33 protein-coding genes and 1 tRNA gene (1 of these 34 running past the window's edge) are annotated in these 57671 nt (G+C 61.9%); 13 read left to right on the top strand and 21 right to left on the bottom strand.

Features of this window, described 5'->3' with window-relative positions; all coding sequences use genetic code 11:
• The 3 genes from CRI93_RS11610 to CRI93_RS11600 form a co-directional block, all read left to right on the top strand.
• Window positions 1-2146, top strand: the 3' portion of a protein-coding gene (locus CRI93_RS11610; protein WP_098062808.1) for a cation:proton antiporter. Its footprint begins 359 nt before the window's first position; only the last 2146 of its 2505 coding nucleotides appear in the window; its start codon lies beyond the left edge, outside the window; it ends in the stop codon at window positions 2144-2146.
• Window positions 2147-2274: 128 nt separating this feature from the next.
• The gene (locus CRI93_RS11605) at window positions 2275-3204 is read left to right on the top strand and encodes a DUF5996 family protein (RefSeq protein ID WP_098062807.1); all 930 of its coding nucleotides are present in this window, start codon (window positions 2275-2277) and stop codon (window positions 3202-3204) included.
• Between the two features lie 53 nt (window positions 3205-3257).
• The gene (locus CRI93_RS11600; RefSeq protein WP_098062880.1) at window positions 3258-3815 is read left to right on the top strand and encodes an NADPH-dependent FMN reductase; all 558 of its coding nucleotides are present in this window, start codon (window positions 3258-3260) and stop codon (window positions 3813-3815) included.
• Between the two features lie 15 nt (window positions 3816-3830).
• Here CRI93_RS11600 and CRI93_RS11595 read toward each other — a convergent pair whose 3' ends face one another.
• A complete protein-coding gene (locus tag CRI93_RS11595; RefSeq protein WP_217992535.1) occupies window positions 3831-4688 on the bottom strand; it encodes a purine-nucleoside phosphorylase in 858 nt (285 codons plus the stop codon).
• Between the two features lie 186 nt (window positions 4689-4874).
• Between CRI93_RS11595 and CRI93_RS11590 the strand changes: the two genes are divergently transcribed.
• A complete protein-coding gene (locus tag CRI93_RS11590; RefSeq protein ID WP_245850490.1) occupies window positions 4875-5663 on the top strand; it encodes a DUF547 domain-containing protein in 789 nt (262 codons plus the stop codon).
• 298 nt (window positions 5664-5961) lie between these two features.
• Here the strand turns inward: CRI93_RS11590 and CRI93_RS11585 are convergent, their stop codons facing one another.
• Window positions 5962-6741 (bottom strand): SDR family NAD(P)-dependent oxidoreductase, encoded by a 780-nt coding sequence (locus tag CRI93_RS11585; protein ID WP_098062805.1) that lies wholly within the window; start codon window positions 6739-6741, stop codon window positions 5962-5964.
• A gap of 140 nt (window positions 6742-6881) precedes the next feature.
• On the opposite strand from CRI93_RS11585, the gene xseB reads away from it, so the two are divergent.
• The gene (xseB, locus tag CRI93_RS11580) at window positions 6882-7091 is read left to right on the top strand and encodes an exodeoxyribonuclease VII small subunit (protein WP_098062804.1); all 210 of its coding nucleotides are present in this window, start codon (window positions 6882-6884) and stop codon (window positions 7089-7091) included.
• Window positions 7092-7178: 87 nt separating this feature from the next.
• Here the strand turns inward: xseB and CRI93_RS11575 are convergent, their stop codons facing one another.
• The gene (locus CRI93_RS11575; RefSeq protein WP_098062803.1) at window positions 7179-7958 is read right to left on the bottom strand and encodes a DoxX family protein; all 780 of its coding nucleotides are present in this window, start codon (window positions 7956-7958) and stop codon (window positions 7179-7181) included.
• A 278-nt stretch (window positions 7959-8236) separates the two neighbouring features.
• On the opposite strand from CRI93_RS11575, the gene CRI93_RS11570 reads away from it, so the two are divergent.
• Both CRI93_RS11570 and CRI93_RS11565 read left to right on the top strand, forming a co-directional pair.
• Window positions 8237-8755 (top strand): hypothetical protein, encoded by a 519-nt coding sequence (locus CRI93_RS11570; RefSeq protein WP_098062802.1) that lies wholly within the window; start codon window positions 8237-8239, stop codon window positions 8753-8755.
• Between the two features lie 21 nt (window positions 8756-8776).
• Window positions 8777-9730: a L,D-transpeptidase gene (locus CRI93_RS11565; RefSeq protein ID WP_098062801.1), complete on the top strand. Its 954-nt coding sequence runs from the start codon at window positions 8777-8779 to the stop codon at window positions 9728-9730.
• A 119-nt stretch (window positions 9731-9849) separates the two neighbouring features.
• Here CRI93_RS11565 and glgP read toward each other — a convergent pair whose 3' ends face one another.
• From glgP to CRI93_RS11535, 6 genes are all read right to left on the bottom strand, one after another.
• On the bottom strand, window positions 9850-11916 hold the full coding sequence (gene glgP, locus CRI93_RS11560) for an alpha-glucan family phosphorylase (protein ID WP_098062800.1): 2067 nt from the start codon (window positions 11914-11916) through the stop codon (window positions 9850-9852).
• A gap of 42 nt (window positions 11917-11958) precedes the next feature.
• Window positions 11959-12645, bottom strand: coding sequence for an SDR family oxidoreductase (locus CRI93_RS11555; protein WP_098062799.1), 687 nt, complete (start codon window positions 12643-12645; stop codon window positions 11959-11961).
• A 41-nt stretch (window positions 12646-12686) separates the two neighbouring features.
• The gene (locus tag CRI93_RS11550; protein WP_098062798.1) at window positions 12687-14144 is read right to left on the bottom strand and encodes a glycoside hydrolase family 13 protein; all 1458 of its coding nucleotides are present in this window, start codon (window positions 14142-14144) and stop codon (window positions 12687-12689) included.
• A gap of 60 nt (window positions 14145-14204) precedes the next feature.
• Window positions 14205-15230, bottom strand: coding sequence for a VOC family protein (locus CRI93_RS11545; RefSeq protein ID WP_098062797.1), 1026 nt, complete (start codon window positions 15228-15230; stop codon window positions 14205-14207).
• A 94-nt stretch (window positions 15231-15324) separates the two neighbouring features.
• Window positions 15325-15729 (bottom strand): hotdog fold thioesterase, encoded by a 405-nt coding sequence (locus tag CRI93_RS11540; protein WP_098062796.1) that lies wholly within the window; start codon window positions 15727-15729, stop codon window positions 15325-15327.
• Window positions 15730-16051: 322 nt separating this feature from the next.
• Window positions 16052-16579, bottom strand: a complete 528-nt coding sequence (locus CRI93_RS11535) for a hypothetical protein (RefSeq protein ID WP_141491687.1) — start codon at window positions 16577-16579, stop codon at window positions 16052-16054.
• 328 nt (window positions 16580-16907) lie between these two features.
• Between CRI93_RS11535 and CRI93_RS11530 the strand changes: the two genes are divergently transcribed.
• The 3 genes from CRI93_RS11530 (at window position 16908) to CRI93_RS11520 (ending at window position 18680) form a co-directional block, all read left to right on the top strand.
• Entirely contained in the window at window positions 16908-17225 is a 318-nt protein-coding gene (locus CRI93_RS11530) for a hypothetical protein (protein ID WP_098062794.1), read from the top strand.
• Window positions 17226-17300: 75 nt separating this feature from the next.
• Window positions 17301-18083: a lipoyl(octanoyl) transferase LipB gene (gene lipB, locus CRI93_RS11525; RefSeq protein WP_098062793.1), complete on the top strand. Its 783-nt coding sequence runs from the start codon at window positions 17301-17303 to the stop codon at window positions 18081-18083.
• Window positions 18084-18320: 237 nt separating this feature from the next.
• Complete coding sequence (locus CRI93_RS11520; protein WP_098062792.1) at window positions 18321-18680, top strand: hypothetical protein; 360 nt, start codon at window positions 18321-18323, stop codon at window positions 18678-18680.
• A 20-nt stretch (window positions 18681-18700) separates the two neighbouring features.
• Here CRI93_RS11520 and CRI93_RS11515 read toward each other — a convergent pair whose 3' ends face one another.
• The gene (locus CRI93_RS11515) at window positions 18701-19663 is read right to left on the bottom strand and encodes a hypothetical protein (protein ID WP_098062791.1); all 963 of its coding nucleotides are present in this window, start codon (window positions 19661-19663) and stop codon (window positions 18701-18703) included.
• Window positions 19664-19874: 211 nt separating this feature from the next.
• Window positions 19875-19951, bottom strand: a tRNA-Ile gene (locus tag CRI93_RS11510).
• Window positions 19952-20198: 247 nt separating this feature from the next.
• Here CRI93_RS11510 and CRI93_RS11505 point away from each other — a divergent pair.
• Window positions 20199-22802 (top strand): zinc-dependent metalloprotease, encoded by a 2604-nt coding sequence (locus CRI93_RS11505; protein WP_217992534.1) that lies wholly within the window; start codon window positions 20199-20201, stop codon window positions 22800-22802.
• 794 nt (window positions 22803-23596) lie between these two features.
• On the opposite strand, the gene CRI93_RS11500 is transcribed toward CRI93_RS11505, so the two are convergent.
• Window positions 23597-24259, bottom strand: coding sequence for an O-methyltransferase (locus CRI93_RS11500; protein WP_098062790.1), 663 nt, complete (start codon window positions 24257-24259; stop codon window positions 23597-23599).
• Window positions 24260-24415: 156 nt separating this feature from the next.
• Between CRI93_RS11500 and porX the strand changes: the two genes are divergently transcribed.
• Complete coding sequence (gene porX / locus CRI93_RS11495) at window positions 24416-25987, top strand: T9SS response regulator signal transducer PorX (RefSeq protein ID WP_098062789.1); 1572 nt, start codon at window positions 24416-24418, stop codon at window positions 25985-25987.
• A gap of 270 nt (window positions 25988-26257) precedes the next feature.
• On the opposite strand, the gene CRI93_RS11490 is transcribed toward porX, so the two are convergent.
• Together CRI93_RS11490 and CRI93_RS11485 are read right to left on the bottom strand one after the other, a co-directional pair.
• On the bottom strand, window positions 26258-27244 hold the full coding sequence (locus tag CRI93_RS11490) for a GDP-L-fucose synthase family protein (protein WP_098062788.1): 987 nt from the start codon (window positions 27242-27244) through the stop codon (window positions 26258-26260).
• A gap of 95 nt (window positions 27245-27339) precedes the next feature.
• Window positions 27340-28284: a DUF58 domain-containing protein gene (locus CRI93_RS11485; protein ID WP_098062787.1), complete on the bottom strand. Its 945-nt coding sequence runs from the start codon at window positions 28282-28284 to the stop codon at window positions 27340-27342.
• Between the two features lie 272 nt (window positions 28285-28556).
• Here CRI93_RS11485 and CRI93_RS11480 point away from each other — a divergent pair, with 272 nt between their 5' ends.
• Window positions 28557-29306, top strand: coding sequence for a TIGR01548 family HAD-type hydrolase (locus CRI93_RS11480; RefSeq protein ID WP_098062786.1), 750 nt, complete (start codon window positions 28557-28559; stop codon window positions 29304-29306).
• A 123-nt stretch (window positions 29307-29429) separates the two neighbouring features.
• Here CRI93_RS11480 and CRI93_RS11475 read toward each other — a convergent pair whose 3' ends face one another.
• The 7 genes from CRI93_RS11475 to CRI93_RS11440 all read right to left on the bottom strand — a co-directional run.
• The gene (locus tag CRI93_RS11475; RefSeq protein ID WP_141491686.1) at window positions 29430-33974 is read right to left on the bottom strand and encodes a T9SS type A sorting domain-containing protein; all 4545 of its coding nucleotides are present in this window, start codon (window positions 33972-33974) and stop codon (window positions 29430-29432) included.
• A gap of 201 nt (window positions 33975-34175) precedes the next feature.
• Window positions 34176-34973, bottom strand: a complete 798-nt coding sequence (locus CRI93_RS11465; protein WP_098062784.1) for a PID-CTERM protein-sorting domain-containing protein — start codon at window positions 34971-34973, stop codon at window positions 34176-34178.
• A 108-nt stretch (window positions 34974-35081) separates the two neighbouring features.
• A complete protein-coding gene (locus CRI93_RS11460) occupies window positions 35082-43436 on the bottom strand; it encodes a T9SS type A sorting domain-containing protein (RefSeq protein WP_098062783.1) in 8355 nt (2784 codons plus the stop codon).
• Between the two features lie 328 nt (window positions 43437-43764).
• Window positions 43765-49941 (bottom strand): T9SS type A sorting domain-containing protein, encoded by a 6177-nt coding sequence (locus CRI93_RS11455; RefSeq protein WP_098062782.1) that lies wholly within the window; start codon window positions 49939-49941, stop codon window positions 43765-43767.
• A gap of 70 nt (window positions 49942-50011) precedes the next feature.
• On the bottom strand, window positions 50012-50776 hold the full coding sequence (locus CRI93_RS15175; RefSeq protein ID WP_141491685.1) for a PID-CTERM protein-sorting domain-containing protein: 765 nt from the start codon (window positions 50774-50776) through the stop codon (window positions 50012-50014).
• A 135-nt stretch (window positions 50777-50911) separates the two neighbouring features.
• A complete protein-coding gene (locus tag CRI93_RS11445) occupies window positions 50912-56509 on the bottom strand; it encodes a LamG-like jellyroll fold domain-containing protein (protein WP_176521841.1) in 5598 nt (1865 codons plus the stop codon).
• Between the two features lie 590 nt (window positions 56510-57099).
• A partial coding sequence (locus CRI93_RS11440) for a T9SS type A sorting domain-containing protein (protein WP_141491684.1) occupies window positions 57100-57671 on the bottom strand: 572 nt, incomplete at its 5' end.

Below are 57671 nucleotides of genomic sequence, written 5' to 3'. Positions count from 1 at the left end.
GCTCCTTGTCGGCGCCGTCGTAGGCTCGCACACGCTGCTGGCATATCCGATTGCCGAGCGCCTGGGCATCACCAAAAACCCGTCCGTCACGATGACGATGGGCGGCACCATGGTGACCGACCTGGTCTCGCTGCTCATCCTGGCGATTGTGTCGGCGCTGGTCTCGGGCGAGAGCGGGCTGTTCTTCTGGATCCAGTTTGTGGTGCTTGTAAGCGGGTACGGCGTCGTCATTTTCTTTGCGCTTCCGCGCCTGGGACGCGCCTTCTTTCAGGGCTCCGACCGCCAGGCCGACATGGAGTTCGTGTTCTTGCTCGCCGTCGTGTTTGTGGCGGCCTACACCGCCGAACTGGTCTACCTGGCTCCCATCATCGGCGCATTCATGACCGGTATTGCCTTAAACCGCCTGGTGCCCGAACGCAGCGCGCTTATGCTGCGCATCAAGTTCGTGGGGGATGCGCTGTTCATCCCGTTCTTCCTCATTTCAGTGGGCATGTTGGTGGATGCCTCGGTGCTGGTGCAGGGCCTGGAGGTCTGGCTGCTGGCCGGACTGCTCACGGCCATGGTGTGGGGCGGCAAGTTCATCGCCGCACAAGCGGTGCAGTGGATCTACCGCTATTCCAGCACCGAACGCTGGGTGATCTTCGGCCTCTCTACCCCACAGGCGGCGGCCACGCTCGCTGTTACGCTTATCGGATTCGAAATGGGCCTTTTTAGTGAGGCCCTGGTCAACGCCGTCATTCTTCTGATTCTGGCCACAAGCATTCTGGGGCCGTCGCTCGTCGAAAAGTACGGGCGCGAACTGGCGCTACAGGCCGAACGCGCCGCCTACAACCCGACCGATGTGCCACAGCGCATCATGGTGCCCCTGGCCAACCCCGAATCCGCCAACGACCTGATGGATGTGGCCGTGCTGCTGCGCGCCGACGCCTCCGAAGAAGCCATCTACCCCACCACGGTCGTCCGCGACGGCCCCAACGTAGAGGGCGATGTGGCGCATGGCGAGTCGATGCTTAGCAAGGCGGTGCTGCATGCTGCAGCCTCCGAAGTGCCGGTGATGCCGAGCACGCGCATCGACTACAACGTGGTGAACGGCATGGTGCGAGCCATCAAAGAAGATCGCATCTCGACGGTGGTCATTGGATGGCATGGGCAGAGCACTGCACGTGAATACATCTTTGGCAGTGTGCTCGATCAGCTGCTGGAGCGCACCCGTCAAATGATTATCGTGAGCCGCTTTGCGCATCCCATGAACACGCACACCCGCATGGTGCTGGCGGTGCCGCCGTATGCCGATCGCGAATCGGGGTTTGCGGATGCAATGCGCGCACTCAAAGTGCTGTGCAATCAGGCAGGTCTCGACCTGATCGTGGTCGCCGCCGAGGCCTCCATAGAGCCGCTGTCCCGGCGTATCGACGCCACCAAACCCTCGGTGCCGTGGGCCACCCAGTCGATGGAGCAGTGGGGACAGCTCGTGCACACGCTCGACGATCTGGTGGAGCCCAACGACCTGCTGGTGCTCATGAACGAGCGCGAGGGGTCGATTGCCTGGCGCCCCGGCCTCGACCGGCTGCCGGGCGTCATCGCCCAGCGCTTTGCCGACCACACGTTCCTCACGGTCTACATGTCTGAAGAGCGGTTTGCCCCGGCTCCCAGCAGCCGACCCGACCGCATCGACTCTGGCGTGCTATCTGAGGCACTGCGGCCCGAGTGCGTGGTCATGGGCATGCCTGATGTCGATACCGACGACATGCTCCGCCACGTCATGCGCTGTGCCCTTGGCGACCGCCCCGATATCATCGAAGCCGTACTTCCGGGCCTGCTGGATGCTGAAGGCTACGCGCCGGAGTTACGTCCAGGCGTAGCGCTCTACGCCGCCCACACGCGGCATGCAGAGCAGTCGTCGCTCCTCGTCGGCATCAGCGCCGACGGCGTGCGCCCGAAGCACACCAGCGGCCCGGTCCATGTGGTGCTGGTGCTGCTGGTGCCGCGCACCGTACCTACCGATTGGTATCTGCAACACCTGGCGGCAGCCGCCGAACTTATTCAGACGAATGAAGCCGTCGAGTCCCTCCGCACCGCCGAAACCGCAAAAACGGCCCGCAAACGGCTGCTGGAGGAGGCCACCACGGCATCCGCTGTAGCCTAACGGGCCCCCTGTGGCTGGCCATGGGTATGCTGTTGTAAGGACGTCATGCTATACAGGCTTGCACGACAGCGGACCGTGTGTTACTCTGAGTTGTCCACTCGTTTCGGATCCCAATCGCCCAATCCCCTATGTCTGATACGTCGAAGTGGCCCGCCCTCCCTCCGCTTGCGGAGTGGGAAGCCACCTGCACGACCGTGCACATGTGGCTGCAGATCATTGGCAAGATTCGTCTTGAGCAGAGCCCGTGGATCAATCACTCGTGGGGCTCGGCGCTCTACATGACCCCACGTGGTCTCACCACCTCGTCGATTCCGCATGACAATGGTCCGTTCTCGATCGACATCGACTGGGTCGCGCATGTGCTGCGCATTAGTACCTCGCGCGGCGACGAGCGAACCCTTGCGCTGCGCCCCATGACGGTGGCAGCGTTTTACGATGCGATGATGCAGGCGCTAACAGCCTTGGACGTGCCCGTACAGATCATGGCGCGTCCGGTGGAAGTCGAGGAGGCAATTCCGTTTGCTGAGGATACCACGCACGCTGCCTACGACGCCAACGCGATGCATCGCTTCTGGCGGGCCCTGGTGCAGGCCGAACGCGTGCTCAAGGCATTCCGGGCCGATTTCCTGGGCAAAGCCAGTCCCGTGCATCTGTTCTGGGGCGCATTCGACCTCGCGGCCACACGCTTTTCCGGGCGCGAGGCGCCGGAGCATCCGGGCGGCGTGCCCAACTGTGCCGACTGGGTGATGGAAGAAGCGTACTCCCACGAACTGTCGAGCGCTGGATTCTGGCCGGGTGCAGGCGTGGGCGAGGCCGCGTTCTACACGTACATGTACCCCGAACCCGACGGCTTCCGCGACGCCGACGTAACGCCCGAGGCGGCCTACTACCACAGCGACCTGGGCGAGTTTGTGCTGCCCTACGAGGCCGTACGCACCGCCGCCAACCCCGATGCCACACTGCGCGGATTCTTGCAGAGCACGTACGAGGCCGGAGCCACCCTTGGCGACTGGAATCGCTCCCGCCTCGAACGCGACCAATCCATGCCGCCGCAGTGAGTTGTTGGCAGGGCACATCTCACCCTTTTTTGGACTACCTCAGCTTTCAACGCATGGATACCGAATCCTTCTCTGTACTTGGCATCGCAGGCAGTTTGCGCCAGGAATCGTACAACCGGGCGCTGCTTCGTGCTGCGCGCGACATAGCGCCTGATACGCTGTCAATCAGCATTTTCGATCTGGATGACGTGCCACTGTACAATGCGGATGTGGAGGCTGAGGGTCTTCCCGAGGCGGTGTCTGATCTGGGCGCCGCCTTGCGTGAATCCGACGGACTGCTCATCGCCACGCCCGAGTACAACCACGGCGTGCCGGCCGTTACTAAGAACGCCATCGACTGGCTGTCGCGTCCGCCACGCGAGGCCCCCATCGGAGCGGTGCCCACCGCCATCATGGGTGCCAGCCCCGGCTCAACCGGCACCGCCCGCGCACAGAGCCAGCTGCGCCCCTCGCTCGATGCCGTGAACGCCCTGTGCATGCCACAGCCCCAGATGCTGATGGCCCGCGCCCACGAGAAGTTCGACGACGGCGCGCTCATCGACAAGGCGACCCGCGATTACCTGACGCGCTTCCTGAACGCCTTTTCCGACTGGATTGCACGGGTGCAGTAGCACAAGCTACACGCGTCATGCCCCCACCTGCTGCACCAGCTGCCTAAAGAGCGTGCCTACCTGCGGACGCGCCTCGTCGGCGGCCTGCACAATGGCATCGAGCGTAGCAGGCTCCAGCGCGTCGGGCAGGCACATGTCAGTCACAACAGAGACCGCCAGGCAGCGCACGCCCATGTGGTGCGCTGCAATGACCTCGGGCACGGTGCTCATACCCACCAGGTCGGCCCCTGCATCGCGCATTTTGCGATACTCGGCCCGCGTCTCCAGCATTGGCCCCGGCACGGCCAGGTAGACGCCTCGGTGGAGCTCCAGCCCCTGCTCCAACGCTACGTCTCGTGCAAGCCCGCACAACTCCGGATCGTACGGCGCACTCATATCCGGAAAGCGCGGGCCCCAGGCCTCCACATTTGCCCCAATGAGCGGATTGGTACTCTGTTCGTTGATGTGATCGGTGATGAGCACCACATCGCTCGTGGCGTACTGCGGATTCAATCCACCAGCCGCGTTGGAGAGCAGCAGCATCTGCACCCCGAGCACGCCCAGCACGCGCACCGGAAAGGCCACCTCATGCGCGGTGTAGCCCTCGTACAGATGCATCCGCCCGTTCATGGCCAGCACCGGCGTTGCGCCCAGCCGCCCCATCAGCAGTTCGCCCTCATGCATTGACGTCGTGGACGTCGGGAACCCTGGGATGTCGGCATACGGAAGGCGCACCTCCACCTCAATGTCCTCGTGCAGCGCGCCCAGTCCAGTGCCCAACACCAGCGCCACCGGCGGCACCGGCGTTGTGCCCAGCGCGTTGCGCACAAACGTGGCAGCCTCATTGACGGAATCGCGATAGGCGGTCATGTCAGGAATGTGCAGATGCGGCATCGTGGTATTGGCACAGATGAGCAGACAACAAAGACGCGAAACCGTACCGCACGCTGCTGTAACAGATCCGTCGCTCATCCGTCGTAGCATACACCGCTTGCGCATCTCCTACCATGTTCTACATGTTCATTGGGGGATGCGAACTCTCCACATCGTTGACCGATGCCTTCTCATCCCCCTATGCTTATGCGCTCTGTTCAAGTCTGCTGTTGGATGCCAGTGCTCCTGCTCTGTGCGCTATGCGTGAGCATCCCCGCCACCGCACAGCCCGTTGACCACAGCGCATTCACCGATGTGCTCGGCACCTACGTAGATGCCGAGCATCGCGTCGACTACACGCAGCTTCGCACCGATCGCGCCACCACGCTCGACCCGTACCTGGAGCAGCTCGCCACCGCCAATCTGGAGACACTCTCCCGCAATGAGCGCCTCGCATTCTGGATGAACGCCTACAACGCGCTGACCATGGCGCTCATTCTGGAGCACGACACCGTCGACACCATCTGGAGCATCACGCCCGGCAATACACCTGAGACCACCACCGAGAGTCCGTTCGCACTGCCTGTAGGCACGGTGGCCGATACCATGCGCACGCTCGACGAGATTGAGCACGGCATCATCCGCGAACGCTTCGACGAGCCGCGCATCCACTTTGCGCTGGTCTGCGCCGCCGCAAGCTGTCCGCCCCTGCGCCGCGAAGCCTACACGGGCCACGCCCTCGACGCGCAGCTGGAGGACCAGACCCGCGCCTTCCTGCACAACCCGGCTCTCAACCAGATCCCGGCAACGGAAGACACCATCCGCGTATCCCGCCTGCTCGACTGGTACCAGGCCGATTTTGGGCCGGATGCCGAGGCCGTACAGCAGTACATTGCGCCGTACATAGACGACCCCGAGGTGCAAGAAGCTCTGCGCAACGGCACCTACACCGTTGCCTACCTGCCGTACGACTGGGCGCTGAACGCACAGCGGTAGACTGCAGAAGCCGCCTGTGCTCCAGGCGGCTTCCCGTGGCGCTTGATCGTCTTCTTGGGTTGTGGAGATAAGTCCTAAATAACGCGGTGTGCAAGTTTTCCCATTGTCCTTTCGGGGCGGGCATCCCCCTTTGTCGCTGCGCGACATGTACGCCGCTTCGCTTCGTCAGTCGCTGATGCTCGTGTCTCCCCTTCGCGAAGGGGGAAAGACCCGAACAGCGTAAGGGAATGGGGGATACCAGGACCGCGTATTCTGCCACAAGGCGATCAGCAAGGGGAAAGGAAACCTGCACATGCCGTTAAATCAGCGAGTGCGACTGCCCGCCATCCACGTTGATGCAGGCACCCGTGATGAGGCTCGCCCGCTCCGACACCAGAAACGCTACAGCATCGGCCACCTCCTCGGCGCGTCCGAAACGCCCAATGGGCAGATTCTCCTCAATGAATTGCTGCATCGCCTCCGGATCCTCCTTCACGCGGCGGTCCCAGCTGCCGCCCGGAAAGCGAATGGACCCCGGCGCTACCGTATTCACGCGGATGCCCTCGGGCGTTAGCTCCTGCGCCATCACCTTGCCCATGCTGATGAGCGCCGACTTGGTAGTGTTGTAGAGCGACAGCCCGGCCCCACCCAACTCGCGCCCAAAGATCGAGCTGATGTAGCAGATCGACCCGCCGCCTGCATCGCGCATGTGCGGAATGGCCGCGCGGCTGGTGCGGATGTGTGACTTCAGGTTCAGGTCAATGATGTCGTCCCAGTCCGCATCCGACACCTCCATGAACGTGCCGCGCTGGTTGCCGCCCACATTGCCCACGTAGATATCCACGCCGCCCAGCGCCTCAACAGCATGCTCCACAAACGCCCGGGGCGCCTTCGGCTCCGTCAGGTCGCACGACTCCCCATACACCGGCACGCCATGCGCCTTGCGGATGCGATCGGCCGTCTCCGTCAGGTCCTCTTCCGAGCGCGCACAGATGCCCACGGCACAGCCTTCACGCGCCAGCGCCTCGGCAATGTACGCCCCAATGCCCCGGCTGGCCCCCGTTACAAGCGCCACGCGGTCCGTCAGTCGCAAATCCATACGTGTTTTCTGTTTGTTGGGATACAAAGCGATTTGGTCCTCCCAACGAAATCGTGCGCATAGAAGATGCATCTTGCTACGGTCCGGTTCGTACAGGCGGATGCACAACGGATCCTACTCCCCACCATACATGCCCAGCTATGCCTGCCGATTCCGCCCCCGACGACCAGCCCTTCGAAGATGACCTGACTCGCCTCGAAGCTATTGTGGACCAGCTCGAAACCGACCCGCCGCCTCTCGACGATGCCCTCGACGCCTACGAGGAAGGCGTCACGCTGGCCCAGCGCTGCCTCGACCGCCTTGATGCAGCCGAACAGCGCATGCACGAACTGGATCTTGACGACAACTGACCCTTCCCACAAAAAAGCGCAGTGCAGCCGCCCTGGGCTCCTGCACTGCGCATCTCTTAAGACAACGTGTGTTGTGTTGCTGAATCCTCACCCCGTGTGCCAGCGGTAGCGGCGCAGCATAGCCGGGTCTTTGGTGCGCTTCATAATCGTGCCGCACTCCTGGCAGTAGAAGACAACCTCCTTCACCGGCGCCGATATGCCCATCATAAAGAAAAACCCAGACCACAAGCTGTAGCGCGGCTCTGCCACCACGCGTGGATGGTTCAGGTCGTGTCCGCAGGTACAGGTGTCCGCGGTCGTAGCCGTTGTCGTGTCCGCATCCGACGCCGTTATGTTGGCTGATGCAACGGGGGCACCAGACGGCTCCATATCCGCAGCGCGCTTGCGGATCTCTTCGGGCTTCATGAAGTCAGGACGAGGCACAGCATCTTCCTCATTGCTCGTCGAGAAGACATGCGCATCGGCCGACAGACGCCCGGCTCCGTACGCAAAGATGACGACCAGCAGAAACAGCACCAGCGCCGAAAACTCCAGCGACTGCCCCGCAGTCAGCAGGCCCTCTTGCACATGCACCAGAGCCACTGCGCCAATGAGCACCGGAATTTGGATGAGGGCCGCAAACCGTGTAAACAGCCCCACGGCCAGCATGGCCCCGCCCAGCAGGTGAGCAAACGTGACGTAGTGCACCAGCGCGGCAGAGGTGAGCGAGAACTCAGACAGGTCCACGAGGGCGGCTACGCCATCAGCATGAGAGATGAATAGCATTCCGCGCACAAACAGGCCGAAGCCCAGATAGACCCGAATCACGTCGATCACGACGTCAGGATTGTCGCGCAGCCAGGCAATCCACTGTTGTATCCGGTTCATGACGTCTGTGGGGGTCAAGTTAAGTAAGCGTTGAATATTGTGTGACTGTTAAAGTCGCTGCTCCTATCCTGTGTTACGTCGACTTCGGCTTTGTTACGACTATACGAACCCGAGCGAGCCACTCGTTACAAATTATGGACATACAGTGAATCTAAAATGAGATGCGGATCGGGGACGGCCTTGCTTGGGGCTACAGCACGTGCATTCTGCAACCCGCCCCCGCACTGTGCTTACAAGTATCTTGCATCCTTCCTTACCGTTACGTCTTGCTTGCTGCTATGGCATACACGTCTCTCTTTTCAGATTACCCGCGTGCTGCACGCCTCTGGATTCATGTGGCGCGCCATGACGTACCCCGTGCATCGCAAGAAGCCATGCGCACTGATCTCGCTTCGTTTTTTGCGTCGTGGGATTCGCATGGCCAGCCGGTATCCGCAGATGTGACCTGGCGCGACGACCGCTTCCTATTCGTAACGGCACACGTAGCCGCCGAGGGGGCTGCCGTCTCGGGCTGTGCCACCGACGCCCTTGTGCACACCGTGCGCGAAGCAGCCACCGCACACGAGGTTGCCTGGGCGCCTGCCCTGTCGGTGCCCTACCGCACAGCCGATGGCTCTGTGGCCGTGGCTGACCGTGCCGCGTTCGCGAAGTTGGCGCGTGCCCACACGGTAGACGTCACCACACCGGTGTTCGACCCGAGCCTGTCTACGCTCGGCCCCCTCCACGATGGTGCGTTTGAGCAGCCTGCCGGTACAAGCTGGCATGCACGCGCCTTCTCGCTCGCTCATCCTGCGTAACCTCACCGCATTTAGCTTGTTATGAGTCGCTTTATTGCCTTGCTGGCTGGCCTCCTGTTGCTTGTCCCGCTTTCTGCGGAAGCGCAGCGCTACATCGACCAGTTTGCGGTTTCGGACCTGCTGAATACCCGCACCGAAAATCTGGATGCGCTCCCTGAGGTCTACTACGAGTACTACGAGTTCGATGACCCTCGCAAAAACACCGTCATTGCCCGTGCTGCCATGTATCGCGACCTGGGCAACGGCGATATGGAGGTCGGACGCAAGCGGGCCCAACTCGTAGAGTTGATCAACCGCACCTCGCTGGGCCAACTGGCGCTTGGCGACACGGTGATCGTGCCCACCGAGTTTGGGATCGACTTTCGCGCATATTCGCCGTTTCCGCGCTACTACCCCGGCGCTCGTAACGAAGACAAGCTTTTCATTATCCACAAAGAGGTCCAGGCGTTTGCCGCCTACGAGTACGGCGTGCTGCAGCGCTGGGGCATCGTCAATACCGGCGATCCCGACGAGTATCCGACCCCGAATGGGCGATTTAACTTCAACTGGAAGGAGGAATACCGTGTCTCCAGCCTCAGTCCGCCCGACGAAGACTGGGAGATGTACTGGGTGTTTAACTTTCACAACGCGCGGGGCATCCACATCCACCAGTATCCAATGCCGACCGGCGGCCCTACCAGCCGCGGCTGCGTGCGCATGATTGACGCCGACGCGGAGTGGGTCTATCACTGGGCTGATCCGTGGGAGACCTCGACCGGACGTACCGACATTACCTCAAGCCAGGGCGTTCTCGAAGAGCCGGGCTCGATGGTGCTCGTGCTCGGCGACGACCCGGAAGGCCATCCGAATCTGTTCGATTATGGACGGCGCTATCCGGTCTTGAACCGCGTTGCGCTTCCCCAAGACCCGTATTCGGTGGAGCCGGGTACGCGGCAACAGGAAATCACGGACCGCTGGCGTAGCGCCCGGCGCTAACGACCTTCTCTGTAACGAGCTATACCGATCCCTGATAGCCACAAAAAAGAGGCGCTCCCGACACGGAGCGCCTCTTTATCGTTCACCTCAGCAGGTAGATGGTATTGAGATCTCCAATCCTACACCTGCTCTACCGGTTGGCGATACATGGTATTTACGTAGTCAATGACCATGCGCTTGGCCGAGAACGCAGGCGGAAGCTCCGTCATGGCCTCGCGCATGCGATTGACCCATGCTTTGGGGACGCCCTCGGCATTGCGCGTGTAGAACTCAGGCACAACCGACGTCTCCAGCTGCGTATACAGCGACTCCGCGTCGCGGGCATCTTCTTTCTTCTGCCCGGCAGGACCGCGTGGGGCGAACACGCCCGTGGCTTCAGGCCCAATGGCCCAGCCGTTGGTGCCGGTGTAGCCCTCAGGCCACCAGCCGTCGAGCACAGACAGGTTGAGCCCGCCATGCGCGGCTACTTTCTGCCCGCTGGTGCCACTGGCTTCCATGGGGCGGCGCGGGTTGTTGAGCCATATGTCGGAGCCCGACACGAGCATGCGGCCCACCTCCATGTTGTAGTTTTCAAGCATCAGCACGCGTCCGCGAAAGCCGTCTTGCTGGCTGATCTCGTAGATTCTGCGGATGAATGCCTGCCCTGCTTCGTCGTCGGGGTGCGCTTTGCCGGCAAACAAGATCTGGATGGGCCGCTCCGCATCAGCAAAAAGCGCACGGGCGCGATCCAGGTCCGTAAAGATGAGCGGGGCACGCTTATAGGTGGCAAAGCGACGCGCAAATCCGATCGTGAGCGCGTCGGGGTCAAGGTCGGCCTCCATATCGAGCGACTGATGCGCCACGTGGTCGGTGGCATAGTTCAGCAGCCGGGCGCGCAGCTTCGAGCGGTAGGCCCAGAGCGTAGCGTCGTCCACCTCGGCGAGGGGGGCCCAGAACTCGGGGGTGTGGCGCTCGTGTGCCCAGTCGCCATCGGTATGCACGGCCAGAAAGTCGCGTGCAGGCGCGGCCGTCCATGTGGGCAAGTGCACGCCGTTGGTGATAGACCCAATGGGCACGTCGTCGACCTCCAGGTCCGGGTACAGGTCGTCCCACTGCTGCTGCGCCACGCGTCCGTTGATCTTGGACACGCCATTCGCCGCGCGCGACAGGTTTAGGCCGAGCACCGTCATGACGAATTCTTCGGTGTCATCGTCGGGGTTGACGCGCCCGTAGGCGGCCAGGTCGTCAACGCTCAGCGGATGCTCGCTGGCGTATCCGGCCATTTCGGTATCGAACAGCTTGGGCGCAAAGCGGTCGTGCCCCGCAGGCACCGGCGTGTGCGTCGTGAAGACCGACTCCTGACGCACCGCAGCTTCGGCTTCGGCCTGTGTGTGACCGGTTTCCATGAGCTCACGCATCAGCTCAAACATGAGAAAGGCGCAGTGCCCTTCGTTGGCGTGATACACATCGGGCTGGTTGCCCAGCGCGCGCAGCAGGCGCAGTCCGCCCACGCCCAGCACGAGTTCTTGCCGGATGCGCTCGCGGTCGCCGCCCTGGTACAGGCGTCGCGTAAGCCCACGCAGCGACTCGGGGTTGCCTTCGTGATCGGTGTCGAGCAGGTAGAGGGATACGTGGCCCAGCTTGGCCTCCCAGGCTTGTACCTGCACCGTGGCATCGCCGAGCGGCACCGACACGCGTAGCGGCTCTACGTCGGGGTTGGTAACGAGCGAGAGCGGCTGCTTCTCAGGATCGAGCGGGGGGTAGTTGGCTTGCTGGTTGCCGTTTTCGTCGAACGACTGGTGGAAGTAGCCTTCGCGCAGCAGCATCCCAACCGCCGTAAAGGGGAGGCCGAGGTCCGCGGCGGCCTTGGTGTGATCGCCCGCGAGTACGCCGAGTCCGCCCGAGTAGAGCGGCATGCTTTCGTGCAGGCCGTATTCCATGCAGAAGTAGGCCGTCTCGGGCGCATCACTGATTTCGGAAGGCGCCTCCATGTATGCCTTAAAGGCATCGTACACCGCATCGACCTCGCCTGCAAGCTCTGGGTCGGCAAGGCGCTCCTCGTCGACAGCACGCAGCGCAGCGTGCGGACTATTCCCCGCCGCAGCAAAGGCTTCTGGATGCACCTGTTCAAACAGCGTGCGGGCGCGGGGCGTCCACGTCCACCAGAGGTTGTTGGCAATGGCTTCGAGTTTTTTCGTTGTGGTCATAGAGCAACAAAAGGCAAAGACAAAATGGCGTCGAAAGAGCCGTTACGTGGCGGCGTACACCTTAAGGGCTTGAATGTGCCCTCGGGCAGTGCGCGTAGCGGCGTGTAGCATGGTTTCAGCGAGTTCTTGGGGGGCCACCCAGGTGCTCGGGTCGCTGTCGGGCATGGCCTCGCGGTTGGCAGGCGTGTCCACAACCCCCATGGGGTAGAGCGTAGATACGCGTACGCCCTCGCCATGCAGTTCGGCATGAAGCGACTTCAGGTATGCGGCCACCGCCGCTTTCGAGGCGGCGTATAGTCCGGTATTTGCGGCGCCGTCTTCCGCCGCAGGCGCCGACACGCCCAAGAGAAAGCTTTCGCTATGCGACTGCATGTGCGGAAGTGCAGCACGCGCGGTGTTGAAGAGCGTACGCATGTTCAGGTCCATCATATGGGCGTAGTCGGCATCAGTCGCCTCGGTAGCGGCTTGCATGGCGAATCCACCCGCAATAGCGAGCACCGCGTGAGGCGCTTCGTGCTGCTCAGCCATGCCGTCGAACGCGGTACGGGCCGCATCGATGTTGGTAAGGTCGGCCTGCGCCACATACGCATCGGGGTAGTCAGCGCGCAGGTCATCCACTGCATCGGCATCATAATCGAACAGGCCAAGCTGCCAGCCTGCATCTGCAAACACGCGTGCGGTAACGGATCCAATAGCACCAGCGGCTCCGGTGATGGCTACGGTAGGCATAGAATAAACGGTTGGTAGTTAGGGGGATGAAAAGGGTGTACTTAGGAAGCAGAAGCTGGACTCATCCACACGGCTGCACTGCGTTCGGGCAACTGCACAGACGGATCTGAAGCGCGCAGCCCAGCGGTGCGGTCGGGCGGCCACACGGGCTGGTAGGCAGCGTGATTCAGGGCGGGGGCAGGCACCGTAAGCGTAGCCAGATTATCTGCTGTGTTGAAGGCAATGAGGGCCTCGCGCTCGGCGGTCTGGCGTCGAAATACGACCTGTCGTTCCGTGGCGCTCAGCACCTCGACGCGGCCCGTGCGCAGCACCGGATGCTCGTGGCGCAGCGCAGTGGCTTGCTGGTAGAACGCCAGCAGGCCGGTGTGCCAGATCGACTCGTTGTGCCACGGAAAGGCCTCGCGGCAGTGCGGATCGCCCGCGCTCTGTAGACCGATCTCGTCGCCGTAGTAGATGCAAGGGGCACCCGGCATCGTCATCTGGAAGAGCACGGCCATGCGCAGCGCCTCGACCGATCCGCCCAGCGTGTGCAGCACGCGCGGGGTGTCGTGGCTGTCGAGCAGGTTCAGCTGGGCGTGCTGGATGGCCTGCGGGTAGCGCGTGAGCGTATCGAGCACCTCCTCGGCAAACTGTGTGCCAGTACGAGGCGTAAAGTCGAAGTGTTGATGTGCAAAGCCGCGAATGGTGTCGTGCGCAACGAACCCGAAGAGCGAATCGGTGAGAGGATAGTTCATGACGCCGTCGAACTGATCGCCCTGCAACCAGCGGTCGGCGTGCGTCCATATTTCGCCACAGAGGTAGGCATCTGGGTTCACGTCCTTCACCTTCGTGCGGAAGGTGCGCCAGAAGTCGGCATCGTCGATTTCGCCCGGTACGTCCAGGCGCCATCCGTCAATGCCCTGTTCTATCCAGTGGGTTGCCACATCGAAGAGGAAGTCGCGCACGGGCGGATGGTCGGTGTTAAACTCAGGCAGCCCGCGCAGCCCGGCCCAGCCCTCGTAGTTGGCGGGCTCTCCTTCGGGCCCGTACGGACGCAGCGGCTCGCCATGTAGGTGAAACCAGTCGGCATAAGGTGAGTCGATGCCGTTTTCCAGCACATGATGGAACGGCCAGAAGCCCCGGCTGGCGTGGTTAAACACCCCGTCGAGCACCACGCGCATATCGCGCCGATGGGCCGCGCCGAGCAGATCCTGGAGCGCTTCGTTGCCCCCCAGCAGCGGATCTACCGTGTAGTAGTCGTACGTGTGATACCGATGGTTTGCTGCCGAGGCGAAGATCGGATTCAGGTAAAGCGCCGTAACGCCCAGGTCCTGCAGATAGTCAAGATGCTGAATGATGCCATACAGATCCCCCCCCTGAAAGCCTTGCTCTTCGGGCGGGGTCCCCCAGGGCTTCAGCGTTACGGTGTCATGCACCCCCACCTGCCCGCTCCGCGCAAAGCGGTCGGGAAAGATCTGGTAGAATACCGCATGTTGAACCCATTCGGGCGGGGTGGACATGAGCGATTGGGATATGGCAGATTAAAGGACACAATGCGCCAGCGGAATCAAGGTCCCTACTCAGTACACCGGCGGATTCGCGTTGGGATCGACCGTCGGTGGAGATGTAAGCACGGTGCGGTCCAGGTTCGGCAAGGTCGCTGCAAGATCAGAGCGGCGGTCGGCCAGGCGCTCGGGGAGCTGTAGCGCGTGCCCTAACGTGTCGAACGGCTCGTCGACCATAAAGCCCGGCCCGTCGGTTGCAATTTCGAAGAGCGTGCCACCGGTGCGTGTGGGGTCCTGAAAATAAATCGACTGAAAGTAGGTGCGATTGCGGACTTCGCTCACCTGAATGCCTTCGCGCATGAGGGCCTCGCGCCAGGCGCGCTGTGCAGAGGCATTGGGCACGCGAAACGCAATGTGATGCACAACCCCAGGTCCGCGGGTTCCTGTTTGGCCGGGCGGTACCCGGTCTGAGAGATCGACGAAGCGACCGGCACAGGCGCGTGGAGCCTGTAGCAAGCGTCGGCTGGGCGCCTTCATGCGGCGCAGTCCGTACTCGTCGTGGACGAGCGACCAGCCCAGCACATCAACAAAAAACGCAGTGGCTGCTTCCAAGTCAGGCACTGGAAGCGTCACGCTGTGCAGCCCCTGCAGAGCGGTTGTAGATTCGAAGGGGGCCGCTGGCGTCCATGGCGTGGTGGTGCCATCTGATGACGGAACGAGCGCGCATGACATGAGGTCGTGCGCCTGAAAGCGAAGCATGGGCGTGCCAAACCGATGCGTGAGTACCGGCGTGTAGCCCATCTCGCTCAGACGGGTGCGCCAGAAGGAGAGGGCATCGGGCATGATGGAAAACACAACCGGTGCTGGCACGCCTGGCCCTGACTGCCCAGGCAGCGCCCGTGGCTGGGCAAAAACAGTGAGCAACGTACCGGGCGTGCCGCGCGCATCCCCAAAATATAGGTGATGCATCGACGGATCGTCGAAATTGACGGTTACTTTGACCAGACGCAGCCCCAGAATTCCTGAATAGAAGTCGATAGCTGCCTGAGCTGTGCCGGTAATGGCAGTGATATGGTGAAGGCCAGCAAGTGGTGCAGGCATAGGCAACGGACAGGGCGAACGATTGGGCAAGCAGGAAGAGCGCGCCGGGCTACGCCCTCATCAGTAACGCACGCAGATAGTAGCAACGCGGGTGTTATGCAGGAGGGAGTGGCATGATGGCTAACGTGCAACGGGCAACGCAGACAAGGCGGTCCTCCGCATCCCGAATTTTTACGTCCCACACATGCGTGCTCGTGCCCACATGCAGCGGCTCGGCCACCGCATGCACCGTTCCTTCGGAGACGGCCCGCATGTGGTTGGCGTTGATTTCGATACCAACAGCGGTTTTGTCTGTGGGAGCAGCCAGGTAGCCCCCTACACTGGCCGCACTCTCAGCCAGTACTACGCTTACCCCCCCATGCAACTGCCCAAACGGCTGATGGTGATCGGGCGTGACGGGCATGTGGGCCTCCACACGCGAGGCGGTGAGCACATCGAATGAAATCTGGAGCAGTTCGGCAGCCCCTCCCATAGACGGCGGCAGCGGTTTTTCAGACATAAGGCAAACTGCGTGCAGGAGGTACGGGGCGCATAACTCGATACGTAGGATAGGAGCTACAGATGCCATGTGCAAGCACGCCCCCACCGGGCAATGGATTCCGTACCATAGCAAAAGGCCCCTCGGCATTACCAAGGGGCCTACGCAGCATTCTACAGAGAATGGGGCCACCAACTGTTGCTATCCGTTGCTGCTACCGATGCATCGCCTCGGGCAGCCCTTTTTTGCTGGGCCTCGTTCAGCAGAACATAGTCGCTCCCCGTGTCGTCGCCCGGCAGTGTGCACTCACACATGATGCATCTGCCCCGAAAGCACCGTACCATTAGCGATTATCGCCGCTACTGGCCGTTTGGCTGCTCTGATTATTGACGGTTTGGACAATCATCCGCATATCTTCGCGATCGCGCAACTGAAACGCTTCGTCGCCTACATCAACACGGACCTCGTTAGCATTGGCAATGCGCGTAAAGATAGCCTCAGTGTAAGTGGTCTCGACGACTTCCATGATTTCGTCATCAATGGTGCGCACGCGCGCCGATACCTCAAGCGGCTGAATCCGGCGCCCGTCTACGTCAAGGTAGACGTTGCTGACATCCGCCATACTGGTTTCTTCGTCAGTGAACCCGTACAAGATGATCATCCACTGCTCCATGTCCGTGGTTGAATCGGACACATAGCGCGGCATGTAGGCACCATAGTCGCCAGCGTAGGTGTCAATCCAAAGGTCATTCATTTCCTGACTGGACACACGGTACTCACCGGTAATGTCGCTCACCTCTTCGGTGACCTGTGCCGAGCTGACCGGCGTCCACAACAATGCGATAGCAAAAAGGAGTATCCAACGATGCATAAGACCGAGTGGCTCTTGAGAGGAAAGGACGCGTGCAGAAGCTCTACCGTACAACTGAAAGCGCTTTTTAAGCCTGCTTTTCATAGTAAGCGTAAAAAAGAGGAATGATCCGAAACAAAGGACTTTCTTTTGCCTCCGGCGTATTCCTCTGTACGCTTTTGCCCTATACGCGCTGTAATACGACGTTAAATCGTGCCGTTCTTTCCACAATAGCGTCGAACCGTTACCGTCACGACACAAACCGCAGACTGGAAGAATCGCTGCGGCGCGCCTTTCATTGGAGTGCGCCCACATTTCCTTCATACGTTCTCAAACCTAATCTTTTGCTATGACCATTGATGCCCAAGCACGCCGTGTTCTTGAACCCCGGGGATTGGACCGCGATCATCTGCTCATCGGGGCTAAAGCCCTCGCACAGCAGATGATTGAACAGAGCGCTTCCTCCGAGCATCCCCTGCAGAGCATGGTGTACGATGTGTGGGGGCTCTACAACGATGGCCTCCCCAAATGCCGCCTTACCACGACCGACGACGGTGATTTGGTTTTCACAGCGCAGTTTCACACGGAAGACGACGATGTGCATGCGGTGCGGCGCCAGGCCGTATCGGTTGAGGAGCTGGAACGCCTCTGCAACCCCGGCGCGTAGCGCTCTTCCTCGAACTGTGCCCACGTTCCCTCGTTTAAGGCCAGTCCTGCCCTTTGCTCATCCCCCCGCCCTGCCGTGTCCACTGAACCTGTCGTTGTATGCCAGTTGGGACGCGTGCCTTACGCGGCCACCTGGACCCTGCAACAGCACATTCAAGAGGCGCTTATTCAGGCCAAACGGGCCGACCCGCGCCGTACGCCTCCGCATGTGTTACTTTTACTTGAGCATCCGCACACCTATACGCTCGGCAAGAGCGGCGACGCCGACCACCTGCTCCTCTCCAACGCCGCGCTCGACGCCCTTGGCGCTACGTTCCACCACATCGACCGGGGCGGCGACATTACTTACCACGGGCCCGGACAGCTCGTCGGCTATCCGCTCTTCGACCTCGACCGCTTCTCGACCGACCTGAGCTGGTACCTGCGTGCGCTCGAAGAGATCGTCATTCGCACCTGCGCGGACTACGGCGTCACCGGCACCCGTGTCGACGGGCGCACCGGCACATGGATCGGCCCCGATGCGCATGGCCCCGAACGTAAGATCTGCGCAATGGGCGTCCGATGCAGCCGCTGGGTCACGATGCACGGCTTCGCGTTCAACATCACCGCCAACCTCGACTACTTCGACCACATCGTGCCGTGCGGCATCCGCGACCGCGGCGTCACCTCGCTGGATGCCGAGTGCGATGCCGCCGTTTCTGTGGAGAGCATCACACCCGACCTGCTCACTCACCTTGCGGCCACCTTCGAGGCCGATCTTACCCATCTACAGGGCACCGAGGCATGGACGTATCTGCGCAACTGGCTGCCCGAAGAATCGCATGCCCCCCTCAACGCGATGGCCCCGGCATCTGTGTAACGCATGTGGCCCCGGCTTCAGGAGATATGTTTAGGAGAGTTTAGGGGAAGCACCGCACCTGGCAGTAGCTCCGCGTACGCATCGCAGACCCCGTCACGCCTGGTTGCCTCTTCAAGCTGGCATCTCGTAGGCGATGGTAAACAGCCCTCACGCGCATTTGGAATCGACCCGTGTGGCTGCTACCTTACACGACCTAACGTCCCCGCTCTGCCTCCCCACACCTGCCCCCGCATCCCCATGGCCGACTTTGACGCTGAAAACTTTACGCTGCGCCTCCTTACCGAAACGCTCTTCTACGACACCGAATACGGAATCGTAGGCGTGCTTAGCCTGATAGACCCCGCCGAGCAGCGCGAGCAGTACCTGGCCTCCTATTCGCCCGAAGACGACGCCTTTCTCATTGAGGAAGCCACCGCCTGGGAGTCTGCAGATGACCTCGACACCGAAGAGGACGACGTGCCGTACGCCCTGGCCATTGACAGCACCGTACACGACACGTACGACCTGCCCGAAGAAGCCGCCATTGAGCTACTCACGCTGGCCGCCCAGCACGGACTGCTGCCCAGCTTCACGCCCTACTACGAAGACATCTCGTGAACGGCCATGTGCAGGCGGTGCTACGGACGCTCGCTGACGCGCTCGACCTGGTCCCACAGGTTCTCGCTCCAGTAGGCCGACCACAGGTGCTCTACCAGATCCATCGTGTAGGAGGCGTCGTCGTCTTGCTCTTGGATGCGTAGCAGGCGGCGATCGGTGCCGGTGTGGCGCCAGTAGGTCGCGCGTGTCACGTCATGCTCCGCAATCATGGACGGCACCGGCTCCTCATAGGTCACCGTAATGCGCTCCGCCGGGTACGTCCCTGCCGGCACCGTCACCGAGTCGGTGCGAATAAACGCGGCCTGGCTGCGCACGTAGTTGCCGTCTGCTGTCATGCGGTAAAAGAGATGCTCGGTGCGATCGTCGGTGTCGAGGCTGCGGATGAGAAGCGGCATCTGTGCCGTCGTGTAACCGCCGGTCTGATAGCCGAACGAACCTGTGTCGTTGCCATAGTCGTCGCTGCGCATCCAGTAGTCCACGGCATCGTCGTCCGAGATTGCCAGCTCGCGGTACTGATTCGAACACCAGTCGAAGCTGGTGAACGACTGCTTCATCGGACGCAGCGTACGCTGGCGTACGTTGCTCACGTAACTACGCCGGTACTCGTACGACCCGCTCTCGAACCGGTAGAAGTGTGCGGACTTAAAGGCCGAAACGCCGTCGGCTTCGCCCGTTGCTTTGGTCTGAGCGTCGGGGTCATAGCGGTGCTTTACGGTGAAGCTGCCTACCATAAACGAGTGCTCGTCGGCTTCGTCGTAGGGCGTGTGGGTGCGCGTAGCCTCGTAAAAGGCAAACTCGGCCTCGTCCTGGTCCCACCGATCACTCGTCAGGTAGGCCTCATCGAGCGCAATGGAAGCGGGCACTTGCTCCTGCGCCGTCTCGGACTCGGACGCGCTCGTGGCATCTGGGTCGGGGGCTTCGGTGCATCCTGTGCTGAGCAGGCACAATCCAATGAGGAACGGGGCAACGTATCGGGAAGGCATAGCACAGCGCATCTGACGAGCAAAACAGCGGACTCTGTAACACGTCCTGCACTGATGCATACAGGTCCGAGTTTCAGAATCTGGACAGCGGCTTAGAACCTGTTTGGGTTTGAAGGCGAGAGCAAGCAGCAGTACCGTACCTACTTTGTTCCACCTATGTTGTACCCGCCCGATCGTAAAGGACTGTACGCAAAAGAGATGCAGACATGATTGGTGGGCCCGGCAGGACTTGAACCTGCGACCGATCGATTATGAGTCGACTGCTCTAACCACCTGAGCTACGGGCCCATTGACGGGCTGCGATATGCATGCCACCACACATAGCCACCGATGTGCAGCCAATTGGGTTCCGTACCGCTCGTTGAACATCGGATGGCGAGCTCGTGGGCTGTTCGCATCCGTACGCGCGGGGTGCGTCGGGGACTGTCCGCCTGCGCGATTAGGGGCTGCGGGCGGGCCTCGATGGCTGGAAACTGCATCGTGATAAGCGGGCGAGGCGGGGCTCCTTCGCTTTCCCCTAACTATTCTGTGTTGTATGTTGAGGCATCGCTTCTTCCTCATTGATGCTTTTTCTGTAATGCGCGTGTTCTGGTTGGTTGTGGGTCTGCTTGTGTGTGCGATGCCGGTGGCGGCGCAGGAGCTGCCGTCTATCGAGGAGAAAACGGATGGCATGGAGCGCATGGAGGGTTTTGTACCGCTCTATTGGGATGCGCAGGCGGGGACGCTGTGGATGGAAATCGGCGCGTTCGAGGAGGACTTCCTGTACGTGAACTACCTCACTGCCGGACTCGGCTCCAACGACATCGGACTCGATCGCGGTCAGCCCGGAGACACGCGCGTCGTGCGGCTTGAGCGTGTCGGCCCCAAGGTGCTGCTCGTACAACCAAACCAGACCTACCGTGCTGACACCGATAACCCCGCCGAGCGCCAGGCTGTTGATGATGCGTTTGCGGATGGCGTGCTCTGGGGATTTGAAGCGGCGGCTCAGGCTCAGACCGATGATCGGGTGCTGGTGGAGGCGACTGATTTCGTGGTCCGCGATGTGCATGGCGCGACGCAACAGCTTCAGCAGAGCGGGCAGGGATCGTACCGGCTGGAGCGCAGTCGCAGCACGCCCGACATTGAGCGCACGGGCGCCTTCCCGCAAAACACAGAGATGGAAGCGCGTCTCACCTTTGTAACCGATGGCACGCCCGGCTCTGAGGTGCGCAGCACGGCGGCCGATCCCACGTCATTCGGATTGCGCGTGCGGCACTCGTTTGTCGAACTGCCGGATACAGACGGCTTTGAGCAGCGCGCCCACCATCCGCGCTCGGGCTTCTACAGCTTTAGCTACGAAGACTACGCCGCGCCGCTCACCGAAGACCTGACGCAGCGCTTCATTCCGCGCCATCGCTTAGAGTGCGCCGACGAACCCGGCGACGATGGCCTCTGCACGCCCGAGGAGCCGATTGTGTACTACCTCGACCCGGGCACGCCCGAACCGGTGCGCACGGCCCTGCTCGATGGCGCGCGCTGGTGGAACGAGGCGTTCGAGGCCGCCGGCTACCGCGATGCGTTTCAGGTCGAGATGCTGCCCGACGACGCCGACCCGATGGACATCCGCTACAACGTGATTCAGTGGGTGCACCGCTCCACCCGCGGATGGAGCTACGGGCCCTCGATCACTGATCCGCGGACCGGCGAGATCCTGAAAGCGCACATCGTGCTCGGGTCGCTGCGCGTGCGACAGGATCTGCTGTTGGCGGAGGGGCTCACCGCGCCATACACGGGCGAAAACGCAGCGGGATTGCCCGACGATGACAATCCGATGCTCGATATGGCGCTCGACCGCATCCGGCAGCTCTCGGCCCACGAGATCGGCCACACGCTCGGGCTGCGGCACAACTTTGCGGCCTCCACCCAGGGGCGCACTTCGGTGATGGACTATCCGGCCCCGTACGCCACACTCAATGACGACGGCGCGGTCACGCTCGACGATGCATACGCCACTGGCATGGGCGCGTGGGACAATATCGCGATCCGCTACGGCTATGCGTATCCGCAAGAGGGCGAGTCGGAGGATGAGCTGCTCACGCGCATCATGCAAGAGTATGACGAGCAAGGGCTTACCTACATCAGCGACAACGACGCGCGTCCGGCAGGTGCAGCACACCCGCAGGCCAACCTGTGGGACAACGGCACCGACATGGTCGAGGCGCTTAATCACGAAATGGAAGTGTGCCAAACGGCCCTCGACAACTTCGACGAATCCGTCATTCGCACCGGCACGCCGCACGCGCTCATGGAGGAGGTGCTCGTGCCGCTCTACCTGCGCCATCGCTATCAGGTGCAGGCCACCGCGAAGCTTTTGGGCGGTTTCACGTACAGCTATTCGGTTCGGGGGGATGCGGAGGCCACGCCCCGCCGCGTGTCGTCGGGCACCCAGCGGGATGCGCTCGATGCACTGCTGCGTGTCGTAGAGCCCGAGGCCTTGCGTCTGCCCGATGCGGCCCGCACCCAGATCCCGCCACGTCCGCCGGGCTACCCGTCGAACCGCGAACTCTTTCCGGGCCGCACCGGACTCCCGTTCGACGCCACAGCGCCCGCCGAGATCGTAGCCACCATGGTGTTCGACCAGCTGTTGCATCCCGAACGCACCGCACGCCTCACGCAGCAGTCGCCTATTCTCCACGAGGTGCTCGACCGCATTACGGATGCAGTGTGGGAATGGAACAGATCCGACACCCAGCGCGATGCGAGCAGTCAGGCGCTCAAACGGGTCGTGCAGCGCGTGTGGACGGATGCGCTCTTGGAGCATGCGGTGCATGAAGACACCACCCCCGAGGTGCGCGCGCATCTCACCTGGCACCTTCGCGAGATCCGTACGTGGCTGAACCGCCAGATGGAAGACGTGCCTGAGTCCCACCGCAGCAACACGCCCCCCATCCCCGAAGCGCATCACTCCTACCTTCTTGACCAGATCGAGCGGTTCCTGAACCGCGATTACGAGACGGAGACCGCAGCACCCGCCCTCGACACGCCGCCCGGCTCGCCGATTGGGCAGGGCGTACCGGCGTATCAACAGCGGCAGAACGAGCGACGTACGTGGATGCAAAACGCGCTTCCCCAACGTACGGCGTGCCATGCGCCGTGGTAGGATAGGTGTTCGTGACGTTGGGATCAACGTAGGGACGCAGCGTGCTGCGTCCCTGGGAGCAAATATCTCGGGCGGACGGAAGAGATTGCAGACGGGTTGCCTCTTGTGCGCTGCAAACGCATGTAACCTTAAGTAATCCAAGTTGTTGTGGGGTATAATGCTAACGCTCCACATCCTGTCATTCTGAGGAGCGAAGCGACGAAGAATCTCCCAACTGCGAGCCAAACAGGTGCAAAAAAAAGAGATTTTTCGACTCCGCTTCGCTCCGCTCAAAATGACAACCCTGTAGGTGGACTTGAGTTACTTAACAAGAGCGAACATTTCCAGCGGTATCTGTGCCAGGCCCCTGTTTGCGTCTCGGTCATGCATCATGCCAATCACCGTCTGATGGGTCTAAAGACATCCCAGACGGGGCAGAGCCCCTAAACAAAATGCGTCACAAGGCAGAGCCTTGCGACGAGCGGGCAGGAGTTGACTTTGCACGCCGGGGATGCGAGCGATCCCCGGCTATGGTTATTTCATAATTGAGGGGTTTCCTTACCCCGAAAGGCTCTCGCTTTTGGCATCCCCCTTAATCCCCCTTCAGCGAAGGAGGAAACAAACGAGAGCCGCCGTCCCAGGCCGCTCCCCTGAAGTACGTGTTTAGCGCAGGAAGAAACAGGTGCAAGCGCGCCGCCCCAAGTCGCTCCCCTGGAGAGGGGAGCTGTCGCGCAGCGACTGAGGGGTGGATGAAGCCAGATCTGCCGTGCACTGTTACGTTATCCCAATTCCGAGCAGAACTCTCTACCGAGCATCTATCGCTTGCGGGCCAGCGTGAGACCATCGGCCACGGGCAGCAGACTCAGGTCGATGCGCTCGTCAGTGTGAAGCTGCTCGTTGAGGTCGCGGATAGCCTGCACCGAGGCGTCGTCAATGTCGGGATCAGCCACGCGGCCATCGCGGAGCATGTTGTCGAGCAGAATGAGTCCGCCCGAGCGCACCAGCGCCAGGCTGTGCTCGTAATAGTCGGGGTAGCTGATCTTGTCGGCATCGATGAACGCGAAGTCGAACGTACCCTCGGCGCCGTCATCGCGCAGGGTTTGGAGCGTCTCAATGGCCGGAGCAATGCGCAAGTCAATGCGATCGGCTACGCCTGCCTCGTTCCAGTAGTGCTCGGCAATCTCGGTGTAGTCGCGGCTGATGTCACACGCTACGAGTGTGCCATCATCGGGGAGTGCGTAGGCAACCGAGAGCGCGCTGTATCCGGTAAATACGCCAATTTCGAGAGCCCGCTTTGCATCGACCAGCCGGGCCAACAGCTGCATAAACTGCCCCTGCTCAGGGGCAATCTGCATGTTGTGATTGGGGTGCTGCATCGTCTCGGCGCGCAGGCGGCGTTGCACCTCCGTCTCGCGCAGCGACACATTGAGCAGGTAGTCGTGCACGCGGTCTGAGAGTCCAATCGATTGGTTCGACATACGCTGTGGGGGCTGCTATCCGGAAAGCAAATGGGCAGTTTGTTACGGCGTTGGGGGATGTATAGGTTGCCTACGGCGGCCGTCGAATCAAAACCACACCCCGAAAGGTACGAGCGCGCGACCGCATCCCCCTATGCCAAACTGCTGTAACGCCCTATGGCCGATGCCCCACGCCTGCTCTGGGTCGACGACGAAGTCGACCTGCTTCGCCCGCATGTCATGTTTCTGGAAGAGAAAGGCTACGACGTCTCCACCGTATCGAACGGGGCCGATGCCATCGATCTGGTGCGCGAGGAGCCGTTTTCGCTTGTGTTCTTGGATGAGCAGATGCCGGGTATGGACGGCCTGGAGACGCTCGTGGAGCTCAAGGAAACGCGCCCCGAGGTGCCCGTGGTGATGGTCACCAAGAGCGAGGAGGAAGACCTGATGGAGAAGGCGCTGGGGCGGCAGATCAGCGATTACCTGACGAAGCCGGTGAACCCCAGCCAGATTCTCTTGACGTGCAAGCGCGTGCTGGAACGGACGCGCCTGCAGCAAGAGTCGCAGTCGGAGCAGTACTTGCAGTCGTTTGGCAAGATCGATCGCACCATCAGCCAAACCGACAATGCCGAGTCATGGCGCACGCTGTACCAGCGCCTGGTAAACTACGACCTGTCGCTCACCGGCGACGAGGGCGCGCGCCAGATCTTCGACGACCAGTTCAAGAAAGCAAATCGTCGCTTTGGCGAGTTCATCGAAGCCACGTATCCCGACTGGATTGCGGATTTGGATCGTCCCCGACGGCACAGCGACCGGCCCTTGCTCTCCCACGAAATCTTACCCGAGCACGTCTTTCCCAAGCTGGGGGAGCAGCCGGTGGTGTTTTTCGTGATCGACTGCATGCGCTACGACCAGTGGCTGCAGTTCGAGGCGCTGCTACGCCCGCACTTTCAGATTGAAACGGACTTCCACTACAGCATCTTGCCTACGGCCACGCCGTACTCGCGCAATGCGATCTTTAGCGGACTCCTGCCGCTGGATCTGGACGAGCGCTTCCCGAATTTGCAGTCCAAGGCAGAAGAGGAGGAGCACAGCCGCAATCAGTACGAGGAGGCGCTCTTGCACGACTTCATGGAGCGGCGCGGCCTCGACGATCGCAGCATGCGCTACGACAAGCTGATTGCCACCGAAGACGGGCGCACCTTCGCCAGTCAGGCGCAGAACCTGACGCAGCACGACCTGAGCGCGGTGGTCGTCAACTTTGTGGATATCCTGGCACACAGCCGCTCTGACTCGGATGTGCTCAAGGAACTGGCCCCCGACGAAGCCGCCTATCGTTCACTGACGCGCACCTGGTTTGAGCACTCGTGGCTTTTGGATGCGCTGCAAACGCTGTCAGAGCGCGACTGCACCATCGTCCTCACCAGCGACCACGGCGCGGTGCTCAGCCTGCGCTCTTCAAAGGTGATTGGCGACCGCGAAACCTCGACTGCCCTCCGCTACAAGCACGGACGCAACCTGCAGTGCGAGGAAGAGGAAGCCATCTACGTGCGCGATCCCGAAACGTACGGCCTGCCTGCGCCAGCCATGAACACGAACTACATTCTCGCCAAAGAGGATTTCTACTTCGTGTATCCGACCAATTTCCACCACTACGAGAAGCTCTACCGCGACACGTTTCAGCATGGCGGCGCCTCGCTGGAAGAGATGATTCTTCCCGTGGCTACGCTGACCCCAAAAGGGTCGTGAGGTGGGCTGAACCCCTTGCGTCTCCGCCATACATCATGACCGACGCAGGAGCGTCTTTACGCACGTCCGAGGGGGGACCGTCGGATGCAGAGGGGGTTGTTTGGGAATGCGATACACATTTGGGAATGCGATACACAAACATAGCCCCACGCCGTCAATCGCTCCCCTGGAGAGGGGAGCTGTCGCGCAGCGACTGAGGGGTGGATGGAAGTGAGCGCATGCAGTCTCCGGCTATGGGCACCTTACAATCAGATGGCGGAACTCAGGTAGCTACGCCGCCACCCACTCGTCTTCGTGTTCGCGGTACCAGTCGTACGTCTTCTGGATGCCGTCGTGCAGACTCGTCTTCGCCGACCACCCGAGCTCATCCATGCGTGTGGTGTCGACCAGCTTGCGGGGCGTACCGTCGGGCTTGGAGGGGTCGTGCTCGATGGGTCCGTCGTGGCCCACCACATCCTGAATGGTCGCGGCCAACTCGTTGATCGACAGGTCCTTGCCCACGCCTACGTTGAGCATGCCTTCGTAGGCCGCCTCGCGCAGATCGTCTTCCCGCGTTTCGAGCACGAAGCGCACCGCGTCGGCCAAGTCGTGGCTGTAGAGGAACTCCCGCTTGGGCGTGCCGCTGCCCCAGAGCGTAACAGAGGCATCGCTGCCGTCGGGGGCTGCGCCTTTCGCCTCGTGAAACTTGCGCAGCAGCGCCGGAAGCACGTGGCTGGTTTCGAGGTCGAAGTTGTCGTTCGGACCGTACAGATTCGTCGGCATCAGCGTAACCATGTCGCTGCCGTGCTGCCGGTGAAACGCCTGACACAGCTTGTGTCCGGCAATCTTGGCAACGGCATACCACTGATTCGTGGGCTCCAGCGGACCAGTCAGCAGGCTGTCTTCGGGCATCGGCTGGGGCGCATGTTTGGGGTAGATGCAGGTGGATCCCAAAAACACGAGCCGCTTTACGCCGTGCTGCTGGGCCGCACGAAGCACATTGGCCTCAATGGCCAGATTATCGTACAGGAAATCGGCCGGGTACTGGTCGTTGGCCAGAATCCCGCCCACGCGAGCCGCGGCCACAACGACGTAGTCGGGCTGCTGCGCCTCAAAGAAGGCATGCGTATCCGCCTGATTGCGCAGGTCGAGCTCGCTGCTGGTGCGCCCAAAAATGTTTTCGTATCCAGCCGATTCGAGGGCTGACCAGATGGCGCTGCCGACCATGCCACGGTGTCCGGCAATATAGATGGAGGCGGAGGGATCACTGAGATGCATAAGTTGGGGCAAGCTATGTGAGTCAGGAGCAGTTCAGGGGCGCGTACGGCACAGGCACAGGGCGGGTTGCGATGCATGCCAACCGCTGGCAACGCCTACGCCAAGCGCTGTCGTTTGTTGAGATACGCAAGCAGCGCCTCTTGATACGAGGTCGCCGTGTCGAGCGTAGCAAAGTCGATGTTGTGCTCCAGACACGACCGCCGAAATCGCTCCATAAAGTGCTCGGCAGCCTCCTCGTAGTGCTCACGCAACTGCGCCGGGTGCACCGCCTGCTCGGCGCCCGTCTCCATATCGCGAAAAAGCATTGGGCGATCGGGAAACTGAAAGCGCCGCTCGGTCGCACTGTTTAGGACGTGGAAGACGATCACTTCATGACCGCGATGCCGCAGGCGCCGCAGCGCATGCAGCAGGTCGTCGTGCGCGCCCACGTTCTCAAACAGATCGGTGATGACCACCACCAGCGAGCGCCGCCCGATGCGCTCCGCCACCTCGCTTAGCGCCGTAGCTGCATTGGTCTGCGTGCCCGTGGCATCGCGTTGCACCAGGGCATCGAGCGTACGCAAGAGCGTCTGCCGCTGCGCCGGGGCTGCGCTTGGCGGACGCACCGTGTGCACCGTTTCGTCGAACGCCATCAGTCCGGTCGCATCCCGCTGCCGCAGCATGAGATGATGCAGTCCGGCGGCCAGATAGGCACCGTATTCGAGCTTTGAGAGCGCGGCCTCGCCTTTGTAATGCATCGAGGCCGAGGTGTCGAGCACCACGTAGTGCCGCAGATTCGTCTCCTCCTCGTACTGCTTAATGTAGTAGCGGTCGGTCTTGGCGTAGACCTTCCAGTCGACATGCCGCAGTTCGTCGCCGGGGTGATACGGACGATGTTCGGCAAACTCGACCGAGAAGCCGTGATAGGGGCTGCGGTGCAGGCCCGTCATAAAGCCCTCCACAATGAGGCGCGCACGCAGCTCCATCGAGTCGAGCTGCGACACCGCCACCGGATCCAGAAAGCGCAGCGCGTCGGGTGCGGATGAGGAAGCCGAGGACATAAGCACTACTTCAGACAAAGGGCACAGAGGATAGCGGACATACTGTAATACCCAGAATCGAGGTAGGCGGTCCGTTCGCATTGGTCCCCACATCGTCTTCGCCATTGGTGACCGGAGCTGCCTCTCCTCTGAAGCCCAGCGGCACCCAGCCGGGAACTGTACACGCCTGTTGGTGTGCATATCGATTGACCCTGTAAGCCCATTAGCTTCCCATTGGCTTATGGGGGCTTGCTCTGCATCCGCACCCTCTTCCCTCATCAATCCGCTGTCGTATGCCTTCGTCTTCACCCCTTCAGGTGCTGCTATTCGACATGGACGGCGTGCTGGTGGACGTATCCACCTCCTACCGCCAGGCCATTATCGAAACGGTGGAGCACTTTACCGGACGCCAGATCAGTCCGAAAGATGTGCAACGCTATAAAAACTACGGCGGCTTCAACGACGACTGGAAGCTTACGCACTCCATCATCACCGACACGGCCATGGAAGTGCCGCTCAGCCGGGTTATCGAAGAGTTTCAGCGCCGGTATCGCGGCAACGACTGGGACGGCCTCATCAGCGACGAGTCGCCGCTCATTGACATGGCCACGCTCGATACGCTGCAGGACGAGGGCCTGCTTCTGGGCGTAGTCACCGGCCGCCCGCAAGAGGAGGCCGACTGGACGATTGAGCACATGGGCTGGTCGTCGTACTTCCCCATCGTCCTCGGCAAAGAAAAGCAGGGCGACCGCACCAAGCCCGACCCCTTTCCCCTCAACCACACGCTCACCATGCTCGCCGCCGTAGGACGCGACGTGGATGCCAGCGAGGCCGCCTATGTGGGCGACTCGGTCGACGATATGAAAGCCGCTCGCGCAGCCAACATGTGGGCGCTCGGCGTCGTGCCGCCCTACCTCAATGCCAACGAACATGCCAGCGTGCTTGACGATGCCGGTGCCCACACCGTGCTCGATACGCCCAACGACCTGCCCGCCGTGCTGCGCCGCTTCGATGAGCAGGTCGCTTCCGCCCGCAACGCGTAGCACAGTCCCACTCGGGTAGGTACAGGGGAAAGCCACACGCCGTGCCCGCCCCCCTATCACTCGCAGTATCCCCGCCCGGTCCCCACGCGGTCATGTAGGGACCGGGGCCGCTGGAGGCATAGCTTACCGCACCACCGTCACCCGTTGCGTGTCGATAGGCCCGGCCTCGGTCTGCATCCGCAGGAAGTACGTACCGCTGGCCAGCCCGCTCACGTCGAGTTGCGCTTCCGTGCGGCCCTCCGCACCCGTATCCACCACCGTCTGCACGCGCCGCCCCAGCAGGTCGTACAGGTCGATGCGCACGTCCTGCCGCTCCGGCACCGCAAAGCGCACCGTGGCCTGCCCGCGCGCCGGGTTCGGGTACGTGGGGAGCAGTTCGGCCTCGGTCACCTGCCGGACAATGGTCACCGCCTCGCTAAAGGATTCGGTGCCGTCGGTGTCGATCTGCCGTAGGCGGTAGCGCAGGCTGTCTGCGGCGTAGGGCAGGTCGGTGTCCTCGAACCGGTAGGACTGCGGGGTGCCCGTGGTGCCTGCGCCGTCGAGGGTCGCAACCGTCTGCCACGATTCACCCGTCGTAGAGACGCCCCATTGGGACGTCTCTACGGATGCATTGGCGGGGCCATCGGCGGACGCGGCGCGGCGCTGCACCTCAAACCCGGCGTTGTTGGTTTCGGAGAGGGTCTCCCACTGCACCGTGATGGCATCCTCGCCGGAGCGCTGTGCGCCGAATCCAGCCAGCTCCACCGGCAGCGCCCCCGTATTCGGCGCAACCTGCACCACGAATCGTTCGGTTTCCGGGGTGTCAGTCAGGCTGCTCACGTCCACCGTGTAGTTCATGCCCGGCTCCAGGGGCACAGCCTGGTCGTCGCTGGTATCGGAGGTGCCTTGTGTGTCGATCAGCCCCGCGGCCCATGTGTCCGGCAGGTCCCACTCGCGCACCTGAAGCGTGAGCGTGCCGTCATCGGGGAGGCCATTGCCTCGAATGGCCACCGGCACTGCGGTAAGATTCGCATCGGGATCCGACGCATCTTGCGGCCACGGGCGGCTCTCGACGGCTTTGGATGCTCCGGTGTTGCCGCGTCCGGTGCCTGTCGCACTTAGCGCAAGCGACGGCGCTTCCAGCGGCGCGAGTTTCGAGGTGTCCCACGCATCCCACCCATCGGTCGCGCTCTCGTGAAAGCGCACCCCAATGGCCTGGTCGGTCGCGACGACCGTGCCAGCTGCATCGGTTACGACGCCCTCCAGCCACAGCGTGCCGCGCTCGACACTCGATGTGGCGACAGGCCCTTGCATCTCGCTTCCGATGAACGGCGCATTCGGGGCGGTGCGCCCGCCCGGATCGAACGTGACCGTGGTGGGTCCATTGCCGGGGCTGCTTCGTTCAATGAACGCGCCCTGCCATGCGGCCAGCGTCTCGGTGCCCACACTCAGGATCTGCCACGTGCTATTTGTGGCGTCGTAGACCTGCACATCCGCCTGAAATCCGTTCCCAGCGAGCGGGCTGCCGCCGGTCGTCAGCGCCATCAGGTCGTAGTCAGTGGGATACGGGTTGCCCACGAGGTGCCAGCGGGCGCTTTGCGTAAGGTCATTGCGCACGACGGCCTGCAGGCCCTGTCGCGTGGCGGTGGTGCTCTCATCCAGCGAGATGGCGAGCCCGCCCGATTCGACGGGGTCACGGACGTCGTCTTCAAGGTAGAGCAAAAGGCCCGCACCCAGGTCCAGCGGCGTGCTGGCGTCGACGGTCGTGTAGGCGCCGGTGCCGCCGGTGCTTTCGTCGGAATCGCTGTCGTCCCACACCGCTGCAATGTTGCGGTTGAAGCGCAGGGCGTTGGTCCCGGTGGAAGACGACATCCTTAGATCGCCCGCGACCGCACCCGTGTAGGGCACACTTAGCACGCGCCAGCCGGCATCGGTGCCCGTGCCGTCGGTGCCGGTGATGGTGACGCTCGTGGCAATGGGCAGGCCGGACGTCTCGTACGCGCCCAGACTTACGGTCGCGGTGCCATCACTGTCGCCGTCCTGGATGCGCGGGGCTCCGGCAATATCCAGCGGAAGCGGCTCGGTGGTGTCGCCGTCACCGTCGAGGTCTGCGGCATCAGTGGGCAGCGCACCCGTGTCGCCCGCGTCGACCGCAGGGGAATTTGCAGCCACGCGCAGCCCGTCATCGGCGGTGCCGAAGGCGTTGTCGGGTCCGGCCGGGTCATTCGCATCTACAAAGAGCGGCTCGGCGTCGAGGTTGTTTCCGCCATCGGTGGTGAAAGAGCCGCCACTTTCACTGATTCCACCAAGCCCGCCCTCGATGAGCGTATGCGCGAGGGTGGGCGTAGCGTCGTCGTTGTAGATTTCGTCGCCATCGTTGGTGGCGGTATTTCCCCACAAGATGGTGTTCGTAATCTGCGGACTGCTTGTGCCGACGATGCCATTGTTGCCGATCGCCCCGCCGTTAAGATCTGCGGTGTTGCCTGTGAAGGTGGCGTTTGTAATCATCGGGCTGCTCGTGCCACTGGCGCCATTGTTGTAGATCGCCCCACCGTTAAGATCTGCGGTGTTGCCCGTGAAGGTGGCGTTTGTAATCACCGGGCTGCTCGCGCCATTGTTGAAGCCTTCGTTGTAGATCGCCCCGCCGGCTCCTGCGGAGTTGTCCGTGAAGGTGAGCCCGGTCAGCGACGGGCTACACGCGTTCCCGCTGCCTACGCCATCGCAGTACAGCCCTCCTCCTGCATTATTAGGAAAGCTGTTTGCCGCATTCCCACTGGTGATGGTGAGGCCATCCAGCACCGTGCCCGTCGTGATGTTGCCGGGGCTATTCGCCCCAATGCGATCGCCCCCATTGAAAACAAGCACGTGATAGGCGTTGTCCGAGGAATCGCCTGCAGTGCCAATGTCGCCTGAGAGGATTACCTCGTTCGCTGATGGGGCCCGCTCACTTCGGGTAGTTTCGGTGCCGTCGAATCCACCATAGATCTGCAGCCCGTCCTGGGCGCCGGTGATCTCAAACGTAGCCGTACGTGGGTCCCCGGCATCAAGCCGCCGCGTGGGCGTGTAGGTGCCGGCGGCGATCCAGATTTGGTTCTCCGGACCCGTGCCCGCGACGCCGTCCTGCAGCGCCGCATGCGCATCGGTCCACGACGTGCCATTGCCCGCGCCGCCACCGCTCACCGCCGTGTTCACTCGCACAATCAGCGCGTCCTCGGCTGTAGTCTGCGCTACATCGTCGGTATAAGTCGGCGCGCCCTCAGCAGTACCGGCGTAGGCCCCGGTTTCATCAAGGAGATTACCCTCAAAGCGGTAATGCGCCACCAGGTCTGACAGGTCGAACGTATCGTCGAGCGTGTTGTCGGTGCCGAGCGACGTGGTCATGCCCTGCTGCAATTGGGCCTGCGTGCGCGCCTGGCTCCAGATGCGCACCTCATCGATGCGGCCCTCGAAGAAGTCGCTGGCGGTGGGGCCACCGTCCCACTCCTGCCCGATCGAGAAGAGCCCGCCTGCTTCTGGACGCACACTGGTGTTGAGCGTGGCCTCGCGGCGCCCGTTCACATACAAGATGGCGGTATTGGAAGCATCGACCGTCAACGCCACGTGATACCACTGCCCCGCCGGAAAGGCGTTGCGGCTGGCTACGTAGCCGGTGTCTCCATCGAAATACTGAAACTGCCCGCTTCGGTAGAGGAGCAGGTTGCGGTTGTTGCCGGTGCTCGTGTGAAAGGTGGTGATGCCCTGTTGGCCACTGGCGCGGGTCGGATATACCCACGCTTCCATCGTAAACGCACTCGCTGAAGCCAACGCATCAGCGACGCCAGAGGCCGTGATGTAGTCGTTGGTGCCGTCGAGGTTGAGTGACTGATTGGGTACAGGGGCACTAACCAAAATCTCAACGCGCCCATCGCGCCCACTTCCCGCTCCGGCGCCGCCATCCATTTGGATAGTCACTGCTCCGTTAAAATCTAAGCTATTGGTTTCGACAAAAGAGAGGCCGCCCTCACCGGGTTCACGTGGCAGATCACCGCCATTGCCGCCATCTCCTCCTATGAAACCGCCCCCCCCGCCGCCGCCAAGGTCGCTGCCGCCACCTGCACCAAATCCAGCCCCCCCCGTGCTTCCATTGAGACCGCCCCCACGTCCTCCGGCTCCGCGCCCGCTCAGCGTGCCAGCGCCGCCCCCTTCGGCAAACGCGTTTGCTCCCGTAGGATTGCCACCCGCGTCGTTGAATCCGCCTCCTCCGGCACCGCCTCCTCCGCTTTGAGGATCGTTACCGTTCCCCCCTGCTCCTCCTGCACCGTTTGAGGCCAGAGCAGACCGGCCTCCGCCTCCGCTTGACGAACTCCCTCCGCCTCCCGCCCCAGCGACCAGCAAGAGGGTTGAGCTACCGTTACGCGTGGCAATAACTGCCGACCCGCCACCGCCTCCTCCTGCACCAGGGCCATAGGGCTCACCCGCCTCCCCAACGACGACCGTTAACACGTCGCCCGCCTGCACCTCAAATGTTGAACCAACCGTGGCTCCCTGGCCGCCCCCAGTATTTACAAAACTGCTAATAGCCCCATCTGCGCCTCGCGCTTCCACCATAAGCACGCCGTTTGACGGCACCGTGTAGGTGTACTCGCCTGCCGTGTCGAACACCTGCTGAGCCTGTACAGAAAGGGTTACCCCGAATAAAAGCGCAAGCAAAAGACTTGCACACCGCCTCCACTGGGGAATGGGGCCAACAAATGGGCCAGAGAACCGGGCGTTGGTAGCGTGTATGTGGAGAACAAACATCGTAAAACGGGGAGAAAGTAGAAGTCAATATCAATACGGGGGATGTCTATGACGATCCCCGCTCCGATGCTAAATCTCAGCATCCGGGTGGGAGGCCCCACGGTAGAGTAGTTACTCTTGAGGCGAAGGAGCATCGCCTGTGCGCAAGCGCTGCCATCCGTAGGTGCCCCCGGCCAGCGCGAGGAGCACGAGTCCGCCATCTACGGGCACCGGATCGGGCGGCAAGGGCGGATTGGGGTCGCCCGGATTGGGCAAAGGCGGATTCGTCATGCTCGCGGCAGGGCCTGTAATCGATTCATCGGCGTTGGCCCAGGCCGGAACGCGCTCAGCTGCTGAGGACTGCGAAGCGACCCGAAGCTGCCGGTCAATGGCCCCCACCTGCCGTTCAAGCGCCCGAAGCTCACCGCTGCTCGATGCCAGCGCCCCGGCCCATCCGCCCGGATCGGCCCCCGACGACCTGCGTCCCTGTGACGGGCGTGCGCCTCCCGACGCACGCGGGCTTGCGGTGTAGCCCGGCGACGTCACCCCATCCCCCAATTCTGATGATGACCACGCGCGTCCAGCAAATGCACCTGATGTGCGTCCCGAGGGGGCCCTCCGCGCCGAAGCCGCCGACCCGCTACTCCACGACATACGAGCCTGGCCTCTGTGCAGTGCGGGGATCCCATCCAGCGGGTTGCCCCGGAGCACCTGCGGCACCTCGCCCTTGAGTTGACTCATCAGTTTCTGGGTGGGATCGGCACGATCTGCCCTCTCCTCTTCCGTGGTTTGCTGATTCCACGACTCGGGGGGCTCCGCTGTGAGTGCAGGATACAGCGCCACAAAAGCGCCTCCGATACCAAGAACAACGAGCACAAACAGGACCAAGTCGGCACCTGCAGAAAGCGATGGGCGCGTAGGGGACGACATACCAGGTGGAAAAACGAAAGATGGTATAGTGAAGATGTTAACCGGTCTGCCCTGGTGGGAGCGCATGCCCGGTCGAAACGAGACCACACGGTGGCGCAGGTGGGGAAATCAGCGGACCACAGTGATGCGTTGGGTTTCGGTGTGGCCGAGGGTCTGCATGCGCAGGAAGTAGGTCCCGCTCGCCAGACCGCTCACGTCAAGCTGCGCTTCCGTGCGGCCCTCCGTACTCGTATCCAGAACCGTGCGGATACGGCGGCCCAGCAGGTCGTACAGGTGGATGCGCACGTTCTGGCGGTTGGGAACCGCAAACCGCACCGTGGCCTGGCCGCGTACCGGATTCGGATACGTCGGCAAGAGCTCTGCCTTAGTCACCTGCCGCGCAATCGTCACCGCTTCGCTAAAGGATTCGGTGCCGTCGGTATCTACCTGGCGGAGACGATAGCGCAGACTATCCGCTGCGTATGGCAGGTCGGTGTCCTCGAACCGGTAGGATTGGGGCGTGTCGGTGGTGCCTGCGCCGTCCAGATGCGCAATCGTCTGCCACGATTCACCCGTCGTAGAGACGCCCCAGTGGGTAGAGACGCCCCAGTGGGACGTCTCTACTGGGGACGCATCGGCAGATTCATGCGCAGATTGGGCACGGCGCTGCACCTCAAAGCCCGCATTGTTCGTCTCCGAGAGGGTCTCCCACTGCAGCGCGATCGCGTCATCGCCCGCGCGCTGTGCTTCGAATCCGGCCAACTCAACCGGCAGGGCCTCCTGACTGGGAGCCACCTGCACGCGCAGCGGGGGCACCTCATCGGCATAAGAGGGCAGCTCGCTCACGGGAATGTCAAGATGGGCACCGGAAACCAGCGGCACCACAGCATCATCGGTAGGGGTGGTGGTGCCCTTCGTGTTGATGAGTTCACCCGCCCACTCCGCCGGTGCGTCGGAGTCGGTAAGCGCAAAGGTAAGCACAGCATCGGAATCGAGTCCGGCGGTGTCGAGCTGTACGGGGATTTGCGTCAGGTCGCCATCGTCGGGGAGATTCGGTCTGCTCTCCACGGCTTTGCCTACCTCGCTCCCATCGCGCCCGGTGCCCACAGGCGTGGCCAGCGCATAGGCGCCACTCGTCAGCGGGTCGCGTTTTGACGTGTCGTACGGGTCGAAGCCTGCGGTGGCCTGCTCATGAAAGCGGATTCCGATCGCTTCATCGCGGGCCACACGTTGCCCATTGGCTTCTGCCGTCAGGGTAAACCGCAGCATCGCCTGTTGGGCCTGTTGGGAAGCGGGGGCTTCGGCATTCGTACCGATAAACGGCACAGGAGCCACGCGTCCACGAGCGCCGAAGGTGAGGTCTGTTGGGCCCGTGCCTGGTGTGCTGCGCTCAATAAAGACGCCCTGCCAGGGCGCGAGCGTTTCGGTGCTGGAATCGAGCAGAATCCAACTGGGGCCGCCAGGGGCGCTTACGTCGTAGATCTGCACGTCTTGGTGGAAGCCTGCACTCGGAAGATCCTGTCCGGCCTGGTTCAGCGCACTCAGTTCGTAGCCCGTCGGGTACGGATTGCCCAGCAAGTGCCAGCGGGCGTCACGGTCCACGCTCACCGGCACGTCTTGGGCGGGGTGCAGGGCGGCATCGGGCCGATTGGCCGAGAGCGTGATGCCCGATGCATCAACGGGCGTGATGGCGTCGTCGGTCAGATAGAGGAGGACGCCTTCGCCAACAGGCAGGCTGGTGTCGATGTCGGCAGGGACGTACGCGCCGGTAGGCACGGTACCGCCTGCCGCATCGTCCCAGGTCTGCACCACGTCCATGCCAAAGCGGGGCACCGACGTGCTCCCTTCGTGTGTCAGGCGCAGGTCGCCGGCGGTGGTGCCGGTGTAGGGCACGCCAACAATCCGCCAGCCACTCTCATCGCCTGCGTCGGTGCCGGTGATGGTGACGCTACGTGTGAGGGCGAGCCCTGGTGTTTCGTACGCGCCAAGCGTGATGGTAGCTGTGCCGTTATTGTCTCCATCTTGGAGGCGCGCGTTGCCGATCAGGTCGGTGGAAAGGCCACTGGGCACGGCGTTGTTGTCCCCTGCGTCCACCGCTGGGGAATTGCCCGCCAGGCGCAGCCCATCATCAGCCGTGGCCCACTGGCCGTCGAGTCCGGCGGGCATGCTGGCCGCTACGAAGAGAGGGTTGGCATTGATGTTGGAGCTGTTGCCAAAGTCGCCGGCGTCGCTTCCGTCAGACGCAATGTATGTAACATCTCCTGTGCCACCAACTCCGCTTTCACCGCCCTCTAAAAGGGTGTGACTCAGCGTGAGCGGGTCGCCGGTTAAGAACTGACGATCGCCCGAGTTTCCGTTGCCCCACAGCACGCTGTTGGTGACGGTGAAGCTGCTAAAGAAGTTGGCGAACGCGTTTCCGAAGCTCGCTGCTGTATTCTTCGTGAATGTGGCATTGGTAATTTCTGTATCACTGTTGTTGGCGTAGAGCGCCCCGCCCCGATCACCCGCTGTGTTCTGCGCGAAGACCACATTGGTCATCTGCGCTGGGCTCTGGGTCAGAGCAATAGCTCCGCCTTCTGAACCCGTGCTGTTGTTCGTAAAGACGGTGTTGGTTAGGTGCAGGGTGCTATTGTTGCTGGCGCTAAGACCGCCGCCTTCGTTGGATGCGGTGTTTTCCGTGACTATGAGGCTGTTCAACGTCAGATTACTACTGCTGCTGTAGATTCCGCCGCCTGCATCTTCAGCGAAATTGGTTCCATTGGCGTTGCCCTCGGTAATGGTGAACCCGTCGAGCTGCGTTTCTTCGGCAAGGTTGCTCGCCGACACTACATGGTAGGCGTTGTCTGATGGATCATCGAGCGTGCCGATATCGCCCGAGAGTATGGTTCGATTCGCGGTCAAGTCGCGACTGTCGAGCACGGGATCGATATCGCTGATGCCGCTGAGCGTCTCATCGCCTGCGAATCCGCCGTAGATCTGAAGGCCAGCCTGCGTATCCGCAATCTGAAACGTGGCCGAGCGCGGTTCGCCTGCACGGGCCTCGGCCGTTGGGTGATACGTGCCGGTGGCCACCCAGATCTGGTTGCTCCTGCGTGCTACGTCGAGGGCGTCTTGCAGCGTGGTGTAGGCGTTATCGAACGACGACCCGTTGGCAGCGCCAGTGGCACTCGCATCCACAAAAATGACGGGCGGCGGCACCTGCTCATAAGCGCCCAGGGTGACGGCGGTGGTGCCGTCGTCGTTGCTATCCTGGATGCGCGCTTCTCCGATGAGGTCGGTCGTGATGCCTGCGGGGACGGCGCTATCGTCGCCGGCGTCGAGTGCTGGCGATGTGCTGGTGAGCGCGAGTCCGTCATCGGACGTGACGTAGACGCCATCGGTACCTGCCGGGGTGTTGGCTTCTGCAAACAGCGGATCTTCGGTGAGAAGGGTCGAGCCGTCGCCGCAGTCGGCATTGGTGGGGCATCCGCCCGCAACAAGCGTGGAGCGCACGGCTGGGGCAGCGCCATTGGTGCTGTACACGTCGTTGCCTGTATCGGTAGCCGTGTTATCCCACAAAATGGTGTTGACAATGTCGGGGACGCTGGTGCCGCTTCCGCTGGCGCTGCTATACACCGCACCGCCAAAAGCGGCTGTGTTGCCCGTTAATGTCGCATTAGCAAGCGTAGGGCTGCTTGTGCCATCCGACGCATCGTTATAAATAGCACCGCCCCGATCTGCTGTGTTATCTGCAAACACGGTGTTTATGAGTTCGGGACTGCTGGTGCCATCTGTGGCGTTGTTGTAGAGGGCACCGCCGTGGTCCGCCTGGTTATCTGCAAAGGCAGAGTTGAGAATGCGCGGGCTGCCGGATCCGCCATTGGAGCCGTTGTTGTAGAGCGCGCCGCCGTCTGAGGTGGCGGTGTTGTCCACGAATTGCGTGGTGCGAAGGGTGGGTGCGCAGGCGTTGCCTGTGCCGCTGCCGTCGCAGTAGAGTCCGGCCCCGCTTGCATTGGACCCGCTTCCGTCGGCATTCCCGGCGGTGATGGTGAGGCCATCGAGCGTGGTGACGTTGGTGATGGGCCCGTCGGTGGTGCCATCAACAACCAGCACGTGGTAGGCGTCGTCGTCGCTGAGGCCCGGAATGCCCAGGTTGCCCGAAAGAATCGTCTCGTTCGCGGCAAAATCGCGAACCGGCAGGGCGGCCTCAAACGCGGACACGCTCTCGAACGATTCGGTGCCTTCGAATCCCCCTGCTACGGTGAGGCCGTCCTGGCTTCCGTCAATGCGAAAGGCGTCGGTGCGGTCGGGGCCGGGTTTGTAGGTGCCACCTGCTATCACGATGATCTCGCCGGGCTTGGCCACAGCCAGCGCATCCTGTAAGTCGGTCAACGCATCCTCGAAAGAGTCGCCCGTTTCCGCACCTGTGGCATCGGCATCTACGTAGTAGAAAGGTGGGCCGTTGTCGTAGAGTGCGAACTCACGTGCATTCGTCTGCCCGGTGAGGGTGAACGTCTGGCTGGCGGGCGCTTCTGTGCGGGCGGTCCATGCATCGGCGGGATACGGGCGTGCGGCCAGGCCCACCGCTTCGGAGTTGGGTACCGTTACGTTGGCGTAGGTGAGCTCCAGGTCGGCCGTGCCGGTGGGTACGGCGCCCCACACGGCGTTGCTGCGCGTCGTTTTGCGAGGCACATCCAGATCGGTGAATACATCGGCACCCGGATTGCCGTAGCGGTAGAGCGTGGTGCGGGCATCGGTGCTGGTGAGCGTAAGTTGGGCGTCGACAGGACCCAGCGAGGCGGTATTTCCGGCCTCTACCACGATGCTCTCCTGCCCAAGACGCGCCCCGCTGGCGGTCCACTGCAGGTCGCCTTCAAACGAGGCATCGAGGTCCTGCGCAAGGTCATAGGCCTGCGTGCCGGCGTAGCTTTCGTCCAGGCGCTGGCCGGTCTGGGCGGCATCGAAGCGGTAATAGGCTGCGAGGTCGTTGCGCTCAGGCGGCACGGTCTGGTAGGTGGATGCGCGAATCTCTGCCTCGGTACGCGCTGCGGTCCACACCCGCACCTCGTCGATCTGGCCCTCAAAGAAGTCAGAGGCGGTGGTGCCATCCCACTCCTGCCCAATGGAAAACCGGTCGCCGGCCTCGGGACGCACATTCGCGCTGAAGGTGGCTTCGGCGCTGCCGTCTACGTACAGCGTGCCGTTGTCGCTGGCATCGACCGTAACGACGACGTGGTGCCAGGCGTCCGGCGCGTAGGTAGTTGTCGATTCCTGGTAGCCGATGTCGGGATCGTAGTACGCAAACCGCTCATTGCGATAGAAAAGCATGTTCTTGTTGCCGCCGGTGCCGGTATGGAACGCAACGATGCCCCGCTGCCCCGTGTCGGTGTTGGTGGGCCGCACCCAGGCGCTCATGGTGTAGGCATCGGCATTGGCCAGTTCGGCGGCTACCGCGTCGGCCCGCAAGTAGTCGTCAGTGCCGTCGAAGGTGAGGGCGGCGCCGGGGCCGTAGGGCGCTTCGAGCAGATTCCAATCGGCGGTGGCGTCGTCGGGCTGGGTGGCGTCGCGGAGGCCGCCGTCGATCGTGTAGCTGTCGGTGTCGAGTTGAGCCGCTATGTCAAGCACGCCCGTGGGGGCGCTCGCGTCGCGCTCCAGATCTACCACCACACGGACGGCATCGTTGGCCGGCACATCTACCGTCCACATGCCGCCGCTCACATTGCCATCGCCCGTGGCGCCTGGGGTTGTGATACCTGCGGGCAGGCCCAGGTCCACAGCGGCGCCCGTGACCCCGCTCGGGCCGTCGTGGGTAAGCATGAACGTTGCGGTTTCGGCGCCGGTTGACGCCGCAAGCTGTAGCACAATGCCGCTCACGCGCTCGTAAGCGCCCAGGCTCACGCGGCTGTTTTGGATACGAGCTTCGCCCAGGAGATCGGTGCTCAGGTTGGTCGGCACCGCACTGTTTTCGCCCTGGCTGCTCACCGGAGAGGCCCCGCTCAAGCGAAGGCCGTCGTCGAGGGTACCGAACTGGGTGTCGGGCCCGGCAGGGGCACTCGCATCCACAAACGCTGGATCGGCCTGCACATTTGTGCTCACGCTAATCGGGGATACGCTGATGCCACGGTCGTCTTCGTACCGCACGCGGGCCCCATTCACCGATTCGATGTCGTTGGCGGTGCCTTCGAAGAGTGAATAGCGGAAGTTAAGCACGGCGTCGGCTCCATCGTTATAGATCTGTTCGCCCGCACCAGTGCCGTCGCCGTCGCTGTCGGCGGTGTTGCCGTACCAGATCGTGTTGTTGATGGTCAGGTTGGCCACGCCGTTGGTGTAGGCGTAGTTGTACATCGCGCCGCCGTGGGTGCCTGCTTCGTTGCCCGAAAACGTGGTGTTCACAATCGTGGGGCTGCTTGCGCCGCCGCGTCCGTAATTGTAGATGGCGCCGCCGTTCACATCGGCGGTGTTGTCGGTGAAGAGCACGCCCTCAATCTGTGGACTGGCCGTGCCGCCGTTGCGTCCGTCGTTGAAGAGCGCGGAGCCGCCAAAGCTGGCGGTATGATCTGCAAAGACGACGTTGCGCAGGGTGGGGCTACAGGCATTGCCGGAGCCGCTGCCATCGCAGTAGAGCCCGGCTCCGCGTTCTTGGACAAGGCCTACGCCGTCAGCATTTCCGGCGGTGATGGTGAGGTCGGCCAGCGTGGTGGCTTCAGTGATTGGATCGCTGGCGCCCTGCCCCCGCATCTGCACCACCGTGTAGCTATTTCCGGTGGCGGTGCCGCTCTGGTTGATGTCGCCCGAGAGAACGGTTTCGTTGGCGAGCACATCGCGGTCGTCGAGGTCGGTTTCGGTGCCGTCGAATCCGCCATAAAGCTGAAGGCCGTCTTTCGTGCCGGGGATGTAAAACGGGGCCGCCCGGTCGCCAGGGGAGCGCCCCCCGCCTTCATCCGGGTAGTAGGTGCCCTGTGCAATCCAGATGCGGTCGTTGCCCCCGGCGCGATTCAACGCATCCTGCAGATTCGGGTGGGCATCGGTCCACGAGGTGCCATCGCCCGCCCCGGTGGCCGTGGCATCTACGTAGATGCGTTCGGGCGTGTCGGCGGCCTCCTCATACGGCCCAAGGTTCACCGCACCGTTCTGGACGCGCTGCCGTCCCGTCAGATCAGTAGGTTCGGTGATAAGGCTGTTGTCGCCCGCATCCACCGCCGGACTGTTCTCGCCGAGGCGCAGTCCGTCGTCAATGGTTGCGAGGATGCCATCGGGTCCGGCGGGGGTGTTCGGGCTCGGAAAGCCCGGCGCGTTGGCAGCATCAGTGCCGTCCAGGTTGCCTGTGCCGGTAGGATTGAGCCCCTGAACGAGTGCGTGCGTGTACTGGGTCGTTCCATTCTGAAACGGGTTGTCGTATATCTCCTCTCCGTCTCCCGCTGCTGTGTTCCCCCACGCAATGCTGTTTTCGAACCGCAGATTCGCATTATTTACAATCGCTCCTCCAACCTCCGATGCGGTATTGCCAGCAATGGTCACATTGGTGAGGCGCATATCCGCATCCGTGTAGATGGCCCCGCCCCGCTTACCTTCGTTATTTGCAAACACCGTATTGATGACGTGAATCGACGGGCTCCCAGCGCGAACGGCGATGGCGCCCCCGTATGCGTAGTTCGGCCCCGACCCCGACAGACTGGCCGCTTCGTTTTCTACAAAGACGGAGTTCTTAATGATGGGATTTCCACTGCCCCGTCCATATACCGCCCCGCCATCGAGCGGCGTCTGGTTTCTGATGAACGTGACGTCGGTCAGGAGCGGACTGCTTGCGCCGCCCTGGGTTCCATCAATGCCCACCGCGCCGCCATTGAGCCCGTAGTTCTCGCGGAGCACCATGTTGGAGATCGTCGGACTGGTTTCGTTGCTCGATCCGCGTCCGTTAATATAGATGGCCCCGCCGTTCCGGTATGGATAGCCGTCATCGGCCCTCCCTTCTTCGATGATGAATCCGTCGATCACCGTGTCGCGCGTGATGGCGCCGCCACTGGGGCCCGTGTCTCCGTTCTGGGCGAAGACGACAACCTGGTGGCTCCGAATAGGCCCAAATAGGATGTCGTTTCCAATTCGGCCCGAAAGGATCGTCTCGTTGGCGAACCGGTCGCGGTCGGCAAACCCCGTATCGCCGGTATCCGGATCGAACCCGCCGTAGATCTTCAGCCCATCCTGGTCGCCGTTGATCTCGAAGCTGATGGTACGGTCTTCGGTGTTCGTCGGATAGTAGGTGCCCTCAGCCACCCAGATCTCGTCGTCGGGCCCCGCCACATCCAGCGCATTTTGCAACGTGAGAAACGCATTGCTCCATGAGGAGCCATCGAAGTTGCCATTTTCCACATCAATATCCACATAGAGCGTTTCGCCCTGCGCGTGGGCTGCCGTTGGCACAAATGCAACGGCGAGAAAAGCAAGCAGCACAACGTATCCGAACCGTACACGTGCCGGGTAGCAGAACGAGGAGAGCAGCATCAACATGACAACAACAAAACCAGCTGGGCGGGGGGTGGAACGAGCATTGCACTGTGCTCGCTATGGGGTCAAATAATGTATCTGCCCGCGTCCCCAGATGCTTTTGCCTATGTTGCAGATCGTTGTGTCTATGTTGCACGCCATGTACAAACGGCCTCAGCGCCGTGCCTCCCTGCCCAGCGCACCCTCAACTCGGACGGTGTACGGCTGAATTGCGCGAACACAGGAAAAGTTGGAGGGAAGCCAAAGCGCACGCCCTCACGTACATCCATCGCAGTATCCCCATCCAGTCCCCGCGCCACCATGCAGGGACCGGACGTGCCAGAGGAGAAGCTTACCGCACCACCGTCACCCGTTGCGTGTCGACGGGTCCGTCTTCGGTCTCCATCCGCAGGAAGTACGTGCCGCTGGCCAGCCCGCTCACGTCGAGCTGCGCTTCCGTGCGCCCCTCCGCGTTCGTATCCACCACCGTCTGCACGCGCCGCCCCAGCAGGTCGTACAGGTCGATGCGCACGTCCTGCCGCTCCGGCACCGCAAACCGCACGGTTGCCTGCCCGCGCGCCGGGTTCGGGTACGTGGGGAGCAGTTCGGCCTCGATCACCGGCCGCGCGATGGTCACCGCCTCGCTGAAGGATTCGGTGCCGTCGGTGTCGATCTGGCGGAGGCGGTAGCGTAGGCTGTCCGCCGCGTACGGCAGATCCGTGTCCTCGAACCGGTAGGACTGCGGGGTGCCCGTGGTGCCTGCGCCGTCGAGGGTGGCAATGGTTTCCCATGATTGGTCTGTAGAGACGCCCCATTGGGACGTCTCTACAGGGGGCGTCTCTACGGATGCATTGGCGAGGCCATCGGCGGATGCGGCCGCACGCTGTACCTCAAACCCGGCGTTATTCGTCTCCGAAAGGGTTTGCCACTGCACCGTCACCGCTTCAGTGCCGGAGCGCTGCGCTTCGAATCCAGCCAGTTCTACCGGCAAGGCGCCGGTGTTCGGCGCAATCTGCGCCACGAACCGTTCGGTTTCCGGATTGGCGCTGAGGCTGCTCACGTCCACCTGGTAATCCATGCCGGGCTCCAACGGCACGGTCTGGTCGTCGCTGGCATCGGACGTGCCTTGCGTGTCGATCAATTCAGCGGCCCATGTGTCCGGCAGGTCCCACTCGCGCACCTGAAGCGTCAGCGTACCGTCCTCGGGCAACTGGCTTCCTTCTGCTGCGATTGGCACCGCCGTAAGGTCCGCATCGGGATCCGACGCATCTTGCGGCCACGGGCGGCTCTCGACGGCTTTGGCAACGTCGCCGCCACTGCTGCCCGTCCCCTGTGCGCTGAGCGCTACGGAGGGCGCTTCCAGCGGCGCACGTTTCGAGGTATCCCAGGCGTCCCACCCATCGGTCGCGCTCTCGTGGAAGCGCACGCCGATCGCCTGGTCGGTGGCCACCGGGTCGCCTGATTCATCGGTTACGACGCCCTCCAGCCACAGCGTGCCGCGCTCGACATTCGACGCGGCGGTCGGACCTTGCATCGCGCTGCCGATGAACGGCGCATTCGGAGCGGTGCGTCCGCTCGGATCAAACGTGACCGTCGTCGGACCGCTCCCTGGGTTGCTCCGCTCAATGAACGCGCCCTGCCATGCAGCCAGCGTTGCGCTTCCGGTGTCAATCAGCTGCCAGCTGCCTACGTTTGCATCGTAGACCTGCGCGTCGGCCTTGAAACCGTTGCCGACCAGGGGACTGCCGCTGGTGGTGAGTGCGGACAGCTCGTAGTCGGTCGGATATGGATTGCCAATGAGATGCCAGCGGGCGCTCTGGGCCAGATCATCGCGCTGCACCCCAACAATACCCTGACGCGTGGCGGACGTGGTTTCGCTCAAGGAAATGGTGAGCCCCTCGGGTTCAACAGGATCGCGCAGATCGTCGTCGAGATAGAGCAGCACGGCATGTCCGTTTTCGAGGGGTGTAGCGGGATCGGCAACTACATAGGCCCCCGTGCCACCGGTGCTCCCGTCCGGGTCGCTGTCGTCCCACACCGCTGCAATGTTGCGTTGGAGGCGCGGCACATTGGTCTCGGAGCCGTGCGTCAGACGCAGATCACCCGCCACCGCTCCCGTGTAGGGCGCGCTCACAATGCGCCACCCCGCGTCGGTGCCAATGCCGTCGGTGCCCGTGATGGTGACACTCGTAGCGATGGACATCCCCGGCGTCTCGTACGCCCCGATGTTCACCGTCGCAGTGCCGTCCTCGTTGCCGTCTTGGATGCGCTCGTCTCCGATTGCATCGACAGCAAGTTCACTGGGGACCAAGCTGTTATCGCCCGCATCTACGACGGGTGAGTTGGCTGCGGGACGGAGCCCGTCGTTTGAGGGATCAATCACGGGGTTCGTTGTGCTGACGGCACGGGGATCCACAAACAGCGGATCACCGGCCCCATTGTTATCATCGACGGCAAGTGGGCCGCTTACATCAGCGTCTACGCCATCGGTGAACAGCGAGTGGCGCACCCCAGGTATCGCTCCGGAGCCCTGATTCGAGATGGCGTCTCCGGCATCAGGCGCCTGGTTCTGAAAGAATATGGTGTTCGCGATTTCCGGCTGGGCCCCGCCGCTGCTGCCTTCGGGAATTACGTTGGCGATGGCCCCTCCGTTGGATGCCGCCTCGTTGTCGAAAAAGGTGGCGTTCAGAATGGCGGGATTGCTGGATGCGCCGTTCTCAGCCCGGTTGTAGATCGCACCGCCATTTGATCCGGCGCTGTTTTTCGTGAGCACGACGTTCGCAAGTTCGGGACTGCTATCTTGGCCGCTGCGTGCGTCGTTGTAGATCGCTCCGCCGTTGTGCCCTGCGGTGTTCTGCCAAAACACGCTGCCTGCGATGATGGGACTGCTGGACTCGTTGAAGAGCGCGCCTCCATGACCTGCTGTGCTACTCGGAGACAGAGCGCGATTCTGGAGAAACGCTGTGCGGCTCATGGCGACCGGGTTGCTTCCTTGCTCGTTATACATCGCGCCGCCACTGGCAGCACTGTTTTGAATGAACGCGACCTCGTTGAGCGTCGTGAGAGCGGCGGGCCCGCTCGTAGCGGCGTTGTACATCCCGCCCCCAAAGGTACCTGCCTCGTTCTCTTGGAAGACGACCCGATTGAAGACCGGGCTGCTTGTCCCTCCATCCTCCCCTTCGCTGTACCACCCTCCGCCGTGGTCTGCAGCCCGGTTATTTTGGACCACGACTTCTGTGAGGGTAGGACTGCATACCGCACTGGCGCCCGATCCGTTGCAGAATATGCCGCCGCCCCGACTGTCTGCTCCGCTTCCAGTAGCTGAGCCGCCTTCAATGACGACACCGTCCAGGACCGTATCCGGTGTAATGGGTCCATTAAAAAAGACGACATGAAAGCTATTGCCCGCCAGCGTGCCATCCCCGTCGATGTCGCCAGAGAGGATGGTCTCGTTGGCTCGTGAGTCGCGGTCGCTGAGTGCTGTTTCGCCTCCAGCAAATCCGCCGTAGACCTTTAGCCCGTCCTGGTTGCCGCTCATCGTGAAGCGATCGCCTCGATCGGTGCCGGGTGTGTACGTGCCTTCTGCGACCCATATTTCATCGCCGCTGGTGGCTGAATCGAGCGCGTCCTGTAGATCATTGAATGCATCATCCCAGGATGCTCCCGTGTCTGCGCCGCTTGCATCCGCATCCACATAGAAAGTCTGGACCACATCACCGTAAATCGAAAACTCCTGGGGATCAGTCTGGCCGGATAGCATAAACGTCTCGCTGGATGGAGTCTTTGAGCGGTCAGTCCAGGACTGTGTCGGACGCGGGCGCTCGGCCAGATACACGGCACTGGGATTCGGTACCACCACATTGCCATAGGTGAGCTGGAGGTCTGCAGTCCCAGACGGAACCATGCCCCAAACAGCCGTGCTACGCTCGGTGCCCAGGGGAACGCTCGGGTCCTCAAATATCTCTGCATTGGGATCGCCGTAGCGGTAGAGTGTGACGAGCGCATCGGTACTGGACACTGCAAGCTGGGCCCCGGTAGGACCGACAGCACCGGTTCCTCCTGCGCTAACCACCACGCTTTCTTGCCCGAGGCGCACGCTGCTGGCCCTCCACTGCGGATCGCCCACAAACGTTGCACTCCGCCCGCCCGTGAGGTCGTACACGGTGGTACCTGTGAAGCTGTCATCGAAGCGCTGATCCGCCTGAGCGGCGTCGAAACGATAGGAAGCGATCAAGCCCGGGGTATCCCCCGGAAGCGTCTGGTGCATCGTGGCCCGAATGTCCGCCTGGCTGCGGGCGGTGTTCCAGATGCGCACCTCGTCGACGGCGCCCTCAAAAAAGTCAGATTCGGCGTCATTGTCCCATTCCTGCCCAATGGAGAACCGATCTCCTTTCACCGGGCGGACGTCGGTCGTGAAGGTGGCTGTTTCGGTGCCGTTCACATAGAGGGTTCCGTTGTTCACCGCATCGATGGTAACAGTAACGTGATGCCACGCCCCAGGCGTAATTGAGCCAGACTCTTGGTAGCCAATGGCGTCATCGTAATACGCAAACTTCTGATCTCGATAGAACAAGATGCTTCGGTTCCCACCCGTGCTGGTATTAAAACTCAAGACGCCTGCTGTACCGGTCGCGCTGGCGGGTCGTATCCATGCACTCACCGTGTATGCGTCGGTGGCGGCTACCGCATTGCTGACAGCATCGCCGCGCAGGTAGTCGTCGGTGCCGTCGAAGGTAAGTGCCGTGCCCGGACCGTAGGGCGCCTCAGGGAGGCCCCAGTTTGCTGTGACATCGCCGGACTGGGTGACATCTGGGAAGCCGCCCTCCACGGTGTAGCTATCCGTATCGAGCTGGGCCGTGCCGCTTAGCAGTCCAGAGTCAGCGCTGTCGCTGCGCTCCAGATCAACCGTAACACGGACGGTGGTCTGCGCGGGTACATCGACCGTCCAGGTGCCCCCGGTCACGGTGCCATCGCCTGAACTGCCGGTGGCAGAGGGTTCGGCAGGCAGCCCGAGGTCTACCTCGGCCCCGGTAACGTCCTCACCTCCAAGATTCGTGAGCGTAAATATAACGGTTTCTGATTCGGGACGCACGGCTGCCTGTAGGCGTAAACGAGCAGCGCGCTTAGCAGCCTCGTACGCACCGAGGCTCACTACAGCAGTTCCATCACCGTCATTGTCCTGAATACGATCTGCCCCCGATAAGTCGGTGTCTACATTTTCAGCAATGCCGCCCGATGCAAACGGAGCATTGCTTCCCGCATCCAGTGCGGGCGAGCCGGGGATTACGCGTAGCCCATCGTCTTCAGTAGCGAGTACACCGTCAGGGCCAGCCGGGTCACTTACATCTGCAAAAAGCGGATCGGTAGTGAAATTGTTACCGCCGTTGGTCGTTGACCCACTAATGCTGCTGAACCCGCCTTCAAGAAGCGTATGGCTGAGTGTAAGCGTGGCATCACTATTATAGATTGCATTGTCGTCGTCATCTACGTTCCATAGAATCGTATTCGTGATTGTTGGGCGGCTTGTACCGTTTAGACCAAAACTGGCAATGTCTCCCCCACCAAAGGCACTTACGGAGTTTTCGATGAAGTTTGAGTTAACAATATATGGGCTGCTTGTGCCGCTTGAATTACCTCTGTTGTAGATTGCACCGCCGAAATCGCGTGCGGAGTTGCCAATAAAGATAGACCCGGCAATCTGTGGATTGCTCGTGCCGCCGAATCCGCTATCGTTATAAATTGCGCCGCCCTCGGCAGCAGTGTTGCCCCTGAAGATGGTGTTTGTGATTCGCAGACTGCTGATGCCATAGTCAGTCCCGTTGCTGTAGATTGCACCTCCTTCAAACTGTGCGGAGTTCCCCGTGAACGTGACATTACTGATTGTGGGGCTACATTCATTTCCGCCTCCCTGACCGTCGCAATAGATTCCCCCTCCATTCCCAGAGAATGAACCCTCTGTGTCCCCTCCAGTGACTGTTACACTGCCTAACACTGTGGCAGTCGTAACGTTTGCGCCTACACTCGGCCCGATTCCTTCACCCCCATTGAAGAAAATCACATGATGGGCGTTTTCTTCGCGTCCGCTGTCGGGGACCCCATCATCATCAAAGTCAGATCCATCATTGTTTCCAAGATCGCCGCTGAGCACAACTGGATTCGCCGTCGGGTCGCGCTCGCTCCGACTGGTTTCACCTCCTGCAAATCCGCCATAGATCTCCAATCCGTCTTGGTTGCCCGTAATCGTGAAGCTATCGCTTCGGTTGGTGCCAGGCGTGTAGGTGCCTTCCGCAATCCAGATTTCATCACTGCCGGTGGCTACAGCCAATGCATCTTGCAGATCGGTGTAGGCATCGGTCCACGACGAGCCGTCTTCAGCGCCTGTTGCTGCAGCATCTACGTAGATCTGGGCCGTGGCGATGCGAGGGCCCGCCAGGACGAGCAGAAGCAGTGCCAGCATCAGGCTACCGGCCATTACGGCTGGGCGGGCTGTGGTCGGGGTGCGCGGGTTGTCTTGGTTGGGTGTCGGCATAATGTGGGGCTACGTGCAGTGCGTACAGGCAATTCGAAGGACGTACAGTGGGAAACCGTAGGGGCAAGCGTTATGCTGGGACATCTGCCGCCCGCAGACGGCGCAGTCCGTAGGCACCGCCCGCCAGGGCCAGGATCATCAGTCCGCCATCTACAGGCACCGGGTCGGGCGGCAGCGGCGGATTCGGATCGATTGGGGGATCGGGAAGGGGCGCGTCGCTACCAAGTCCAGCGGCAGGAGCGGGCTCACTCGATTCGGCCCACTCCGGCGTGCGCTCCGGGGCCGCACGGCGGGTACGGTTGGATCGAAGGTGCCGGGCAATGCCCTCTGCGCTACGCGCAATCGACTCCAGTTCGCCGCTGCTGGAGGCTAGCGCGCCCGCCCAGCCTCCCGGTTCAGACGCCGACCCCGAGGCACTGTACCCACCGCTCGTCCCGCCTCCGCCCGACATCGATCCGCTGCGAGAAGGGCTCCTCCCACGAGATGCTGTTGGATGGGCGCTGCGTTGCGATGACGGCACCGCTCCCCACGAAGGCTGCTGCCACGTCATGGGTCCGGCTGAGATATGTCCAGATGAGGCACCTCGGCCCGCTATTCCGGGCGCGTCGTAGAGCGGATTGCTACGCAGAAGACGCGATCCCCCGCCCGTTGCACCTGCTCCGGGCATGCGAGGCGAACGTCCAGTTATGCTGGATTGCTCGGAGGATGCATCTGCGCTGTTCCATGAGGACGGGGCGGGCGCATCCAGGGTCGGATACAGGAAAATGGACCCTGCTCCGATCGCAAAAAGCACGAGGACGAACAGTGTTGTATCGGTCTGGGGGGAGAGCGACATATAAGCGGGGTTGAAAGGCGATAAATGAAACGACACGTGCTGGCGCTGCGCGCAAACGTCGTGTATCAGCAGTCACGATGCCCGTTGCATGCGACCGCACGTAAGCAGGACGCGCTCGCTGTTTGTCGGAGGCTCTTATCGGATGATGGTGAGGCGCTGTGTATCTACGGAGGCGTTATCGACCTGCAGACGCAGGAAGTAGGTGCCACTGGCCAGGCTGCTTACATCGAGCGTCTGTTCGGTACGCCCGGCGGTTTCCGTATCAACGACGGTGCGGACGCGCCGCCCGAGCATGTCGTAGAGCGTGATGCGCACGTTCTGGCGGGTGGGAACGGCGTAGCGCACCGTGGCCTGCGCCTGGGCCGGGTTGGGATACGTCGGCAAGAGTTCTGCCTGTGTCACCTGTCGCGCAATCGTGATCGCCTCGCTGAAGGATTCGGTGCCATCGGTGTCGACCTGGCGCAGGCGATAGCGTAGGCTATCGGCGGCGTACGGCAGGTCTGTGTCCTCGAACCGGTAGGATTGCGGCTGGTCGGTGGTGCCTGCGCCGTCGAGGGTAGCGATGGTGTGCCACGATCCGTCCGTAGAGACGTCCCATTGGGGCGTCTCTACCTGGGGCGTCTCTACGTTGGATGCATCGGCAGATTCATGCGCGGATTGGACGCGGCGCTGCACCTCAAACCCGGCGTTGTTCGTCTCCGAGAGGGTCTGCCACTGCAGCGTGATGGATTCGTCGCTCTCGCGTTGTGCGTCGAATCTCGACAGCTCAACAGGCAGCGCCTCTTCGCTGGGAGCGACCTGCACGCGCAGCGGAGCCACTTCGGTGCTGTAGTCCTGCAGATCCGACAGCGCAATCTCGATCTCGTGGTCTGGGCCCAGGGGCACCACGCGTTCGTCGCTCGACGCGGCGGTGCCTTTCGTATCCACAATTTCGGCGGCCCACTCGGCGGGCAGGTCATACGCCTGCACCGAAACGGTAAGCGTTGCGGCGTTCGGCACCTCTGCGGTGTATAGCTGCACAGGGATTCTGGCCATCGCATCGCCTGCTTGCAGGTAGGGGCGGCTCTCTACTGCTTTGCCCACCTCGCTGCCATCGCGTCCGGTGCCCAGAGGTGTTGCAATTGCGTAGGGCGTCTCCAGCGGATTCATCTTTGAGGTGTCGTACGGATCGAAGCCGGTGCTGGCATCTTCGTGGAAACGAATGCCGATGGCTTCGTCGCGGGCGATGGGAGAATCTCCGCCATCGTGCGCGGTGAGTGCAAACCGGAGCATGGCCCGATCAGGTGTATCTGATGCAGGCCCCTGCATCATTGTGCCGATAAAGGGCACACCAGCAGCCCGGCCGTCTTCTCCAAACGTGACGCTCGTAGCTCCATTTCCGGGGGCCGTTCGCTCGATAAACGCGCCCTGCCAGGCCGACAGCACATCGCTTGAGGTGTCGATAAACCGCCACCCTGCACCGCCCGGAACGGTGACGTCGTAGATCTGCGCATCGTTCTGGAAGCCTTCGTCAACCAGCGCCTGGCCGTTGCTCTGAAGTGCCCCCAGAGCGTATCCGGTAGGGTAGGGATTGGCAAGGAGATGCCAGCGCGCACTGGCACTAAGGCCGCTCACCGTGACGTCGCCCGCAAACCGCAGCGCTGTGGCCGGGCGGTCTACGGATACGGTAACGCCTGCGTCGTCAACGGGGACGGCAGCGTCATCTCGGAAGTAGAAGAGAAACCCGGTCCCCGCAGGCAAGGACGTAGAGGCGTTGGCAGGCGTGTAGGCTCCTGTGGGCGTTTCTGCTCCAGCGGCATCGTCCCACATCTGCATGACGTTCTGACCAAAGCGCGGGGCGCTCACGCCAGCAGAGTGCGTCAGTTCGAGGTCGCCAGCGGTGGTCCCGGTATACGGCACGCCCAAGATGCGCCATCCGCTGTCGTCGCCACTGTCGGTTCCAGCAATCGTTACGCTTCGTGCTCGTGCTAAGCCGGGTTCTTCGTAGGCCCCCAGGCTCACCGTGGCGGTGCCGTCGTCGTTGCCATCCTGGATGCGCGGGTCACCGAGCAGATCCGTCGATACGCCACTGGGCACGGCGCTGTTGTCGCCGGCGTCGACGGCCGGAGAGCCATTTGCTATGCGGATCCCGTCATCGTCGGTGCCAAAGATGTCGTCGGGCCCCGCCGGGAGTACCGCATCCACAAAGAGCGGATCGGTATTGGCGTTGCCCGTGCCTGCATTGGGGTCGCCGCTGCCCTCGGCGTAGCGCGCCTCTTCGACGATGGAGTACGACACCTCCACAGCCTGATCCGGATCGCTCACCGCTCCAGATGCCTCTACGATATCCCCTGCACCATTTCCCCAAAGGATGGAGTTAACGACCTGCATGGGCGTCTGCCCATTGTCGTAAAACTGAATGTTGAATGCAGAGTCTGTCGCTCCAGTGAAGATCGAGTTAATGAAGGTTGGGGATTCGCCCGCATTGCCGTCATTGAAGGCAACATGGAAGTCACCATTATCAGCAAAGATGCTATTGACCACCTCAGCCGCTATCGAGCCGCCGTCTCCATAAAAGTAAAACGCCCCGATACTGCTGGTTGTCGCGTTCTCGGTCACGACCGCATTTGTGATCTGTGGAGCGGCTTCGCCGTCTGCCCCGTTGATATACCCAGCTGCTCCTAAGCTGGCTTCGTTGCCCGTAAAGATGGCATCGGTGATCTGTGCATTGCTCACGCCGGAGTCGCTATTAAGGTACATCCCACCACCTGATACGGACGCTACGTTCCCTTCGAAGGTGGCCTCCGTGATGACAGGGCTGCTTACTCCGAATGCCCCCCGGCTATACATCCCAGCCCCCGAACGGGCGCTGTTGCCTGTGAAGGTAACATTGGTAAGGATAGGACTGCTCTCCCCAGAGAACAATCCGTCGTTGAAAAGGGCTCCGCCCTCTCTCTCAGCCACATTCTGATCAAAGATGGTGTTGGAAAGGGTCGGACTGCATTCGTTACCGGAACTGCTTCCGTCACAGAAAAGCCCGCCGCCCTGCTTGTTTAGAACATCGTCGCCATTTGCATGGCCTCCTGTAATCGTAACGCCGTTTAGCTCGGTATCCGCAGTGATATTCGCAAATGTGCCACTTCCAATACCGTTACCCCCATTAAAAACAACGACATGGTAGGCATTGTCAGAGGCGTCGCCCGTCGTGCCAATATCGCCCGAGAGGATCGTCGGGTGATCGGCGGGATTGCGGTCAGCAAACGCATCGCCACTTTCGAACCCGCCGTAAATCTTCAGACCGTCTTGGTCGCCCGCAATCTCAAACGTAGCAGTGCGCGGATCGTCTGTATCGATCTGTTTACTTGGCGTGTACGTGCCTTCGGCGATCCAGATGTCGTTTTCGGGACCCGTGCCTGTGAGGCCGTCTTGCAAGTCGGCATGTGCATCGCTCCAGGTAGTGCCGTTGCCCGCGCCGCCCGATACAGCCGCGTTCACGCGTACAATCAGTGCGTCCTCGGCGGTGGACTGCGCTACGTCGCCAGTGTATGACGGAGCGCCTTCTGGTATCCCTGCATGCGAGCCGGTCGCATCGGCTGTGAGCCCCTCAAACCGGTAGTACGCCTCCAAGCTCGACAGGTCGAAGGCATCTCCAAGCGTGTTGTCTTCCCCGAGCGACGTGGTCATGCCCTGCTGAATCTCCGCCTGCGTGCGCGCTTCGCTCCAGATGCGCACTTCATCGACACGCCCCTCAAAGAAATCGCTGGGCGTGTTGCCGTCCCACTCGTGCCCGATCGAGAAGCGTCCGCCCGAGACCGGGCGCACAGGGGTGGTGAGCGTCGCCTCGCGGCGTCCGTTTACGTAGAGCGTTGCGGTGTCTGACGCATCAACCGTAAACGCGACATGGTACCACTGTCCGGCCGGAAAGGCGTTGCGGCTGGCCGTACGCCCGGCATCATCGTCGACGTACTCAAACTGACCGTCGCGGTAAAACAGCAGGTTCAGGTTATCCCCCGTACCGGTGTTAAACGCGGTGAGGCCCTGTTGGCCGTTCGGTTGGGTTGGGTACACCCACGCTTCCATGGTGAACGTACCGGCACCGGCCAGCGCATCCGAAACGCCATTGGCCGTGACGTAGTCACCGGTGCCATCCAAGACAATCGCCTGGTTGGGGACGGGGTCTGCACCGCGTTCGTAGGCGCCCAGGCTCACCGTTGGCGTGCCATCGCCATCATTATCTTGGATGCGATCTTCGTCTAACAGATCGGTGGTTACAGTTTCGGCCGCGCCACCCGATTCAAATGGGACGTTGTCTCCCGCGTCCAGGGCGGGCGATCCGGGGATCAGGCGCAGCCCGTCATCGGCGGTGCCAAACACACCATCGGGCCCGGCAGGGGCCCTTTCATCCACAAAAAGTGGATTGGCATCGCGGTTATTCCCGCCGTCTATGATAGGACTTTCACTAACGCCCGGGCCGTTCACACCGCCTTCGATAAGCGTATGCGTGAGCGTTACGCTGCCTCTGTAGTTATAGATCTCATCGCCCTCCCCTTCTGCACTGTTGGCCCACAGGATTGTATTTTTAACTTGCAGATCCACTGTGCCCGTGAAACGATTATTATAAATTGCGCCTCCGTCGGTGCTCGCGGAGTTTTCAGTAAAGGTTGCATTTATAATCAGTGGGTTGCTCTCACCGTCGCCACTGTCGTTGTATACTGCACCTCCAAATTCCGCGGAGTTGCTGGTGAAAACCGCGTTTGTGATCTGTAGATTGCTCACTCCTGAGTCTCCACTACTGTAGATTGCTCCGCCGCTTCTCACTGCGGAGTTCCCGGTGAACACCGTGTTTGTGATCTGCGGACTGCTTCTTCCCTCAAATGCATCGTTGTATACGGCTCCTCCCGCCCCACTAAAAAATCCTGACTTAGAGATGACTCTGTTGCGCGTGAAGGTTGCATCTATGATCTGCGGGCTGCTTGTGCCACTTCGGCCTCTATTGTAGATCGCCCCACCGAGGGTTGCAGAGTTCTCCGTGAACGTGGCGTTTGCGATCTGCGGACTGCACTCGTTTCCGCTGCCCCGACCGTCGCAAAGAAGTCCGCCGCCTGCGCTGTCAGGAAATGACCCATTGGCACTACCCCCCGTAACGGTCACGCCATTCAGCACCGTGGCTGGCGTCACGTTTGCGCTCACACTGGAGCCAATTTCGCTGCCCCCGTTGAAGACAAACACATGATATGCGTTGTCGGCACGCCCCGAATCGGGGAAACCGTCGCCATCAGTGTCTGGACCGTCGTTCTGGTCGAGATCACCGGAGAGCACCGTCTCGTTGGCCTGCAGGTCGCGGCTATCGAGCTGGGCCTCCACATCTGCAATGCCGCTGAACGACTCGGTCCCGCTCCACCCGCCGTAGATCCCCAGTCCGTCCTGGTCGCCGGTAACTTCAAACGTGGCTGTACGCGAATCGCCCGCGTCCAACCGCTCGCTGGGCTGGTACGTACCGGCAGCAATCACGACGACGTCGCTGCTCGTGGCGCTGGAGAGCGCCGAAGATAGGTCCGTTGCATCGCTCCACGAAGTGCCGCTTCCGCTACCCGACTCGGTGACGTAGATCACCTGCTGCGCCGTGGCATGCTGGGGCGTGATAAATCCGATAAGCATGAGCGATAAAAGCGCAGCGGCAGCTCCTATCGTAGCACGGTAGGAGCGGGCCCGGGGCGCTTCATCGACAGCAATGGGCCGAAGACGTGAAATCATACAACGAATGGTGCGTAGCGTGTTGGTGATCATGGTACAGTACAAACAAAGGGAGGGCAAAGCACAGAGGCGCGGGCAGTCCCGCCCAAACGCACTGCATAGGCTATCCAATAGGCGGTGCAGATGCGTTTCGTGAGCGTGTCAATCTGTTGCGTGAGCGTGTCAAATGGGTGTCGGGCTGGGCCAAAAGGGCCTTTGCAGGGGCTGGAAGGGGAAATAACAGAATGGCACAGTCTCATGGAGGTGCGTTGGCCCCGCGCCGTGCGGCGCTCCCGGCACCGAAGGCGTTCAGCACAAGTTCTCCAGCTAAGAGCCTATTTTGATTTCTTATTTTAGGCTCCGAGCAGCTCAGCTGGGCTGGATCCGAAGGTCATGTCTCTGGTGCAACGAGTCACCGATCTCGGCTCGTAGGCCGCCACAGATCGTGCATCCGATGGGGATAGTGTGTGATGAGATGGTGCATTGCGCAGCGTATTGTTAGCAGAACGAGCCATCATGAAGGAAGGAATCTGTAATCAGGAACGGACATCGGGAAGGAGCAAAATGCCCCATTCCGGCATGGTTACTTTGGAAGAGCTACCGGGCCGTGCTCACCGCACGACGGTGACGCGCTGGGTCTCGGTGTGGCTCTCGGTATCCATCCGCAGGAAGTACGTGCCGCTGGCCAGCCCGCTCACGTCGAGCTGCGCTTCCGTGCGGCCCTCCGCACCCGTATCCACCACCGTCTGCACGCGGCGCCCCAGCAGGTCGTACAGGTCGATGCGCACGTCCTGCCGCTCCGGCACCGCAAAGCGCACCGTGGCCTGCCCGCGCGCCGGGTTCGGGTACGTCGGCAACAGCTCTGCCTCGGTCACCGGCCACGCGATGGTCACCGCCTCGCTAAAGGATTCGGTGCCGTCGGTGTCGATCTGGCGGAGGCGGTAGCGGAGGCTATCGGCTTCGTACGGCAGGTCCGTGTCCTCGAACCGGTAGGACTGCGGGGTGGCGGTGGTGCCTGCGCCGTCAAGGGTGGCGATGGTTTCCCACGGTTGGTCTGTAGAGACGCCCCATTGGGTAGAGACGCCCCACTGGGACGTCTCTACCTGGGACGTCTCTACAGATGCATTGGTGGGGCCATCGGCGGATGCGGCCGCACGCTGTACCTCAAACCCGGCGTTATTCG

The organism is Longimonas halophila (assembly GCF_002554705.1).
In the GTDB taxonomy this organism is placed as follows: domain Bacteria; phylum Bacteroidota; class Rhodothermia; order Rhodothermales; family Salinibacteraceae; genus Longimonas; species Longimonas halophila.
The sequence above is the reverse complement of the archived record's forward strand: the minus strand, read 5'-3'. Positions and strand labels throughout refer to the sequence as shown.

What these genes read in the sequence shown, in the direction of transcription:
- CRI93_RS11605 (WP_098062807.1), top strand. Translation starts at nt 2,275, where the DNA reads ATGTCTGATACGTCGAAGTGGCCCGCCCTCCCTCCGCTTGCGGAGTGG.
- CRI93_RS11600 (WP_098062880.1), top strand. Translation starts at nt 3,258, where the DNA reads ATGGATACCGAATCCTTCTCTGTACTTGGCATCGCAGGCAGTTTGCGC.
- CRI93_RS11595 (WP_217992535.1), bottom strand. Translation starts at nt 4,688, where the DNA reads ATGCCGCATCTGCACATTCCTGACATGACCGCCTATCGCGATTCCGTC.
- CRI93_RS11590 (WP_245850490.1), top strand. Translation starts at nt 4,875, where the DNA reads ATGCGCTCTGTTCAAGTCTGCTGTTGGATGCCAGTGCTCCTGCTCTGT.
- CRI93_RS11585 (WP_098062805.1), bottom strand. Translation starts at nt 6,741, where the DNA reads ATGGATTTGCGACTGACGGACCGCGTGGCGCTTGTAACGGGGGCCAGC.
- xseB (WP_098062804.1), top strand. Translation starts at nt 6,882, where the DNA reads ATGCCTGCCGATTCCGCCCCCGACGACCAGCCCTTCGAAGATGACCTG.
- CRI93_RS11575 (WP_098062803.1), bottom strand. Translation starts at nt 7,958, where the DNA reads ATGAACCGGATACAACAGTGGATTGCCTGGCTGCGCGACAATCCTGAC.
- CRI93_RS11570 (WP_098062802.1), top strand. Translation starts at nt 8,237, where the DNA reads ATGGCATACACGTCTCTCTTTTCAGATTACCCGCGTGCTGCACGCCTC.
- CRI93_RS11565 (WP_098062801.1), top strand. Translation starts at nt 8,777, where the DNA reads ATGAGTCGCTTTATTGCCTTGCTGGCTGGCCTCCTGTTGCTTGTCCCG.
- glgP (WP_098062800.1), bottom strand. Translation starts at nt 11,916, where the DNA reads ATGACCACAACGAAAAAACTCGAAGCCATTGCCAACAACCTCTGGTGG.
- CRI93_RS11555 (WP_098062799.1), bottom strand. Translation starts at nt 12,645, where the DNA reads ATGCCTACCGTAGCCATCACCGGAGCCGCTGGTGCTATTGGATCCGTT.
- CRI93_RS11550 (WP_098062798.1), bottom strand. Translation starts at nt 14,144, where the DNA reads ATGTCCACCCCGCCCGAATGGGTTCAACATGCGGTATTCTACCAGATC.
- CRI93_RS11545 (WP_098062797.1), bottom strand. Translation starts at nt 15,230, where the DNA reads ATGCCTGCACCACTTGCTGGCCTTCACCATATCACTGCCATTACCGGC.
- CRI93_RS11540 (WP_098062796.1), bottom strand. Translation starts at nt 15,729, where the DNA reads ATGTCTGAAAAACCGCTGCCGCCGTCTATGGGAGGGGCTGCCGAACTG.
- CRI93_RS11535 (WP_141491687.1), bottom strand. Translation starts at nt 16,579, where the DNA reads ATGCATCGTTGGATACTCCTTTTTGCTATCGCATTGTTGTGGACGCCG.
- CRI93_RS11530 (WP_098062794.1), top strand. Translation starts at nt 16,908, where the DNA reads ATGACCATTGATGCCCAAGCACGCCGTGTTCTTGAACCCCGGGGATTG.
- CRI93_RS11520 (WP_098062792.1), top strand. Translation starts at nt 18,321, where the DNA reads ATGGCCGACTTTGACGCTGAAAACTTTACGCTGCGCCTCCTTACCGAA.
- CRI93_RS11515 (WP_098062791.1), bottom strand. Translation starts at nt 19,663, where the DNA reads ATGCCTTCCCGATACGTTGCCCCGTTCCTCATTGGATTGTGCCTGCTC.
- CRI93_RS11505 (WP_217992534.1), top strand. Translation starts at nt 20,199, where the DNA reads ATGTTGAGGCATCGCTTCTTCCTCATTGATGCTTTTTCTGTAATGCGC.
- CRI93_RS11500 (WP_098062790.1), bottom strand. Translation starts at nt 24,259, where the DNA reads ATGTCGAACCAATCGATTGGACTCTCAGACCGCGTGCACGACTACCTG.
- porX (WP_098062789.1), top strand. Translation starts at nt 24,416, where the DNA reads ATGGCCGATGCCCCACGCCTGCTCTGGGTCGACGACGAAGTCGACCTG.
- CRI93_RS11490 (WP_098062788.1), bottom strand. Translation starts at nt 27,244, where the DNA reads ATGCATCTCAGTGATCCCTCCGCCTCCATCTATATTGCCGGACACCGT.
- CRI93_RS11485 (WP_098062787.1), bottom strand. Translation starts at nt 28,284, where the DNA reads ATGTCCTCGGCTTCCTCATCCGCACCCGACGCGCTGCGCTTTCTGGAT.
- CRI93_RS11480 (WP_098062786.1), top strand. Translation starts at nt 28,557, where the DNA reads ATGCCTTCGTCTTCACCCCTTCAGGTGCTGCTATTCGACATGGACGGC.
- CRI93_RS11465 (WP_098062784.1), bottom strand. Translation starts at nt 34,973, where the DNA reads ATGTCGTCCCCTACGCGCCCATCGCTTTCTGCAGGTGCCGACTTGGTC.
- CRI93_RS11460 (WP_098062783.1), bottom strand. Translation starts at nt 43,436, where the DNA reads ATGTTGATGCTGCTCTCCTCGTTCTGCTACCCGGCACGTGTACGGTTC.
- CRI93_RS11455 (WP_098062782.1), bottom strand. Translation starts at nt 49,941, where the DNA reads ATGCCGACACCCAACCAAGACAACCCGCGCACCCCGACCACAGCCCGC.
- CRI93_RS15175 (WP_141491685.1), bottom strand. Translation starts at nt 50,776, where the DNA reads ATGTCGCTCTCCCCCCAGACCGATACAACACTGTTCGTCCTCGTGCTT.
- CRI93_RS11445 (WP_176521841.1), bottom strand. Translation starts at nt 56,509, where the DNA reads ATGATTTCACGTCTTCGGCCCATTGCTGTCGATGAAGCGCCCCGGGCC.